The organism is Amycolatopsis sp. VS8301801F10 (assembly GCF_046195355.1).
In the GTDB taxonomy this organism is placed as follows: domain Bacteria; phylum Actinomycetota; class Actinomycetes; order Mycobacteriales; family Pseudonocardiaceae; genus Amycolatopsis.
Genome location: NZ_CP176065.1, coordinates 2944141 through 2998641, shown reverse-complemented (window position 1 = coordinate 2998641; position 54501 = coordinate 2944141). Strand labels below are relative to the sequence as shown.

Genomic DNA, 54501 nt, shown 5'->3' with positions numbered 1-54501 from the left:
GCTTCGAGGCGGTGTCGGGATCGGCGGGCAAGCAGGTGAACAGCTTCCGGCCACTGTCGTCCATTGTGGACAGTTTCACGTAATCGAAGGCGAGGACGCCCGCCCTCGGATGGTTGAACACGCGCCGGTTCCCGGTGAACGGCGCGACGTCGTGGGCGGCCCACCACTCCCCGAACTCCGGGCTGGCCTCGCGCAGCGTCCGGACCAGCTCGGCCGCACGCGCGTCCTCGGCCCGGTTCGCGGCGTCGGCCCGGTACTGCGCGAGGAGATTCCGGGCCTGTCCGGGCCAATCGACCAGCAGCGTGCGAATCCGCGGCACGGCGAACACCAGCCACAGCAGGTTCCGTTCGGCGTCGGGCAGCAGCGCCGGATCGCCGATCAGCGCGGCCTCGGCCCGGTTCCACGCCACGAAGTCCCAATGCGCGTCCAGCACGTAGGCCGGGTTGGGGTCCAGCGCGTCGACCATGCCCCGCAACATCCGCGGAGAGGACTCCGGCGGGCGGTCCGGCGGTTCCTCGGCGAGTGCGAAGAGATGCTGCCGTTCCGTCTCGGAAAGCCGCAGTTCCCGGGCCAGGCTCGCGAGCACCTGCCTGCTGACGGTGATGTCCCGCGCCTGTTCGAGCCACGTGTACCAGGTGACGCTGACCCCGGCCAGCTGCGCGAGTTCCTCCCGGCGCAGGCCCGGCGCGCGACGGCGCGGCCCCGCCGGAAGACCGACCTCGGCCGGGGTGAGCCGGTCGCGCCGCGAACGCAGGAAGTCCGCGAGAGCGCGTCGGCGCGACGCTGACGACATGCGTTCCTCTCCGGTCCGGGTAGTGGCGATACCAGCATATTCGCCCGCTACCTCCGCGTCCGGCCCGCTGCCGACGATCAAGCCATGCCCCCCGTTTCCTGGCGCTCGCTCGCGATCCTGCTCATTGGCGTTTTCATGGCGGTGCTGGACACGTTCATCGTGTTCGTCGCCGCCCCCGCCATCCGCTCCGACCTCGGCGCCTCGCCGGCCGAACTCCAACTCCTGCTCGCCGGTTACCAGCTCGCGTACGCCGTGGCACTCATCACGTTCGCCCGGCTCGGCGACCTCCGCGGCCGGAAACCGGTGTTCCTGGCCGGGCTGCTGCTGTTCACCGGGGCGTCCGCCGCGTGCGCCGCCGCCCCGGGAGCGGGATGGCTGGTCGCCGCGCGCTTCGTCCAGGGCCTCGGTGCCGCGGCGATGTTCCCGCAGGTGCTCGCGATGATTCACGTCGTCGTGCCCGGCCCGCAGCGGCCGAGGGCGTTCGCCGTGCTGGGCGCGGTCCTCGGACTGTCCGGCGTCACCGGCCAGCTGCTGGGCGGGGTTCTCGTGACCGCGAACCTCTTCGGCAGCCCGTGGCGGGCGATCTTCTGGGTCAACGTCCCGATCGGACTGCTCACCCTCGTTCTCGCCGCCCGCTTCTTGCCGCGAACCCGGCCGGACGGCACCGCGCGACTCGACCTTCGCGGCACCGCCGTGCTGACCGTCGCCCTCGCCCTGCTCGTCCTGCCGCTCGTCACCGGACGGGAAGCGGGCTGGCCGCTGTGGTCCTGGTGCAGCCTCGCCGGCGGTGCCGTCGCGCTCGGGATCTTCGCCGCCGTCGAACGCCGGGTCGCCGCCCCGCTGGTGCGCCCGGGACTGCTGCGGCAGCGCGGATTCAGTCTCGGCATGGGTCTGGTGTTGCTCACCTACGCCGGGATCAATTCGTTCTTCCTGGTGCTTTCCCTTGCCCTGCAAGACGGTCTCGGCCTCAGCCCGCTCGACGCCGCGCTGACCTACCTGCCGTTCGCCGCCGCCTTCCTCGCGATGAGCCTGTTCGGCGGCCGAGTGCCCCGCGCGCCGCTCACCGGCGCGGTGACCGCTGGACTCGGCTATGCCGTCCTGATCGCGCTGTCGGCTCACTTCTGGTCCTTCGTCCCCGCGCTAGCGCTCATCGGCGCAGGTCAAGGTCTTCTCGTCCCGCCGCTTCTGAACCACGTCCTCGCCGCCGTCCCCCGCGAGGACGCCGGGATGGCTTCCGGCGTCCTCGCGACCGGTCAGCAAATCGGCGGAGCACTGGGAGTCGCGGTGATCGGCGCGGTCTACTACTCCGCGCTGCCGGGTTCACCGCTGCACGCACTCGCGCTGGCCTGCGGCGGGATTCTGGCTCTCACCGGCGGTGCGATAGTGGTTCTTCGCCTGCTGCCGCGCCGATGAACGCGCGAACCGCCAGCACGATCGGGAGCGGAGTCCCGGTCTCGCCGAACCGGTCCAGAGTCAGCCCGGCGTCGAGGAAGGCGTTCAGCAAATCCGGCAACGGCCAGTGCCTCGCGCCGACTTTGTCGCGAATCCCCTGGTCGGTCCACGACTCCTTGGTCCAGTGCCCGTCGAGATAGCCCGGCCGGACCACCACCGCCGCCGGGTCGCCGCGGTCGGCGAACCCTCCGCAAAAGCACGGGTGGACCCCGACATGCACGAACACTCCGCCCGGCCGCAGCACCCGCGCTACTTCGCGCAGCACGGCGAAATACTCCGGCATGTCGGTGTGCACCAGCACCGAGACGACCGCGTCTACACTGCGGTCCCGAACCGGCAACCGTGCGGCGTCGGCCCGCGCGATCGGCAGCCGGGCGCTGGCGTGCCGCAGCATCCCGCCGGACAGGTCGACGCCGAGCGGGGTCCAGCCCAGCTCCCGCACCAGGTCAGCGTGCACCCCGGTGCCGCAACCGATCTCCAGGCACACGCCGCTGCCGGTGCCGAGAAGGTCTCGCAGCGCCTCCGTCCCGAGATGCACCGGCTGGGCGCGGAGGAACTCTTGCTCGTACCAGTCCGCGATTTCGTCGTAGGCCGCCATCACGCCATTGCACCGCCGGGCCACGACGCGTCGCCATTGATTACGCGTTGGGCGAAGAAACCTTGCGAGCACAGAGAATCGTGTCGTGCAATTCCCCGCCCGGCACCTTCCGCGTCCGGTTCTCGGCGACCGTGATCTCCCACTGCCCTGGGTCGAGGCCGACGTCGTGCACGGTGATCCTCGACTCCGGCGGATGCTGCTCCCCGTGGTGATGCCCGACCACCAGCAGCGTCCCGCCCGGTGCGACCCACTCCGCCAGCCGCTCGAACAACGGGCCCGCGGCGTGCACGTAATGCGTGGTGACCAGGTCGAACTGCCCAGCCGGGGTCCAGTTCAGCAGGTCCGCGCAGATCCACTCGACCTCGCTGGACCGTTCGCGCGCCCGCCGCAGCACTTCCTCCGACAGGTCGACCGCTGTCACCCGCCAGCCGTGTTCGGCGAGCCAGCTCGCCTCGGCGCCTTCCCCGCAGCCCGCGTCCAGCGCGCGTCCGGGCGGGAGTTTTCCGGCCTGCTCGACCAGCTGCGGATGCGGTCCCAGCCGCGCGTGTCCGGTGGCGGCGGCCCAGTGTTCGTCCCAATAGGACTGATCGAATGCGTGCGGCACAACGGTTCCTTTCCTCGTCCCGTTCCACCTTGCGAGCCCGCCGGCACAACTGGCAAGCAACCTTGCCAATCTGTCAAACTCGGGGAATGGACGACGACCGTGCCCTGGACGCAGTCGGCCCCCGGTTGCGCGAGCTGCGCCGGAAGCGGGAGATCACGCTCGCCGAACTGTCCGCGCGGACCGGCATCGCGGCCAGCACCCTGTCCCGGCTCGAGTCCGGCAACCGGCGGCCCACCCTGGAACAGCTGCTGCCGCTGGCCCGCGCGCACGGCGTGACCCTCGACGAGCTGGTCGACGCACCGCAGACCGGCGATCCGCGTATCCACCTTCGCCCGATCAGCTGCGCCGACGGCGTGACGATCCTGCCGTTGACACGCCGCCCGGGCGGAATCCAGGCGTACAAATTCATCCTGCCCGGAGAACGGAAACCGCGGGAACCCGATCCCAGAACGCACGAGGGCTACGAGTGGGCTTATGTCCTCAATGGACAGTTACGGCTGGTGCTCGGCGAGAACGAGCTGACGCTTTCCCCCGGCGAGGCCGCGGAATTCGACACCCGGGTACCGCACTGGTTCGGCGCGGCGTCGGCGGAACCGGTCGAATACCTGTGCCTGATCGGCCGGCAAGGACAGCGCGCGCACGTGCGCGCCGCGCCTAAGGCGTGACCGAGGCGGGCAGCCCGAAGGCCGGGAAGTACTCCGCGCCGAGGAAGGACGTGAGATCGCAGATCCGGTCCTCGCGCAGGGTCAGGACGGTGATGGACCACGCTTCGTGCGGCACCGTCGCCGAACCGCCGAGATAGAACGCCACCGCGGGCTGAGCGTTCGCGCTGAGCAACTGGAACCGCCAGCTCGGGCAGCGCTTCATCGGGACTTCGAAAGCGAATTCCACCACCGCGGACCGGCCGCGATACCAATGCGGCAGCGGTGGCATCGACCACGTGACGTCCTCGGTCAGCAGCTCGACCAGTCCGTCGACATCGCCTTCGGCGAGAGCGGTCGCGAAACCGCTCACCAGTTCCTGGAGGCGGCCGTCGCCGAGGGTGCGCAGCGTCTGCTGCTGAGTGCGGGCGGGCACGTGGGCCGAGATGGTCCGGCGGGCGCGGGCCAAGGCGGAGTTCACTGAGGTCACTGACGTTTCCATCATCGTGGCGATCTCGGCGGCGGAGAAGCCGAGGACGTCGAACAGCAGCAGCGCCGCCCGCTGGTTGCCCGGCAGGTGGCGGCAGGCGGCGACGAAAGCGAGTTCGACCGCCTCGCGTTGTTCGTAGCTGGCCGCGGGGTAATCCGGGTACGGGCTGAGCCAGGCCACGTCGGTGCGCGGGGCCGAGTCGAGCACCACCTGGTCGCTCGACGGGCCGAGGTCGACCGGCAGCGCCCGGCGGCCGCGCTGCTCGATCAGGTCCAGGCAGGTGCGCGTGGCGACCGTGTACAGCCAGGTGCGCAGCGCGCTGCGGCCCTCGAACCCCGGCAACCCGCGCCACGCTCGCAGCAGCGCCTCTTGCACGGCGTCGTCGGCGTCGTGCATCGAGCCCAGCATCCGGTAACAGTGCGCACGCAATTCCGCACGCAACGGGGCCACCGCCCGGGTGAACGCGGCTGCCGAAGAAAATTCCCGCACGACCGACGATTCTGCCGCATCCAGCCGGTCTCACCTGGCAACGACTACCGAGGAGACCTGGAATGACCTGGCCGCAGATCCACACCGAACGCGCCGCGCTGGCCGACGACCTCGCGCGGCTGTCCGCCGCCCAATGGGACACGCCGTCCCTGTGCGAGGGACTCTCCGTCCGCGAGGTGCTGGCCCACGTCACCGCGGGAGCGTCGCTGACGCCGGCGCGCTGGATGGCGGGCGTGCTGCGCTGCCGTTTCGACTTCGACCGGCAGGTCGCGATGCGGCTGGCCGAGCAGCTCGGCGACAGTCCGGCCGACACGCTGGCCCGCTTCCGCCGGGTCGTGACCAGCACGACCAAACCGCCGCTGCCGGTCGTGGCGATGCTCGGCGAAACCGTCGTGCACGGCGAGGACATCCGCCGTCCGCTCGGGATCCGCCGCGAGTACCCGATCGGCACGCTCACCGCCGTGGCCCGCTACTACCTCGGTTCCGACCTCGTGGTGCTCGCCAAAGGACGCGTCCAAGGCCTGCGCCTCGCGGCCACCGACAGTGACTTTTCCGGCGGCTCGGGACCACTCGTGTCCGGCCCGACGCTCGCGCTGATCATGGCGATGACCGGCCGTTCCCGGTTCCTCGACGACCTGGACGGCGACGGCGTCGAGGTGCTGCGGCAGCGCTGACGGGCTTGCGCCCGCTCGGCAAGAGTTCTATAACAGTGGAGACAGTTATAGAACTCTAAGGAGCTGCCCATGCGCACCCCGACCCAAGAAGGACGCTTCGGGGAGTACGGCGGGCGCTGGGTGCCGGAATCCCTGGTGCCCGCCTGCCTCGAAGTCGCCGACGCGTTCGAGAAGGCCTGGGCCGACCCCGGCTTCCGCGAGCAGCTCCAGATGATGCTCGCCCGGCACGTCGGCCGGCCCACGCCGGTGACGCCCGCCGAGCGGTTGTCCGCGGAACTCGGCGTGCGCGTCGCGCTCAAGCGGGAGGATCTCACGCACACCGGCTCGCACAAGATCAACAACGCGGTCGGCCAGGCGCTGCTCGCGAAGCGGATGGGCAAGCGGCGGCTGATCGCCGAGACCGGGGCCGGGATGCACGGCGTCGCGACGGCCACCGCGGGCGCGCTGCTCGACCTGCCGGTCACGGTGTTCATGGGCGAACAGGACGTCGAACGCCAGTCGCACAACGTGTTCCGCATGCGCTACCTCGGTGCGGAGGTCGTCCCGGTCCGCACCGGCAGCCGCACGCTCAAGGACGCGACCAGCGAAGCGATGCGGCACTGGGTCAGCTCGACCGAAGAGGCGCACTACTGCCTCGGCTCGGTCGTCGGACCGCATCCGTATCCGTGGCTGGTGCGGGAATTCCAGCGCGTGATCGGCGAGGAAGCCCGCGAGCAGCACGAAACCGTGCCGGATTTCGTCGTCGCGTGCGTCGGCGGCGGATCCAACGCGGCGGGCACCTTCGCCGGATTCGCCGACACCAGCGCGCGGCTGGTCGGGGTGGAAGCGATCGGCGGGTCGGGCGCGACGTTCGGCCAGGCCGGAGTGCTGCACGGCTCGCGGTCGCTGTTCCTGCAGGACGAGCACGGGCAAATCCGCGAAGCCCACTCGATCGCGGCTGGGCTCGATTACCCCGGCGTCGGCCCGGAACACGCACAGCTGCGTGATCTCGGCCGGGCCCGGTACGTCGCGGTGAACGATGAAGCCGCGCTCGCCGCGGCCGCGCAATTGGCTCGCACCGAAGGAATCATCCCGGCGCTGGAATCCGCGCACGCGCTCGCCTGGGTAGCCGAAGCCGCTGGCACGCCGGATCTTCCGGCGGGTTCGACGGTTCTGCTCACCCTGTCCGGCCGCGGCGACAAGGACATCGCCACGCTCATCGCCCGCTCCGAGGAGTCCCGCGCATGAAAACCGACCGCAAAATCCTGATGCCGTATCTCACCGGCGGGGTCAATCCACAGTGGACCGACCATCTCCCGGCGCTGGTCGAAGCGGGGGCGGACGCGATCGAAGTCGGCATCCCGTTCTCCGACCCGACGCTGGACGGCGTGACCATCCAAGAAGCGTCCAATGTCGCGCTCGCCAACGGAACGACACCGCGAAGTGTCCTCAAGGCACTTAACGAGACCACAGTGGACGTTCCGGTCATCGTGAGCACCTACGCCAACCTGGCTGTCCGCAAGGGGTTCTGCACCGAGTTGAAAGATGCCGGAGCCGACGGCCTGATCGTGCCGGACCTTCCGCTGGAAGAGGCACCCGCGCTCGAGGAGGAAATAGACCTGGCGCTGCTGGTCTCCCCCGCGACCCCAGCCGACCGCGCACAGGATATCGCCGCGCGGAGCCGAGGTTTCGTCTACGCCGTCTCGTCGATGAGCACCACCGGCGAACGCGACCACCTGCCCGCCTCCGCGATCGAGCTGGCCACCCGGCTGAAGAACACCACCGACCTGCCGATCCTGATCGGCTTCGGCATCTCGCAGCCCGCGCACGCCGCCGAGGCCGCGAGCGTGGCCGACGGCGTGATCGTGGGCGCGGCGATCATGCGCCGGGTGCTCGACGGCGCCGGTCCGGCGGAGGTCGGCGAGTACGTCGCGACCCTGCGCGCCGCGCTGGACTAGAATCCGCTGGTCCCCGCAGAACTGGACCAGAACGGACGCGCATGGCCCGATACCGAGCGATCGCCGCGGATCTCGCCGCGAAGATCCGCGCCGGGGAGTACGCGCCCGGCGAGGCCCTGCCTCCGCAGCGGGAACTCAGCGCGTCCTACGGCGTCACGCTCATGACGCTCCGGCAGGCGCTGCGCGAACTCAGCGACGAAGCCCTGATCGTGCAACAACCCGGCCGCGGCACCTTCGTCGCGCCGACGCCGGCCTCGTACCAGCTGGGCTCTTTGCGCAGCTTCACCGAGGACCTGCGCGATCAGGGTTACGTCGTGCGCACCGAGGTCGTCAGCCAGTCGGTCCGGCGGTTGCCGACCCGGGTCGCGGCGCGGCTGCAGGCCCGCGCGACGGAATCCGGCCTGCGACTGGAGCGCGTGCGCGAATTCGGCGGCCGCCGGGCGATCCACCAGGTGTCGTGGGTCGCGCCGCCGCACGGAGAACGCTTGCGCGACACCGATTTCACCACGGTATCGCTCTACACTGCACTGTCCGAATTGGACGTAGTGGTGGACCGGGCCGCCGAAACCATCCGCCCGGACGTCCTCGACGACAAGCTCGCCCGTCTGCTCGACGAACCGGTCGACACCCCGGTGCTGGTCAGCGAGCGCACCACGAGCACCCCGGACGGCACTATCGTCGTCATCGACCGCGCGACCATTCTCGGCAGCATGATGCACATCAGCACCGAACGCGCCGCCGACCGGCTGTCACTGCGCTGGGGAGCCGGGAGCTGACTCCCGGTGCCCGTGCGCCAAAACGGCTAGGTGCAACGAAAGCCGAGTGTCCGGATTGGACAGGTCGACACCCAGCACCCGCTCAATAGTCGCCAACCGCGAATACGCCGCCGGACGACTGAGGTTCAACGCTTTCGCGAACTCCGTCATCGAGTACCCCGACTCGACATACGCCCGCAGCGTCGCGAACGCCCGGCTGGCCCGCGGTTCCGGCAACGTCAGCAACGGCCGCAACTGCGCCTCGGTGAACTCGTGCAGCCGCGGATGTTCCCGCAACCACCACAACAACCCGCGCACCCCCAAGTCGCGAGCCCGCCGAAGTCCCGGCGCACCAGGCGATTCGACGTCCGCGACGTGCACCGCCTCCTGCAGCGCCGCCGGCAGCTCGCCGAGCCGACGCACCGGACCAGCCGCCCCGAACGCCGCCGCCAGTCCGTCCGGAACCCCGGCGACCACCCGCTCCAGCAACGCTTTCTCCGCCGTCGGCGAGGAACACGGGAACACCGCCGCCACCCGGCCTTCCGCCAGCACGCCGCCGATCCCGTCGCTGGTCAGCACCGCATCCAGCAGCGCCCGCTCCAGCCCGGCCCGAGCCGGACGGCAGACCAGCACCGCGTAGTACGCCGCCTGCGCCAGCCCCAGCGCCCGGGCCCGCGCGCGGACCGAACCCTCGTCCGCGCCGTGCAACAGGTCGCGCAGCAAATCTCCCTGCGCCTCGATTTCCACCGACAGCGGCGAGCGTTCCAGCAACTTCCCGACGGTCAACGCCTCCGCCGCGCGTTCGAGCACCAGCCACGCCGAGGGCTGCTCCGCCGACCGCGCGGGCACGACCAGCCGGCCCCAGCGTTCGCGCGGCGGCCCGACCGGCGTGCACATCCAGCTTTCCGGACCGCCGACCTCGGTCGTCGCGGAAAACGGCACCCGCCGGGAGCGGGCAGGCCAATCGCGCAGCAATGCTTCCGCCGAACCGACACCGGCGAACGCGAGCGCCCGGTGCGTCCGGTCCTCCAGCACCACGGGCAACCCGATCAAGTCCGCTGCGTGCGCGAGGACCGCGTCCGGCGCCTGCGAAGCCGAGCCGACCGTGCTGAACGCCTCGTGCGCGCGTTCGGCCAGCCGCAACCGCTCGTAGTGCGCGTTGACGATCCGGGCGTGCACGATCTCGGTCACCTCGATGAAGCGGACCGTGCTGCGCAGCTCCACCAGCGGAAACCGCGCGGCGCGAGCGGCCTGCACCAGCGCGTCCGGCAACGACTTCAGATGCTGCCCCGGCTCCACGACCAGCCCGATCGCCCCGGCGTCCCGCAGCGACCGGACGTAGGCCACCGCGTCGAAGCCCGGTTCGGTGCACGCGCGCCCGATCGAGAGCACCAGAACGTCGCTGGTCAGCGTCCCCGCGACGTCGCTCAGCTCGCTGACGTGCACCGAGCGCACCGGCACGTCGACCGCGTCCGCCGCCGAGCGCACCACCGGCGCCCCGGCGGCCATCACCGGCAGTTCGAGGACGTCGCGGAGGGTCAGGTGCACGCCGTCAGGATAACCCGACGAACTGTAAAGCCAGCCCCCGGCAAACCGACGGTTCGTCGGTTACCCGCGACCCGTCCGGGAGGGACCCTCAGAGGGCGAAGACCAGGAAGAAAGGTGGCTCGATGAGCGATTCCGTGCCGACGCTGTCCCAGTGGATCGCCGGCGGCGAGACAGCAGGCTCGCCGGACGGATACGGGGACGTCACGAACCCGGCGACCGGGAAGGTCACCGCGCGCGTGCCGCTCGGCTCGGCCGCGGACGCGCGGGCCGCGATCGCCGCCGCGAAGGCCGCGTTCCCCGCTTGGCGCAAGACCTCCCTGGCGAAGCGCAGCCGGGTGCTGTTCCGGTTCCGCGAACTGCTCGACGCGCGCTCCGACGAACTCGCGCGGATCATCACCGCCGAGCACGGCAAGGTGCTGTCCGACGCGGCCGGCGAGGTCGCGCGCGGCCTGGAGGTCGTCGAGTTCGCCTGCGGGATCCCGCAGCTGCTCAAGGGCGCGGCGACGGCCAACGCGTCGACCGACATCGACGTCACGTCGCTTCGCGAACCGCTTGGCCCGGTCGCGATCATCTCGCCGTTCAACTTCCCCGCCATGGTCCCGATGTGGTTCTTCCCGATCGCGATCGCGGCCGGGAACACCGTGGTGCTGAAGCCGTCCGAGAAGGTGCCGACCGCGGCGAACTGGCTCGCTGAGCTGTGGCGCGAAGCCGGTCTGCCCGAAGGCGTGTTCAACGTGTTGCATGGCAACAAAACCGCCGTCGACGCGTTGCTGCACAGCCCGGACATCGAAGCGGTCTCGTTCGTCGGCTCCACCCCGATCGCAAAGTACGTCTACGAGACCGGCACCGCGAACGGCAAGCGCGTCCAGGCGCTCGGCGGCGCGAAGAACCACCTGGTGGTGCTGCCCGACGCCGACCTCGACCTCGTCGCCGACCAGGCGGTCAGCGCTGGTTTCGGGTCTGCGGGCGAACGCTGCATGGCGGTGTCGGTGGTGGTCGCGGTGGGCGACGTCGCCGATGCTCTGGTGCCGCGGATCGCCGACCGGGCGAAGACCCTGGTGACCGGCGACGGCACCCGCGGCTGCGACATGGGCCCGCTGGTCACCGCGGCGGCGAAGGACCGGGTGTCCGGCTACATCGCCGCCGGGGCCGAGGCCGGCGCGACGCTGGTGCTCGACGGCCGGGAAGGCGAGTTCGACGCGGACGGCGAGGGATTCTTCGTCGGCCCCACCGTGTTCGACCACGTCCGCCCGGACATGCCGATCTACACCGACGAGATCTTCGGCCCGGTCCTCTCCGTGGTCCGGGTGGAGACGTTCGCCGACGCGATCGAGCTGATCAACGCCGGACCGTACGGCAACGGCGCGGCGATCTTCACCAACGACGGCGGCGCGGCCCGCCGGTTCTCCGCCGACGTCGAGGCGGGCATGGTCGGCGTGAACGTGCCGGTGCCGGTCCCGGTGGCCTACCACTCGTTCGGCGGCCGGAAGAACTCGCTGTTCGGCGACACCCACGCGCACGGCGGCGAAGGCGTGCACTTCTTCACCCGCGCCAAGGTCGTCACCACCCGCTGGCCGGGCGCCGGACAGGGCGGACTCGACCTCGGCTTTCCGCAGAACGTCTGAGAAGGGATCTGCGATGGACACTCAGTCGGCAGCAGCCCGGCACCTGTGGATGCACTTCTCCCGCATGGGGAATTACCCGGAGACCCCGGTCCCGGTGATCACCCGCGGCGAGGGCGTGCACGTTTGGGACGACCGCGGCCGCAAGATTCTCGACGGTCTGGCCGGGCTTTTCGTCGTGCAGGCCGGACACGGCCGCCGCGAACTCGTGGAAGTGGCCGCGCAGCAGGCGAACGAGCTGGCGTACTTCCCGATTTGGGGCTATGCCACGAAACCCGCGGCGGAACTGGCCGAACGGCTCGCGCATCTCGCGCCGGGCGACCTCAACCGCGTCTTCTTCACCACCGGCGGCGGCGAGGCCGTCGAGTCCGCGTGGAAGGTCGCGAAGCAGTACTTCAAGCTGACCGGGAAACCCGGCAAGCACAAGGTGATCAGCCGCGCGGTGGCCTACCACGGCACCCCGCACGGCGCGCTCGCGATCACCGGCCTTCCCGCGATGAAGAAGGACTTCGAGCCGCTCGCGCCGGGCGGTTTCCGCGTGCCGAACACCAATCTGTACCGGCATCCGGAGTTCGCCGACGACCTCGAAGCGTTCGGCCGCTGGGCCGCGGACCGGATCGAGGAGGCGATCCTGTTCGAGGGCGCGGACACGGTCGCCGCGGTCGTGCTCGAACCGGTGCAGAACTCCGGCGGCTGCCTCACGCCGCCGCCCGGGTACTTCGAGCGGGTGCGGGAAATCTGCGACCGGCACGACGTGCTGCTGGTCGCCGACGAGGTGATCTGCGCCTTCGGCAGGCACGGCGCGACGTTCGCCAGCGAGAAATTCGGCCTCCAGCCGGACCTGCTGACCTGCGCCAAGGGACTCAGCTCCGGATACAGCCCGATCGCCGCGCTGATCGCGTCGGACCGGGTAATGGAGCCGTTCCTCGGCGCGGGAGTCGGCTTCCCGCACGGCTACACCTTCGGCGGGCACCCGGTGTCGGCGGCGGTCGCGCTCGCGAACCTCGACCTGATGGAACGCGAGGGCCTCAACCAGCGCGTGCTGGACAACCAGGACGCGTTCCGCTCGACGCTGAACAAGCTGCTGGACCTGCCGATCGTCGGCGACGTCCGCGGCGACGGCTACTTCTGGGCCGTCGAACTGGTCAAGGACAAGGCGACCCGCGAGACGTTCAACGCCGACGAGCGGGAACGCCTCGTCCGCGGCTTCCTGCCGGGCGCGCTGTTCGACCGCGGCCTCTACTGCCGTCCGGACGACCGGGGCGACGTGGTCGTCCAGTTCGCGCCGCCGCTCATCGCGGGGCGGGCGGAGTTCGACGAGATCGAACAGATCCTGCGGGACGCGCTGCTCGAGGCGCAGAAACTCGTCTGAGCCACCTGGCGAGGGAGAAGGCCGGGGCCGGTGGGTCCCGGCCTTCTTCCGTGCCGTCGCTTATCATGGTGCCGAGGAGTCCTAACCGTGAGGCGGCGCGCATGCCCGAGCACGAACCAGGCCTCGACCGGCGGCTGGCCGACGCCATCGAACGGCTCGGGAACGGCCTGCGCTCGCTCTCCCAGCGCAGCTCCCGCACCCAGGGCCTTTCGCCGCTGCAGCAGCAGGCGGTGCTGTCCCTGGCGCGCCATCCCGCCCCGCGCCGGGAGGTGAACGCACTGGCCGCGGAGTTCGACGTCACCACGCCGACGATGTCCGACGCGATCAGCGCCCTGGAACGCAAAGGACTCCTCACCCGCTCGCCGGGTTCGGACGGACGCCGCCGCCTGCTCACCCTCACCGACCGCGGCTTCCAGGTCTCCGCCGAACTGTCGGCGTGGGACGCGCTGCTGGTGGGCTCGCTGGCCGCACTGCCGGAGCCGGACCGGGCCGCGACGCTGCACACCCTGTTGCGGGTGATCGCGGACCTGCAGCGCGCCGGAGCGATCAGCGTCGCCCGGGTGTGCACGACGTGCCGGTTCTTCGGACCCAACGAACATCCGGAGCCGGAGGCTCCGCACCACTGCCATCTGATGCGGAAACCCTTGGCGCTGAACGAATTGCGCACCGACTGCCCGGAACACGAGCAGGCGACGGCGTAACTCTTGCCGACCGTCCGTGAGGGGAACCCTGCGAGGGTGTTTCGAAACCTGGGTGGTTAGGCGGTGGGCTAGGCGGATTCCCCACACGGACGGCAAACCCCGGTTACAGCGCCCCGATCTCCTCGCACGCCTTCCGCACTCCCGCGCCGTACGCCGGGTCCGCCTTGGCGCAGTTCTCGATATGCCGTTCGACGGTCTCCTTGCGCGCGCCCTTGATCCCCCGCGCCGTGTTTTCGAAGAGGCGCTGCCGCGCGCCCTCGTCCATCAGCCGGAACAGGTTGCCCGGCTGTTCGTAGTAGTTGTCGTCGTCCTCGCGGTAGTCGAACCGGTCCGCGACCGCCCCGCCCGGTCCCGCGGGCTCGGCGTACTGCGGCTGTTCCGCCCACCGCCCGAAGGAGTTCGGCTGCACGCCCGGAACTCCGCCCTGGTTGCCGTCGACGCGCATCGCGCCGTCGCGGTGGTAGGTGTTGACCAGCGTCGCCCCGCGCGGGCAGTTGACCGGGATCTGGTGGTGGTTCACGCCGAGCCGGTAGCGGGTGGCGTCGCCGTAGGAGAACAGCCGTCCCTGCAACATCTTGTCCGGGCTGACCGAGATGCCCGGCACCAGGTTGGCCGGGGTGAACGCGGCCTGCTCGACGTCGGCGAAGTAGTTCTCCGGATTGCGGTTCAGCTCCAGCTCGCCGACCTCGACCAGCGGATAGTCCTTCTTGCTCCACACCTTCGTCAGGTCGAACGGGTGGAACCGGTAGGTCTCCGCGTCCGCCTCCGGCATGAGCTGCACATACAGCGTCCACTTAGGATAGTCGCCGCGCTCGATCGCCTCGTACAGGTCGCGCTGGTGCGATTCGCGGTCCTCGCCGATGAGCGCGTCCGCCTCCGCGTCGGTCAGGTTTTCGATGCCCTGCTGGGTGCGCAGGTGGAACTTCACCCAGTGCCGCTCGCCCACCGCGTTGAGGAAACTGAACGTGTGCGAGCCGAAACCGTGCATGTGCCGGTAGGTCTTCGGGATGCCGCGGTCGCTCATCACGATGGTGATCTGGTGCAGCGCCTCGGGAAGGCGCGTCCAGAACCCCCACTTGTTCTCCGCGTCGCGCAGGTTCGTCCGCGGATCGCGCTTCACCGCGTGGTTCAGGTCGGGGAACTTCAGCGGGTCCCGGTGGAAGAAGACCGGGGTGTTGTTGCCGACCAGGTCCCAGTTGCCCTGCGTGGTGTAGAAGCGCACGGCGAACCCGCGGATGTCGCGTTCGGCGTCCGCCGCGCCGCGTTCCCCGGCGACGGTGGAGAACCGCACGAACGTCTCGACCTCGTTGCCGACCTCGCTGAACAACGCGGCACTGGTGTAGCGGCTGATGTCGTGGGTGACGGTGAACTTGCCGAACGCGCCGGACCCCTTGGCGTGCATCCGCCGCTCCGGGATCACCTCGCGGTCGAAGTGCGCGAGCTTCTCCACCAGCCAGAGGTCCTGGAGCAGGACCGGACCGCGCGCACCCGCGGTGAGGCTGTTCTGGTTGTCGGTCACCGGCGCGCCGGCCGCGGTGGTCAACGGGTCGGTGTTGTCAGCGAAGGTCATTGCTCCTCTTTCGTCGGCGGTGCGGACAGACAGGACGGGCAGGCGCCCCAATACGTCACCTCGGCGGCGTCGATGCGGTAGCCGTTTTCCTCCGCGCGCGGGAGGTCGACGCGTTCGACGTCCGCCACCGCGCCGCACTCGCGGCACGCGACGTGGTCGTGGTCGTCGGTGCGCAGTTCGAACCGGGCGCGGGAGCCGGGCAGTTCGAGCCTGCGCACGAGCCCGGCCCCGACCAGCGCGGCCAGCACGTCGTAAACCGCTTGCGCGGAAACGGAACCGAGCTTCTCGCGCACCTCGTCGCGGATGTGCTCGAGCGCGGCGTGCGGCCGGTTCCGCAGCACCTCCAGCACCGCGATCCGCTGTTTGGTGACCCGCAGCGAAACCCCGCGGAGCGCGGCGACCGGATCTCCAGCCCGCACGACGGCTTCCTCCCCACCCCGACCCGGCTAGTTAGGACTCCTAGCGAGAGTGTGCCAGCCCGCCCGGTGCGAAACAAGGGGATTCCGGATCAATTCCAGAAAAAGCGCGCCAGCCGGAAAAAGGGACTTTGGCGTCAAGATGGTACCGGAGAGCGAAGGTGATTCACTGCGACAAACAGCGTAAATTACCGGAGGAATATTCCATCCGCCGCGGCAGTTTTCGCATTTCGTTGGCTAATCCTGCGGCGTTTCTGGATAACTGTGCCGAAGCCGTCCGCCGCTGAGGATTTATTCCTCGCTGTCGCGCACCACCAGCGCGATCTGCACCCGGTTCACCACGCCGAGCTTCGCGAACAAGCTGCTCGTATGCGCCTTCACCGTCGCCACGCTGATGTGCAGCCGCTCGCCCACCTCGGCGTTCGACAGCCCTTCCGCGATCGCCCGCGCGGTGTCGCGCTCGCGTTCGGTCAACGCGGCCAGCCGCGCCCGCGCCGCCTCCCGCGCGGCCCGGCGGGTCTCCGACGACCGCGGTCCCATCGCCGCGGTGATCAACCGGCTGGTCGCCGCCGGGGACAACGCGGGGTTCCCGGCGGCGACCGCGCGCACCGCGGCCAGGATGTCCGGCGGCGGGGTGTCCTTGAGCACGAACCCGAGAGCACCGGCCCGCAGCGCGCCGAGCACCATCTCGTCGGAGTCGAACGTGGTCAGCACCAGGATCCGCGGCGGGTCCGGCCAGCCGAGGATCGCCTCGGTGGCGCTCAGCCCGTCGCGGCCGGGCATCCGCACGTCCATCAGCACGACGTCCGGCCGCAGCCGGCGGACCTCGGCGATGGCGGCGTCGCCGTCCGCGGCCTCGCCGGCGACCTCCAGGTCGGCTTCGCCGTCGAGCATGAGCCGCAGCGACATCCGCACCAGCTGATCGTCGTCGACGAGCACGACCCGCACCCGGTCCACTCACTCGCTCCCTTCGCGGGCTGGCCACGGCAGCCACGCGGTCAGCACGAACCCGCCGTCCGGGTCCGCGTGCCGGTCCAGTTCACCACCGGCGAGCTCGACCCGCTCGGACAGCCCCAGCAACCCGAACCCGGCCGACGGCGGCGGCGCCTCGCCCCTGGCCGCGCCGGAGTCCCGCACCGTCACGCGCAGGCCCTCGCCCTCCCCACCCGCGACCGTGACCCGCACTTTCGCGCCCGGCGCGTGTTTCCCGGCGTTGGTCAGTCCTTCTTGGACGATCCGGTACACCGTGCGGGCAAGCAGATCCGGCGGCGTCCCGACGGACTCCGGGAGGTACTCGACGTCGACCCCCAGCGCCCGGGCGTCGGCGACCAGCGCGGGCAGATTCGCCAGCGACGGCTGCGGCGGCTCGAGCCCGCCCGGGCTGGCCCGCAGCACCCCGAGCACCTCCCGCAGCTCCTCCAGCGCCTGGTGCGCGCCGTCCGCGATCCCCCTGGCCAGCAGCGACACCTGCTCCGGCGGCAGATCGGTGCGATGCCCGAGCACCCCGGCCTGCATCGCGACCAGCGAAACCCGGTGCGCGAGGACGTCGTGCATCTCGCGCGCGATCCGGTGCCGCTCGACGATCCGCGCCTCGGCCGCCCGCGCGACCTGCTCGCGTTCCGCGCTCTCCGCCCGCTCTCGCAGCGACTGCAGCTCCTCGCGCCGCGCCCCGATCGCCGCCCCGATCGCCACGACGATGCCGGTGATCAGCACCACGAACGAGATGGACAGCCACCACGGGTCCGGGTCGCTGCCGCGCGGGTAAAGGCCTTCGGTGATCGCCGCGGTCGCGACGCAGGCGAGCCCGATGAACGTGGTCTCCAGCGGCCGCCGCCGGGTCGCGAGCGACCCGAGCACGAGCAGCGCGGCGCCCCCGGCGGACGCCGACACCGCCGAGGCGATCACCACCCCGGTCGCGATCGAGAGCGGATACTTCCGCCGCCACAGGGACGCGATCAGGCAGCCGAGCCCGAGGACCGGATCGCCGAAGAGCAGCCACTCGGTCCGCGCGTCCTCGAATCCCTCCGGCAGCTGGGAGGCGACCGCCAGCCAGGCGAACGCGCCGAGCAGCGCGGCCACGAGCAGCCGCCACCCCTGCTGCCACGGCTTGAGCTTGGCCGGCGAAACGAGCACCCGCCCATCTTCGCCGATCCGCCCCCGCCGTGCAGCCGCCCTCGGCACAGTCCGCGCCCTAGACCAAAGTCGTAATCCTCGACTTTGGTCGGTCCCGGTTCGCGCCGCAGGTCCGATGTGCTGGGGAGTTTGCGCCGCCACACTGAGTGCACCACGAGAACCCGAGGAGAGCAGATGAGCAAGGGCGGCTATTCAGCGGTGCAAATCGTCGGCATGGTGATCACCGTCGTATGCGCGCAGGCCGCGATCCGCAGTTTCTTCGACCACGAGGCGCGGCAATTGTGGGGTGCGTTCGCCTGGGTCCCCGGCGGATGGGGCGGACAACTGGTCGCGCTCCTGGTGCTGGTTTTCGTCGGAATGGCGATCACCAGTTGGGCCCACGACCGCGCCAAGACGAAGAGCTGAGCACACTCACCGCACGTCGGGCCCGAGCGCCGCGTACGTCTCCGGACGTTTCCGCCGGAGATATCCGGCCGTCGCCAGTCCCGCGCCGATCAGGATCGGCAGCAACCACGGCAGCAATCCGATCCAGGCCGCGTCCGAGCCCGCCATTGTCGGGAAGTTCAGCACCGCCAGCACAATCACGCCGATCAGCCCGGCCCCGCCTAGCCCGGGGGCGACGAAGGTGCTCCACCAATGCGGGTCGCGCCGCTGGCGGAAGAACACCACTACCGCGATTGATGCCATCGCTTGCAGCACCAGGATTGCCAAGGTCCCGAAGCCGGTCATCGACGACGTCAAGAACGCTACTGGGTCGAGGCCGAGCACCGCGAAGATCGCGGCGACGAGAGTTGCGAATCCGATTTGCGCGGCGCTGGCGTTGCGCGGGGTACCGGAAACTGTGTGTCCCAGCGGTTTTGGCAGTACCCCGTCTCGGGCGAGTGCGTAGATGTATCGGCTCGCTGAGTTGTGGAGCGCCAGCAACGCGGCGAACAGGCTTACGACTAGCAACAGCTGCATGGCGTCGGTGAGCGCGGTTCCCAGGACGTCCTGTGACGTGGCTAGGAGCAGGTCGCCTGCTGCGAGATGGTCTTGTGCTACGGATTTCGCGTGTTCCACTCCGATCGCGCTCACCAGGGCGAGTGAGGTGATGGCGGCGAAGACGCCGATTGCGATCACTGCGATGTAGGTCGCGCGCGGGACTGACTTGTTTGGGTCGCGTGCTTCCTCGCTGAACAACGCGGTTGCCTCGAAGCCGATGAAGCAGGTGGCGGCGAACAGTAAGCCTAGGCCGAGCGATCCGGACGTTACTACGGTCGGGGAGAATGCGCTGAGGGAGTAGCCGGATTTGCTCAGTACTGCAACGTCGAATACTACTAGGATGCTGACTTCCAGGATCAGTGATACTGCCAGGACTTTTGCTGAAACGTCTACGCCGCGGCGGCTCAGGAAGAACACTGCTGCCACGGAGAGTCCGGCCCACAGCTCCCAGGGCAGGTCTAAGTGGAAGACTCGGTTGACTACGCCGCCGGTCAGTGCGCCGGAGGTTCCTACTGCGCCTGCGACGAAACAGTTGTATCCGGCCAGCGCTACGAAGGCTCCGGACAGGCCTGCTGGGCGGCCTAGTGCGGCGGTCAGGTAGGCGTAGAAGCCGCCTGCGTTCGAGACGTATCGGCTCATTCTTGCGTAGCCGACGCCGAAGAGCAGCAGGATGATGCCGGCGATCAGGAAGGAGGCGGGCATTCCGCCGCCGTTGCCCAGGGCGATTCCCAGTCCGGCGATTACTACCATGCCGGTCAGCGGGGCGACGGCGGCTAGGACTAGGAAGGCGATTCCGCCGGTGCCGAGGGCGTTCGCGCGGAGCTGCCCTTCGGCGGCCTTTGGTGTCGACTGCTGTGCCATCTCGGCCTCCTGGTTCGCTCCCTTGCCCCGCGGGGTCAGTGTTGCGTGCGCTGGGGGGATTGGGCTTGTCGGCGGGGGCAGAGGTGTTGCCGATCCGTGCATCTTTGTCGTTGTCATGCGGGAGACGGCTCGTCGCCCTGGCGGGCGACATTGCCGGGTGAGTGGTTGCGTGGGCCCCCCGATTTTTTAGTGTGACTACGGCGCTGGGGTGCTTGTCAAGGCGGGAAAGATGCCTTGACAAGCACCCCAGCGCCGTGTTTTGGCTGTGTATCGGGGGCGGGGGGAGGTGTGGATGCCTTGTTGGTTGGGTGCATCGGTGGCGGTTGGTTTGTTGGGGGGGTCCACAATGGATTTGGCTCCTGTGGTTACCGCATCGGCTATGCTGGCGTAGTGGTGAATCCGGCTGGCAGTAAAGGGATGCCGCGGCCCGAGCGGGAGCGGCTGATTCTTGATGCTGCCGTCCAGGAGTTCGGTGTTCAGGGCTATGCCCATGCCTCGGTGGCTGCCGTCGCTCGGCGGGCCGGGATTTCCAAACCGTTGGTCTACGGGTATTTCGAGTCCAAGGACGGGCTTTATCTTGCCTGCCTGCACCGTGGTGCGGCGCCGCTGGTCGACGCTGTCACCGAAGCTCAGACCGGCACTGGGCTGAGCCGTGCTCTGGGGACCCTTGAGGCCATCTTCCGCACGCTGGAGCCTCGTCGTCTGGACTGGGCCGTTCTCTGGGATCCGACTTTGCCGCCGGGCTCCGCAGTGGACGGGGCGGCTCGCGCGTACCGGCGCAAGCTTTCCGCGCTCGGTGCGGAAGGTACTCAGGAAGCCTTGTCCTCGGCCGGTTTCGCCGATCCTGCCGACGCTTCGCTGTTCGCTCGCATCTGGTACGGCGCGGTCGCTGCCACCGTCAACTGGTGGCTGGAGCATCCCGAAGAAACCGCCGAGACCACCACCCGGCGCTGCGCTCGCATCCTCACCTCCTTGCGCGGTTGACCTCGCAATCGACCCATTCGAAGTAACCGCTTCCCGATACCGGTCGTCCCCGGAACTCGCCAGAATACGTGTATGCGCCGACATAGCCGCGCCCATGGCCATACCGCAGTGGACTGTCCACAATCGCCTCCAGCGCTACGACCTTCTCAGTGCCGTCGTGCACCGTCCACCTGAAACCCTCGGGGACGCGCATTTCCCGGCCCAGTGGATCGATCTCCGGCTCTGGCCGATGTGCTACCTCGACCCTAACCTCCCGGAACACCGTCGCGGTGCCGTCCAGTGTGCGCAGGTGGGCCAGTCGGCAAGCTGTCGCACCGGCCGCGCGGACATCGGTCAGCAGCAATTGCGTCCGGTCGTCCAGATTGATGATCTGGTAGGTGAAGAAGTCGATTGGCAGCTTGAATCGCGGCGGCAGGGGTGCACGTCGAAGTGCTTGCGGGGAAAGCGATCGTGCGTACTCCACGGTGCACAGACCGCTGATCTCGGTCTCGCCGGTGTCGTCGGCGATCATTCCGGTGAAGGTGGCCAGGAGGCTCAAATGGTCGTAAGCCGGATTGCGCACGAACCACGAGACTTGCGGCGTCGCGGTGATCGACAAATCCGCGGTGAAACCCTCGTAACGCGCGTGTACCTGATAGGACGGATGTGCTGCTTCGATAGCCAGGTCCGAATCCCATTCCAGTCGCGAACCGTCCTCGGCGAAGCGGCATTCGGCGTGGGAATCGTAGGCCCGGTAATGATGATGCCCGGGCGCGGCGGTGGACGAGAGAACCGTCGTGGTGCGGCGGGCGTCGGAGGTCGCGAGGTAGTCGTTGTCGAAACAGACTGTGCCGGTGCTGCCGATCAGGGTCATGGTGTTGAGGTAGCGGTGCGGCCGCGGCAGTTCCGGCACGAAGATGCCGTAATGCGTCCACGCCCAGGCCCGCGAGTCCGGATGCGGCCGCAGCAGGCCGGGCCGGGCGAACGGCTTCGCGGACTCCTCGATCCGCTGGTCGAAGCGAGGGAGCAGCCGGTTCACCACGAACGGCGCGGCAGCGGTCAGCACGCTCATCTTTCCTCCTCAACGCCTATTACCCTAGAGTAAGTTACCCTCGGGTCAATTCGGAAGGGAGCAGACGGATGACACGGTCCTGGTGGGGGTGGGGCGACACCGAGGAAGCGCTGACCGCCGAAGAATCCGAGGCACTGGTCGCGCGCACCGCCGCCTTCCTTCCCGGCCACGACTTCACCGACCACGCTCCGCCCGCGCCGGACGAGCTTCCGGTGCCGCCGTCCCGGCTCCGCCCGCCCGCCGCACTGGCCCGGCTGTGCTCGACCGACCAGGTCGACCGGCTGTCGCACGCCCGCGGCAAGGCGTTCCGGGACGTCGTGCGAAATATGGAAGGACGGATCGAAGCGGTGCCGGACGTCGTCGCGCGGCCGGAGTCCGAGCAGGACGTCCTCGACCTCCTGGACTGGTGCTCCGCCGACGGCACCCCGGTAATTCCGTACGGCGGCGGCAGTTCCGTGGTCGGCGGCATCGAACCGCGGTTCCCCGCGCCCGCGGTGTCGCTGGATCTCGGCCGTCTCGACCGGGTGATGGAGATCGACCGGACGAGCCGCGCCGCGCGCATCCAAGCCGGGGTCTACGGACCGGCCTTGGAGGACCAGCTCCGCCCGCACGGCCTGACGCTGCGGCACTACCCCCAGTCGTTCACCCACTCCACCCTCGGCGGCTGGCTGGCGACCCGCGCCGGCGGCCACTTCGCCACGCTGGCCACGCACATCGACGACCTCACCGAGTCCCTGCGCGTCGTGACCCCGGCCGGCATCAGCGAATCGCGCCGGCTGCCCGGTTCAGGAGCCGGACCGTCGCCGGATCGGCTGTTTCTCGGCTCGGAAGGCACACTGGGCGTAATCACCGAAGCCTGGATGCGCCTGCAGGAACGTCCACGCTGGCAAGCGAAAGCGTCGGTCAGCTTCACCCGGTACGCCGACGCGGTGCGCGCGACCCGGGCGGTCGCGCAGTCCGGCCTGTACCCGGCGAACTGCCGGCTCCTCGACGCCGCGGAAGCGTTCCTCAACACCGGCGTCCAGGCCGACGGCCTGCTGCTGCTCGCGTTCGAGTCCGCCGACCATCCGGTGGACGCCTGGCTGGACCGCGCGCTCGAACTGACCGCGGACCACGGCGGTACGGTCACCGCCCGCCGCGGCGAGTCCGGTTCGGCGTGGCGTTCGGCGTTCCTGCGGATGCCGTACCAGCGTGACGCGCTCGCCCGCCGGTCGATGATCGTGGAGACCTTCGAGACCGCCTGCACCTGGGACGCGTTCGAGCCGCTCCACGACGCGGTCACCACGGCCGCGAACGCGGCGATCGCCGAAATCTGCGGCGCGGGCGTGGTGACCTGCCGGTTCACCCACGTCTATCCCGACGGCCCCGCGCCGTACTACGGCATCTACGCGACCGGCCGCTGGGGCAGCACCGTCGCGCAGTGGGACGAGCTGAAAACCGCGGTCTCCGAAGCGATCCTGGCCAACGGCGGCACGATCACCCACCATCACGCGGTCGGCCGGGACCACCGCCCGTGGTACGACCGGCAACGCCCGGACCCGTTCGCCGCCGCCCTGTCCGCCGCGAAGGACACGCTCGATCCGGCAGGCGTGCTGAACCCCGGCGTCCTCCTCCGCTGAGGCCTCGCAGCTGGGCGAGAACACCGTCCGCAAGGCCGAAGAACTGCGCGAGCCCGGGAACGAACCCTGCTGAGCTTGGTGTCCATTGTGGATTGCTTTGCCTTCTCGCGGCGCCGTGTTAGCCTGTCGCCGTGCTGCGCCTCATGACGTCCGAGCGACTCGTAACCCGGCGCGCCGGCTGAACCAGGCTGCCGGCGCGCGATGCCGGTGTGCGGTTTTGCTTCGGGACCTGGCCCTCTTTTCCCCGCCAGACCTTCTTTCCCGGAGTACGTTATGTCCCTGAGCACCTTCTCGTCCGCCCCGTACACCTCCGCCCCGGCCATGCTGGTCCGCCGCCGGATCGCGACCTATTTCGTCGGCGGCATCGACCAGATCCCCGGCCTGGTCGCGACGCTGACCCAGCACGGGAAGCTGATCCACGAACTGTCCGTCGACGTCCGCGAGGGCGTCCGGGAAAGCAGCATGGTCAGCACGGTCCTGGTCAGCCCGGACGCGCTCGACGCCCTGCTGGAGGCGCTGCGCGCGCTGTCGTCGGTCGTCTCGGCGGAACTGGCCTGATCCGGCCCGTCTCTGGCCGACAAGATCGCCCTGCTCACCGGCGCTTCGAGCAGCGCGGAAAGCTCGACGTGCTGGTCACCAACGCCGGGATCAGCGCCACCTTCGACCCGGACCTGACCAGCACGGCCTTCCCGACCGCCTGCTGCAGGTCAACGCCCGCGGCGTGTTCCCGGGCATCAAGCACGGCGCGGGGTTCGGCCGCCCCGGTGTGGCGGGCGAAGCAGGTCGAGGGCGTGCCGATGGACCCGCTGGCGTGATCCCCGCCTCTGCCCCGAACGGCCGTCCCCGACCGGCCCGCGCGGTACGTTCGTCGAACCACTTCCCGGTGGCGAGACAGTGGCGAGACGGAGGCGAAGCCGATGGAGCTGAGGCAGGTCGAGCACTTCCTCGCCGTGGTCCGGCACCGCAACTTCACCCGCGCCGCGCAGGACGTGCACGTCGTGCAGTCCGCGCTCAGCGCGTCCATCCGGAAACTGGAAGCCGACCTCGGCGCGGAGCTGTTCGACCGCACCACCCGCCGCGTGACTCTCACTCCCGCGGGCGAGGCCCTGCTCCCCCTGGCCCGGCAGATCGCCGCGGACGTCGACTCCGCCCGCGGCGAGGTAGCCGCGGTGACCGGACTCGCGCGCGGCCGGGTGTCGATCGGGACGATCCAGACCCTGACCGTCCTCGACCTGCCCGCGAAGCTGGGCGAATTCCGCGCCCGCTACCCCGGAATCCGGCTGCGCGTGCGGGAAGGCACCATCCCCGGACTGACCGCCGCGGTGTCCGACGGCGAACTGGATCTGTCCTATGTGGGCGGTCCGCTGCCGGAGGACCTGGCCGAGTTCGCCAGCTGGGAGCAGAACCTGGTCCTGCTCGCCCATCCCGGACACCGCCTGTCGACCCGCCGCCGGGTCCGGCTGGCGGAACTGGACGGCGAACCTTTCGTGGATTTCACCGGAAGCGGCCTGCAAGCGTTGGTCGACCGGGCTTTCACCGAGGCCGGCGTCCGGCGCGACCAGGTCTGCGAAGCAACGAACGTCTCACTGCTGGTCGACCTGGTCGCGGCCGGGCTAGGCGTCACCGTGGTCCCCGAGCAGGTCGCCGCTCGCTCCGGACTCCCGTTCGCCCACCTCACCCAGCCGGCGCTGGCCCGCACGATCTACCTGACCGGCCGCTCGGCAAACCTCACCAACCCCGCGGCGCGGGCGCTGCTGGCCCACCTCCTCGCCTGACCCCGCGCACCGGCGCGAGCACCAACGCGAACCCGGCCAGCCCCAACACCAGCGCGACGGTCGTCAGCCCGGTGATCCCGGCGACGAACGCCAGCGCGAACGCCCTGCCGCCCAACCTCCGCAACAACCGGACGACGTCCCGAGTCTCCCCGTCGACCGGCTCACCATCGGCCGCGTGGCTGGCGTTGGCCGCGTCGAGGGCGACGCCATCAGCTGCCCTGGACACCTCGCCAACGAGGTGCCGGTCGTCGCTTGGGCCGGAATCCTCGGCGGAAACGCCAGGCACAGAGGTCATGCGCTGAGTATTGGCGTGCGCCGACCTTCCAGTCCAACACCTGTTTTCGCTGCGATTCAGCGATGAAATCGATCGACGGCCGCGCTCTGCCTTCCAGGCCAGGGTCGGCGAAGAAGGCGGGATCCGCCGGACTAGGAGTCTCGCCGCTCCGGCGCGGACTCCTGCTGCGCCGACGGTCGCGGATGCCGCATCGGACGTTGCCGGGCGACCGGATAACGCGCCAGAGGATGCGCCTCGTCAAGGCGGTGGCGAGCACGCCGGGGCACGTCGTCCGACGGGGAGACCCACCGGCGCGCCGATTCGTCCGGCGGGAAAGCTTCCGGCGGCGAAACGGCAGAACGACGCCGAGCGGCGCGGCGCAGGAACACCACGGCCAGCACCACGAACACCGCGGCGACGGCCACCAGGAGCCACCAAGCTTGCATTCGTCCTCCCGTCGTGGGTGGGTCGCACGCAAGGGTGCCCGTTCGGTCCGCGGTCAGCGCGAGGTCCACACCGCCGGGTGTCACCGGAACGGGGGTGTTTTGCTGGATAACCGCGCGAGAGGCGAGCCGAACAGATCCAACGCTAGCAGGCTCCGCACGGCGTCGGGGCGTCCTGAGACTCGGGGAAGACGGCTGAAACCGTGGAGACCGCCGAGTCGTATCGTGCGGAGAAGCACCCGACGAGCGGTATCCAGAATCTCGTCGCGCGGCTACGGCCAAGCCGCGCGCCTCAGCCTGTGACACGTCGAGGCAGGTAAAAGCGCCTAATCCCGCGAACGGCCTACTGCACCCCATCCCGCAACGCCGACACCCGATCCACCGCCGCCGTGAAATCCCCGCTCGGCAGGGAGCCGTTCGACAAACCCGCGGCCAGCGCGGAAGCGGCCTCATCCCCCTGGCTCACCTCCCGAGCCGAAGCCAGGATCAGATCCATCCCCGCCTTCGCCGCCAGCACGGCGCGGTTTCCCGGCCCGCCGTAGGACTTCAGGGCGCCAGCTTCCAGGGCATCCGTCACGGTCACCCCGGCGAACTGCGTCTCGGTGCGGAGTTCCCGCACCGCCGCGGGCGAGAGGCCGGCGGGGCGGGAGGCGTCCAGGGCGGGGTACACCGCCCACGAGAGCATCACGAGCTTCTCCCCGGCCTCGACCACCGGGTGATACGGAGCCTCGTCCTTGGCGCGCAGTTCCGGCAGGGGCACGTTCAGCGTCACCGGGCCGACATCCGTGTTGCCTCCGGCCGGCACGGCACCCAGGCCGGGGAAGTGCTTGGCGGTCGCGGCGACGCCCGTGGACTGCTGGGCCGTCACGAAATCCCGGCCCAGCGAACCAGCCACCTGCGGGTCCTGGCTGTAAGAGCGGCCGTATTTGTCGATGAAATTGCCCGATTGGCGGTAGACGTCCAGAACCGGCGCGAGGTTGACGTTCATGCCTACCCCGGCGAGGTTCCGGCCAGCGCCGATGCCGGCCGCTTTGGCCGCGGCGGAGGGGTCCGCGGACTGGGCGACCTGTTTCTCCGACAGAACGGGCTCGCCGGGCAGCCGGCGGATCTTGCCGCCTTCCTGGTCGGTCATCAGCAGCAACGGGCGGTGCACCGGGCTTTGCGCGTTCGCGTCCCGTAATTGCCGGACGACGGCGCTGATCTGGTGAGGGTCCGAGATGTTCTCGCCGAAGAAAATCACGCCGGCCGCCTCGCCGGCGCGGATTCGTTGCAGCAGCGAGGCGGGCGGGGTCAGCCCGGGATAGGAGTAGATCACCCGCTGTCCGGCCAGTTGCCGCGGCGTGAGCCCGGCGGGAGTGGCGGCGACCGTGCTCATCGCGAGCACCGTCCCGGCGATAGCCAGCATTGCCTTCCGACGCTTCATGCGACCTCCGTTGGCGAGCCCCTGCGACAACGGTAACGCGGGCGTGCGCGCCCGGCAGCCTCAGCACGATCGCGGCGAGGGCGAATTGAGTCCCCAATGGACAGTTAAACCCAGTACGCGACCCGAGCCCGGTAATTGCGCAGCACCAGCATCGCCAGCGACCAGCCGACCACGGTCACCGCGCCCGCGACGAGCCAATGCGTCCAGCTTTGCTGCTGACCGACCAGCGGCGCGCGCACGATCTCGACGAAGTGGTACACCGGGTTGAGCTGCAGCAGATTCACCGCGAGGGAGCCGAATCCTTCGTGCGAGCCCTGATTCATCACCCGCACCTGGTCCATCGACCACATGATCGGCGTCGCGTAGAAGAGCATCGTGATGAAACTCTGGATCACCGGCGGAATGTCGCGGAACCGGGTGGACACCACGCCGAACAGCAGCACCACCCACGCGCCGTTCAGCATGACCAGCATCAGCGCGGGCACGGCGAGCAGCATTCCCCAGCCCAGCCCGGGATGCAGCAGCGCGCCGTCCTTGTCCACCAAGCGGTACGGCTGCGAGAGCTTGCCGAAGAAGATCGCCAGCACCACCACGTACACGACGAGGTTGTGCGCCAGGTACAACGACTGCCGCCACACCGTGCGCAGCGCGTACACCGACACCGGGGCCGGCAGCTGTTTGATCATCCCCTCGTTCGCGATGAACGTTTCCGAGCCTTCAACGATGCAGCCGTTCATGAAGTTCCACAGGATGAGCCCGGTGGTGATGCTCGGCAGCAAGGTCGAGATGGAACTGCCGAACAGCGCGGAGTTCACCACGCCCAGCGCGAGTGCGGTGACCGCCATCCCGACGGTGATCCACAACGGCCCCAGCGACGAGCGCCGGTAGCGCTGCTTGATGTCCTGCCAGGCGAGCAATGCCCACAGTTCCCGGGCACGCAGCCCGGCCTGCAGGTCGGCGAGGGCTCTGCGCCAGCTTTTCGAGGCCGCGTCGATCGCGGGCGGAGCGGTCATGACAGCGAACCTAGCCGCGATCGCCGTTCTCGGCCAACACACGACTACGGTGTGCCGGGTGAGCTTTTTCCTGTCCCGCGTCCTTTCCGCGCTCCGCGACGGCGGCGACACCGTGCTGTTCCACCACGACGACACCGCCATGACGTACCGCGCGGCGGCAGAACTGCTGTCCCGGCTGTACGGCGGGCTCGCCGAGGTGCGCGGCAGGGTGGCGATCGACGCCGCCAACCGGCCGGAAGTGGTGCTCGCCCAGCTTGCCGCGCAGCTGCGCGGGCTGGAAGTCGTGCTCATCGCGGCGTCCGCGAGCCGTCCGGCGCGAGCGGCGACGCTGGCGGCCACCGGGGCGACCTTGCTCACCGACGCCGAACTCGACCAGCTCGCCGCCGCGCGTCCGTCCATTCCGGACACCGTGCCGGAGCGGGTCACGGCCATTTTCCCCAGCGGCGGCACCACCGGAACCCCGAAACTGATCCGGCACAGCGGAATTTACGACGGCGTCGCCCATATCTTCCAGCCGGACGGCACCAAAACCGCCCTCGTCACCGCGCCGCTCACGCACATGACCGGCAACGCCGCCGTGCTAGGTGCGCTCTGCTGCGGCAACACTGTGGTACTGCACCGAGAGTTCGACGCCGAGCGCGTTCTCGCCGATATCGAGCGGCATCGCATCACGACGCTTTCCCTTACCCCGCCCCGGCTCGCCGCAGTGCTCGACCATCCGAAACTGTCCACTACGGACGTATCCAGCGTGCAGCAGCTTTCCCTCGGCGCCGCACCGCTGCCGCCCCGCCGGTTGGCCGAGGCGCTGCGGGTGTTCGGCCCGGTCGTCGGACAGGGTTACGGGCTTACCGAAGCGCCGATGATCGCCAGCATCTCAGCGGACGAAGTCCTTGCCCGGCCAGAACTTCTCGGCTCGGTCGGCCGCATCGTGCCCGGCATGGAAGCCCGCGTCGACGACGGTGAAGTACTCGTCCGCGGACTGTCCATGATGGACGGATACCAGGACCAGCCGCCGATCGGCGACGGCTGGCTGCGCACCGGCGACCTCGGCCGCTTCGACGAAGACGGCTACCTCTATCTGGAAGACCGGATCGACGACGTCATCGTGACCGGCGAGCACGGCACGAAGGTCTCCTCGACCACAGTTGAGCACGCACTTCTCAGCCACCCCAAGGTAACGGCCGCCGCGGTAGTCCCCGCGCCAGGTCCGGACGGAGCCCTTCTGCACGCCGTGGTGGTCGCCGAAAACACCACCGCCGACGAACTGCGCGATCAAGTCCGCGCGGAACTCGGCGGCGAGCACTTCGTACCGTCCACTGTGGAGTTCAGGAAAGAACTGCCGTTGACCCCAGTGGGCAAAGTGGACAAACAGCGGCTCAAGCGCTGACCGACCGGCCCAGCAACCGTTCCCGGTGATGCTCCTCGTGCAGGTCCCGCCGCCGGGCGTGCAGTAACTGCGCCAGCGTCACCTTGCCGAGCACCCGCGAAGGATCGTGCCGGTCGACCACCAGCGCCTGCGTGGTGTGCCCGAGCGCCAGTTCGTTCGCGACGTCACGCAAGGTGTCGTCCGCGTACACGACGACCTCAGCCGACATCTGCACATCCGGTTGGTGCGTCATCACTTCATGCACGAAGAACGTCTCAAGTGGATCAGTCGTGTACTCGCGAGTGAGGTGCAGGCGTCGCCGCGCGATCTTCTCTGTGAGCACCGAACGCTTGAGCAGCAACACCGAAAGCCCGTACGCCGAGAACGACGCGACGACGAGCGGCAGCAAGTAACTCCACGCGTGGGTCAGCTCCAAAGTGAACACAATGCCGGTGAACGGCGAGCGCATCACGCCGCCGACCACCGCGGCCAGCCCGCACGTCGCCCAGAAACCGGGCGCGACGTGGGGCAGCAACCCGCCCTCCGCGGCGCCCAGCGCGGCACCGATCATGAACACCGGCGCCAGCACGCCTCCCGAAGTCCCGGAGCCCAGCGAAAGCGCCCAGATCAGCGTTTTCACGACCAGGATCCCGACGATCAGCGACGCGGTCGCGTGCCCGGTGAGCAGCGCGTCGATCACGTCGTAACCGACGCCCAGCGCGTGCGGTTCGAGCAGGCCGCCGACGCCGATCACGAGGCCGCCGATCGCGGGCCACCACATCCAGTGCACGGGCAGCCGTCCGAACAAATCCTCGGCGAAGTAGACGAGCGCGGTCGCGCCGATCGCCAGCAACCCGCCGGTCAAGCCGGGGACGAGGGCGAGACCGTCGGCGGCCGGACCGGGGTTGGCCCCGGTGAACGGGACTCCGAAGACCGGTCCGGTGCCGAGCAGGAACCCGCGGCACACCGTCGCGACCGACACCGCCGCGGCCACCGGCACAAGACTGCGCGGCCGCCATTCGAAGAGCAGCAACTCCACGGCCAGCAGGACAGACGCGAGCGGCGCGTTGAACGTCGCCGCCATCCCGCCCGCGGCACCGGCCACGAGCAGCGTCTTGCGTTCATCCGCGGACAGTTTCAGCAGCTGCGCGAGGATCGAACCGACCGCGCCGCCGGTCATGATGATCGGCCCTTCGGCGCCGAACGGGCCGCCGGTGCCGATGCTGACCGCCGCCGACACCGGTTTCAGCACCGCGACGCGCGGGGCCACCCGGCTGCCGCCGGTGAGGATCGCTTCGATCGTCTCCGGCATGCCGTGGCCGCGGATCTTCTCCGAGCCGTAGCGCGCCATCACGCCGATCACGAGCCCGCCGACGACCGGCGCGAGCAGCACGAGCCACCACGGATGCTGCTGCGCGCCCGGCGCGACGAGGTCCGTGGCGACGCGCTGGTAGAAGACCAGGTTGGTGATCAAGCCGATGAGTTTGAGCAGTGCGAACGCCGCCACCGCCGCCGCGCCGCCCACTGGCAGTGCGATCGCGGTGATCAGCAGCATCCGCGGATTGACCGCGAAGTCGCCGAGGTGCGCGGCCCGCGCCGGAGCCTTCACAGCCGGCCCGGCCCCGCCGTGGGCACGCCCGGCGCCGATTCCGCCGCCGCGACCAGCTCGCGGACCGCCGCGGAGACCGCCTGCTGCCGCGCGGCCGGCACTTCCGCCAGCAGCTCGGACAGCGCGCGCTGCCGCCGGCCGACGACCCCGGCGACGACCTCGCGTCCGGCAGCGGTGACCTCGATCGTCACCACAGTGCGGCGGTGCGCGTCCTCGCTGCGCACGACATACCCGTGCGCCTCGAGCTTGTCGGCCAGCCGCGTCACCGAGGACGCGTTCACGCCCATCGCCTCGGCGAGCCGCGAACACGGCACGCGGCCCAGGCTGTCGAGCACCACCAGCAACCGCACCTGCGGGAAGGTGACGCCGCGCGGGGCGGCGTGCGCGCTGTCCCAGGCCACGGCCACGAGCACGCGAGTCAGCCGCTCGAGCGCGGCCGCGTCGTCCGGCAAACCTTGCATAGTGCAAAAGTTGCTATAGCCAAGACTCTGGGTCAAGGGTGGGCTCGGTCACCGGGTCCTCCCCCGGCCGGTTTTGTCGGTGCTCGTGGCTAGGGTGGGAATCGGCGACGCGGAGGTGAGCCGGTGGAGGACCACCCACTCCGGGGCAACCCCGGGGAGCAGCACGACACGTACCCACAGCGCCCCGCGCAGCGGCGGCACGCTCCGCGTGCGAGACAGCGCGGATGAACGGAGAACGAGTCGCCTCCGCGTCGCTGCTCGAACCGATGCCGGTGTGGCGCTGGCCGGTCGCCCGGTGGACCACGTTCGACGAATGCGCCGCCGCCCTCGACCTCACGCCCGGCGAGCTGACCTGGTTCGCCGACGAAGGCGGCTGGCACCGGCGGTCCCGGCCGGTGCTGCGGCATTACTGCTACCGCTGGATTCCGACGTCCAGCGGCGGCGCACGGCTGATCGAGCGGCCGAAACCCCGGCTGGCCGAACTGCAGCGCCGGGTCCGCCGGCATGTGCTCGACGCGCTCCCGGTCCACGAGGCCGCGCACGGTTTCCGCCGCGGCCGTTCGATCCACACCTGCGCCCGCCCGCACGCCGGACAGGACGTGGTGGTGCGGCTCGATCTGGCCGGTTTCTTCCCGACGGTCTCCGCGTCCCGCGTGCGCTCGCTGCTCGACCTGGCCGGCTACCCGAGGGCCGTCGCCGCCGCCCTCGCCGGAATCCTCACCACCCGCACCCCGGTCGACGTCCTGCGCTCCGCCCCGGCGCGCTCGAGGATGCTGAACCACCTCGCCGGCACGCATCTGCCGCAAGGCGCGCCGTCGTCGCCCTCGGCGGCGAACGCCGTCACCCACCATCTGGACCGCAGGCTCTCCGGCCTCGCCGCCGTGCTGGGCGCGAACTACACCCGCTACGCCGACGACCTGGCCTTCTCCGGCGACGCGAGCCTTCCGCTGCACCGCCTGCTGCCAGGCGTCCGGCGGATCGTGACCGACGAGGGCTTCCGGCTGCGCGACGACAAGACGTCGGTCAAACCGGCCTACCGGCAGCAACGCGTCGCGGGCCTGGTGGTGAACGCCGCGCCGGCGGTCGCCCGCTCCGAGTACGACGAGTTGCGGGCCGTGCTGCACAACTGCGTCCGCACCGGCCCGGCGGCGCAGAACCGCGCCGGGCACCCGGATTTCCGCGCGCACCTGCTGGGCCGGATCGCGTGGATCAGCGCCACGAACGAGACCCGCGGCGCGAAATTGCGTGCGCTGTTCGCCCGGATCGAGTGGCCTTCCGGCGATTCAGACGGATAACAGGCTGAGATTCCGCTCCATCTCGGCCCACCATCCGGCCGCCGGAACATCGCGCGGCTGAATCAACGAGGCTTTGACCAGAATGTCCGGCCGGTTTTCTCGCCAAGCGTAGGAAAAAAGCTCGTCGTAATGCGCGCGCGGCAGCCATCCCTGTTCCCGGCCCGCTTCCAATCGCATGAGCTGCCGAGCGAGATCCACGCTGCTTCGCTCACAACTGCGAAACGCACGAGAAAATCGCTGCACGGCCGCGGCGTCCCCTTGCCGAACCGCCTGGCAGGCAAGGAAAAGCGCGGTCACGGCGAGCACGTCCGACCGGTGCACCCCGCCCTCCGCCGCCAGATGTTCCGCCAGCTGAAAACTGCGCTTCCGCCGTCCCCGACGCACCATTTCCGCCAGCGCTCGCTGCTGCCGAATGAGATATTCGTCTTCCCGCAGGTACTGCACAGCGTTTCCTCCCCTGCGCCTGGTCCCGACCCAGGCCGCTTCCCGGTACAGGATGCTCCACCAGGGTGACGGATACGTCGGCGACACTCAGCCGTTCGGAGCAAAATATCACCCAGGGGCATCGACAGTACCCGACCGCGCAAGTTCGGGAATTCTTGCAGTGCCTCAGGAATCACCCCTTGCGGCAGGTTGGCAGGAGCCTTGCGGAGCGAGACGGTTTCCGTACCGATTTCGCGGTTCGATGTGGATTGCCTGCGCGGGAACGAGAGTTTCTGCGGAATCCGCATTGCGGTGCCGCCTGACCCCAGTGGACACCCGGTGCAGAGCGAGGGCGTCAGTCGCGAATCGCTTTCATACCAAGGGGTTCTGCGACTCAAGCGGAGCGCGCCTCCGGCCGGTCGGCGCTCCGAGCGCGTGGGACAGGGCTGTTTTCCGGTTTGATTTTCGGCCGCGATTTCACCCGTTCGGACGTATCGGCAGGGTGGGGACCGGTGCGATGGGTTGCTCTCCGACGAGCGCGGACGGCTCTATGCCGCAAACGGGCAGCCGGGAAGGGCTGCGGTGCAGGACTTGGTTGCCCAGAAAGGTTCGACGTATCGCCGGGCAGGCTCAGTGCGCCAGCCAACCGGTTAGCCCACGCCAAACTGGCCAGCCGTCACCTCTGGCCACGACGCGGGTTCCCCGTCCGCCGGAGCCGAAACCTCGCACCGCTCACCAACGACCCGGCCGCCCAGCAGCTGAGCCATCCGCAGGAACCGAACCGCTACATCAAACGACCTCGCCACCCCGCAGCCGAACCGTCCGTAGAAGCCGGAACCCCGCAAACCACGCCCAACGGCCCGGCCGCCGAGCAGCCGAGCCAACCGCAGGAACCAAAACCCCCACGTCAAACGACCGGGCCGCAGCTGGACCGTCCGCAGAAACCGAAACCCCCAACCCACGCCAAACGGCCCGGCCGCCCAGCAGCCGAGCCGTCCACCGGAACCAAAACCCCAACACCAAACGACCGGGCCACCCCGCAACTGAACCGTCCGCAGAAACCGAAACCCCCAACCCACGCCAAACGGCCCGGCCGCCGAGCAGCCGAGCCGTCCACCGGAACCAAACCCCCACGCCAAACGGCCCGTGGGCGGGAGGTGGGCGCAGTCGGAGATCAGGTCGCCGATGGTCTCCGACCACCCGCAGCCAAGCCGCCAGCCAGAACCGAACCCCCACCACCCCACACCAAACGGCCCGGCCGCCCAGCAGCCGAGCCGTCCAGCCCGTTATCGCTCAAGCCGCACCCGCCCAGCCCTCCCCAGGGCCAGGCCGGTGCCCACCTGACTCATCCGCGACCGGTCCGCACCCTGGTCACGGCGTGTTCTTCCCCCGAACGCCTGGAAACACCCCTGGCGGAACCGAAGCGCCTCAGGCGACCTCGGTCCGGCTGCCACCCGGGGCGTGCAGCCCCAGCATGTCCAGCAGCAGGGCGCATTCCTGCGCGTCCTTGGCCTGGGACGCGACGGCCAGTGCCGCCTTGCGCCGGCGTTCTTCCTGCCGGGCCGCGTCCGTGTCGTCCACGAGGTCTGGCGCCGGGTGCAATCCGGTGGTCAGGTCTCGCATGGTCGCTCCTCCCCGATCGGCGTGGGCGCGGGTTTTCCGCGCTCGCTGCACACCCCTTCAACGGCCGAGCCGCACCGGATGTTCCGATGACTCCGGTCACGTCGGCCAGCCAGGCCAGAATGGCACACGACGCGGACCTCCGGTGCGAAGCCGGGAAACCGGGCGGGCGCAGGACAGGAGCCCCCATCGTCCTAAGTGGACACACCAGAAAAGGGCCCATTCGGGTGGCGTGAGTGGCCTCACCCGGCTGGGCGAGCCACTATCCACGCTGTGCCTGCCGCCCGGCGCCCCGTGCGCACTGCTCTCGTCGGGATGACCGTGCTCGTTCTCGGCGTCCTCACCGCGCTTCAGGCGCCGAATCTGCCGATTCTCGGCGACGGCACCGCGTATGCCGCGGAGTTCAGCGAAGCGGCGGGACTCCAAACCGGCAACGACGTCCGGATCGCGGGGGTGAAAGTCGGCCGGGTGTCGGAGGTTTCGCTCGACGGCGCGTCCGTCCGGGTGTCCTTCCGCGTGTCGGGCGCGTGGCTCGGGGACCGGACGTCCGCGTCGATCCGGATCAAGACGTTGCTGGGTCAGAAATATCTCGCGCTCGACCCGGTCGGCACCGGGTCGCTGGATCCGGGCACGCCGATCCCGCGCGACCGGACCACCGTTCCGTATGACGTGCTCCCCGCGTTCCGGCAGCTGGCCACGACCGTCGACGCCATCGACACCACCCGGCTGGCGCAGAGCTTCCGCGCCATTTCCGACACGTTCGCGCACACCCCGGCCGACGTCCGCGCCACGCTGACCGGACTGTCGCGGCTGTCCGATTCCCTCTCCGCGCGCGACGCGAAACTGGCTCACCTTCTGGCTCAAGCACGCACGATCTCCGCTACGCTCGCCGACCGCGACGCCCAGCTGACCCGGCTTCTCACCGACGGCAACCAGCTGCTGGACGAGGTGCGGAAACGCGAATCCGCCATTCACTCGCTGCTCGCCGGCGCCCGTCGGCTGAGCACCGAGGTGTCCGGGCTCGTCACCGACAACGACCGCGAACTCGGCCCCGTGCTCACCCAGCTCGACCGGCTCACCGCGTTGCTCGAACGCAATCGCGCGTCGCTCGCGGACGGAATCCGGCAGCTGGCCCCGCTCGTCCGCTTCGCCGCGAATCTCACCGGCAACGGCCGCTGGATCGACGGCTACCTGTGCGGCCTGCTGCTCCCCTCGATCGGGCCGCTCAACGAGGACGGCTGCTTCACTCCATGAGCCCCGGGCCGCCGGTGATCCGCACGGTGACCTGGTTGTCGTTGTAGGTGTAGGCCTCGTAGGCGAATTCGACGCCGGTCTTCTCCACGTGCTCGGTCCACGCCCGGTACTCGTGCCGTTTCCAGCCGGGGAAGTTGAAGAACTCGTCGAAGTGCACGATGCTGCCGACGCGCAGCCGCGGTCCGACGTTGTCCAGCACGGTCTTCGCGGAGCTGTAGAGATCGCCGTCGACGTGCACGAAATCGACCGGCCCCGGGTGTTTCTCCAGGAACCCGGGCAAGGTGTCGGAGAACAGGCCGACGACGAGTTCGGCTCCCGGCACGTCGGGCAGGTCGTCGCGGGCGAAGGCGCCGGCGGGCATGCCGTTGAGCCACGCCTCGGGCAGGCCGTCGAACGAATCGAAGCCGTACACCTCGGTCGCGTCGCGCGCGGCCGTGATGGTGCGCAGGGTGTTGCCGGTGGCGACGCCGAATTCCAGCGCCATCCCGCCGGTGGGGGCGAGGGAAAGCGCGTACTCCAGCGTTTCCTTCGGGCTGCCGAAATGCCGTGCCCCGATCAGGTTTTCGCGCGCGAAGACGTTGCTCTCCAGCGCCGCGTCCTGGTCGCCGGCGTACACGATGTCGCGGCGGCTGCGGATCTCGAACTCGACCACGCGGTCCAGCAGGCGGTCCCCCTGCCGGATGACCTCGGACCGCAGTTCCTCGCGCGTCCGCTCCAGTTCCGCGCGCAGTTCGGCGAGCTGGCCTGCGTGCGGATCGTGCAGGCGGGCCGCGGCCCGGCGCAGCACCAGGCCGGCCTTCCGGCGCAGCGCAGGGCCCAAAGTCCTTGTCGTCAGCCGATCTTGGCTTTCCTGGTTCATCCCGGGACGATAGCCGACAACCGGACCCGGTCCCGCACTGCCCGGTTTACCCGGGAGTAGCCGTCCGCCGGACCACCGCGGACCCCTGCGCGGCCGCGCACAACGTCGAGTTCCCCTCTCCGTCCACTGTGTACAGATCGCAGCGGCAGGTGGCCCGCGACCGGCTCGCTTGGACGACCGTCGCCTCCGCGCGCAGGAGCACCCCGTCGGCGGGCACGAGGTAGTCGATGGAGAAGCCGCTCGTCAGCAATTGCGGCCCCAGCACGGTTCCGGCGGCGAAAGTGAGCGCGTTGTCCGCGGCGTAGGCGAGGACGCCGCCGTGCAGGTAGCCGTTCTGCTGCCGGAGATCGTCGCGGACGTCCAGCGCCAGCACCGCGCGGCCGGCGCCGAACTCCTCGACCCGCGCGCCGAGCAGGACGCTGAACGGTTGCGCGGCGAGTCCGGCTCTCGCGAAGTCTATGTCCATTTTCAGTCCTCACTTCAGTAGTGAAGTACTTCAGTAGTGAAGTGAGGATGGCGGCGAGAAGAGAAGACTGTCAAGATCCCCGCATGGCCGCCGACGAACGACTTTTCTTCCTGCTGCAGAGCGCGGCACACCGCCTGCGCGTCGAGGGCGACCGCCGCTGCCTCGCCGCGGGCGGCGTGACGACCGCGCAGCTGGGCGCACTGCTGGCGGTGCACGACCAGCCGGGACTCACCCAGCGCGAACTGGCCACCGAACTGGGCCAACGCGAATCGGCGATCACCGCGATGACGGGACGATTGATCGAGGCGGGGCTGATCGTCCGCCAGCCGCATCCCGAACAGCACCGGGCGCTGGTGCTGGACCTGACGCCGGAGGGAACCGCGACGATCGCCCGGCTGCGCCCGGTGATCGAGTCGTTCAACCGCGAACTGCACGCACTGCTCGGCGACGCGTTCGGGCCGACCAGCCAGGCACTGCAGTATCTGGCCGGCTGGCCGGGGTGAGGATGCCGAGATGCCGCGCGCCGGGACGAAACGGGCAGTCTTCCGGACCGGCCAGGCTCTTCCAGCTCCTGGTCAGGACCGGGAGCCGGGCGTTCCGTGCGGCCAGACGCACGGTGAACTGGCCCCGATGGTGAGCCGCCCGGTTTCAGCCCCCGCGATGGCTCCTTGCAGGCTCATCACGTAGCCGTCGCGTCGCGCGTTCGCGAAAGCGTTAGGGGCCTACCCGGGTGTCCGCCCGGCAGCGGACGGGCTAGCTTCTGCAGAGATGTCATCCACCACACTCGCCCCCGCTGCTTTCCGGCAACGTGCGGGCCGCACCATGGCCAGGGTGGCGATCATGGCGGCTCGGCTTTGGTGGGCCTGGCAGACGGTTCGGTCCGCGGGCGTTGCCTACCTCTCGGCTCAGCGCTACCTTCCGGCTCAGCCTTCCCTCTCCGCTCAGCGTTCGGAGCCCTCCCCGCCCTGTTCGGCGAGGAATCGTTCGAACTGCGAGCCCAGTTCGTCCGCCGTCGGCATGTGTTCCTGCGATTCGGCGAGCAGGCTGTGCCCGGACGCTTCGGCGAACGTGTCGTACTGACGTTCCAGTGCGCGCACCACGTCGGCGGATTCCTCGGATTCCGCGACCTGGCGGTCGATTTCCGCCTTGGCCACCTCGGCCGCGGTGCGGAGTTCGCCGTCGGGCAGGCGCAGGCCGGTGGCCTTGCCGATCGACTCGAGGATCGTCAGCGCGGCGGCCGGGTAGGTCGACTGCGCCAGGTAGTGCGGCACGTGCGCGGCGAAGCCCATCGCGTCGTGGCCCCATTCGCCGAAGCGGTACTCCAGCATCGCGGCGGCGCTGCCCGGGACCTGCATGCGGTTCGGCAGCGGCTGATGCTCGCCGATCAGGTGCTCGCGGGTCGCGTGCGCGGTGACGCCGAGCGGGCGCGTGTGCGGGGCTCCCATCGGAATTCCGTGGTAGCCCACGGTGAGCCGGACGCCCCAGCGTTCCACCAGCTGGCGCACGGCGGCCGCGAACAGCTCCCATTCGCGGTCCGGCTCGGGGCCGGACAGCAGCAGGAACGGGATGCCGTCCTGGTCGTGCAGCAGGCGCACGACCAGTTCGGGGGCCTCGTACTCCTCCCAGTGGTCGACCGCGTAGATCATCGCCGGGCGGCGCGACCGGTAGTCGATGAGCCGGTCGACGTCGAACCGGGCGACGATCCGGTTCTCGACCTCGCCGGTGAGGTGGTCGGTGACCAGCTGGCCTGCCGAACCCGCGTCCATGAATCCCTCGAAGAAGTGGAGGAGCACAGCTCCGTCCAGGTCAGGGACGTCCGAGTCCACCTCGTACAGTTCCTCGGGATCGAGTCCCACCGGATCCTCCTGCTGCTCGCTTGCACGGACGTACGCGGTACAACGCGGCCGAGCTGCGAATCCATCCCGCGCGCGGCGAAAATAGTAACGCCCCGCACTTGCCAGCACCCCGGATCGGGGCATCGTGACACTTGTCGTGGGCACCGCCCCCTGTGCTCAGGCACTCTGAGCAGGTGAACACCGAGAAATCCACCACGCTTGAACTCCGGCTGCGCCCGCCCGAACACCGGGTGAGCCGCCGGGCGATCGGCCACTGGGCGGCATCGGCGGGGGCCGGCTGGCTGCTCGTGCTCGCGGTGCAGGCGGTGGTGGTCGCGACTGCGGACGACCCGCCGTCGTGGCTCACCGTGACGCTGCTGCTCTCCTGTGTGCTGGCCCCGCTTCACCTGCTCGTCATGCCGCAGTGGCGCTATCGCGTGCACCGCTGGGAGGTCACCGGCGAGGCCGTCTACACCCAGTCCGGCTGGCTGAAGCAGGAGTGGCGGATCGCGCCCATCTCTCGGATCCAGACGGTGGACGTCGAACGCGGACCGCTGGAGCAGCTGTTCGGGCTGGCCCGGCTCACCGTCACCACCGCGTCGGCCGCTGGCCCGCTGCGCGTCTCCGGGCTCGATCGCGAGGTCGCGGTCGCGCTGGCCGACGAGCTGACCCGCACCACGCAGGCGGTTCGAGGGGACGCGACGTGAACGCCACCGCACCCTCCCCGCCGGTCTCCGCCGAAGGCGCCGGCGAGGCGGCCTGGCATCGCCTCGACCGCCGGATGTTGCTGATCCGCCCGGTTCTCGACCTGGTGAAGTCGCTGCCGGTGCTCGTCGGCGCGCTGGTGCTCGGCCACGGAAACCACTGGCAGTGGATCGGTCTCGCGGCCACCGCGGTGACGATCGGCGTCGGCGTTTCGCACTGTCTCACCTCTCGCTACCGCGTCACCGCGACCCAGCTCGAATGGCACACCGGGTTGCTGCTGCGCAAGCAACGTGCGATTCCGCTCGATCGAATCCGTACCGTAGACGTGCTTTCGGAACCGAAACATCGGCTTTTCTCGCTTTCCGCGGTAAGAATCGGTACCGGACGGCACGACCACGGAAAAGGACCGGGCAAGGACCAGCTGGTGCTCGACGCGGTCACCCGCGCCGAAGCCCAGCGGCTGCGCACCCTGTTGCTGCACCGGACCCCGGCGGAAACGCGAGCGGCGCGACCGGCGGAGTCGCTCGTCGCCGAGGTCGACAAGCGCTGGGTGCGGTACGCGCCGTTCACCTTGTCCGGGCTCGCGGTGGTCGCCGCGATTCTCGGCACCGTCTACCACTTCGCGCACGAACTGCGCTTCGATCCGACGAGTTTCGGGCCGGTCCGCGACCTCACCGCCCGCGCGCTCGAACAGCCGGTGTGGCTCACCGTGGTGCTGGCGGCGGCCGGACTTCTCGTGCTGGTGTCGGTGCTGTCGGTCGGCGGATACGTGTTGTCGTTCTGGAACTTCCGGCTCACCCGCGAACCGGGCGGCACGTTGCACATCCGGCGCGGGCTGATCACGACGCGGTCGGTGTCGATCGAGGAAGACCGGTTGCGCGGCGTCGAGATCAAGGAACCGTTGCCGTTGCGGATGGTCGGCGGCGCGAAATGCGTCGCGGTCGCGGCCGGACTGCGCGAGGGCAAGGGCGCGGACCGCGGCGGCGGCCTGCTGCTGCCGCCCGCTCCGGCCGGGAAAGCCCGGGAGATCGCGAGCGAGGTGCTCGGCGAGGACTTCGCGAATGTCCCCCTCGTACGGCATTCCCGGCGCGCGCTGACCCGCCGGATCACCCGTGCCGTCTTCGCCGTGCTGGCGCTCTCAGCCGCGCTGTTCGGCCTGGCCCGGCTCGCCGTGCTGCCGGAATGGCCGTGGCAGGCCGCGCTCGTGCTGCTGCCGTTCGCCGTCCTGGTCGGCTTCGACCGGTACCGCTCGCTCGGCCACGCGATCACCGGCCGGTACCTCGTGACCCGTTCCGGGTCGCTGGCCAGGGCGACGGTCGCCGTCCGGCGCGACCGGCTCACCGGGATCGTCGTGCACCAGTCGCTGTTCCAGCGGCGGGCCGGGCTGGTCACCGTCACCGCGCCGGTCGCCGCCGGTCGCGGGCACTACCGCGTGCTGGACGTCGAGGAAGGCGCCGGGCTCGCGCTCGCCGACGCGGCGGTCCCCGGATTGCTGACCCCGTTTATCGCCGCGGGCGGAAAAACCCCGACCTGTGGTAATTTACCGGCGCGTTCGTGACTGAATTCGGTGAACTCGCGAAGGGGTTTCAGGATGTCTGAACCCGGGCTCCGTCGCACGGCCGGCGCCAACAGTTCCCGGAAAGTGCTCCAGTTGCTGTTGTCGTTCACCGAACAGCGCTGGGAGGCCAGCGTGGCGGAGCTCGCCGAAGCGATCGGCAGCCCGGTTGCCACCACCTACCGCTACGTGCAGTTGCTGAAGGAACTGCAGCTGCTCGAAGAATCCCGGTCCGGCCGCTACCACGTCACCAGCCGCGTCATGCCGCTCGCGCGGGCCGCCCGGCTCGCGAACGACCTGGCCAGGGTGGCGCTGCCGGTGATGGAGGAGGCGGTGCGCGAACTCGGCGAGACCGTCCTGCTGTTCCAGCACTTCGGCGACGTCGCGGTGTGCAGCGACCGGGTGGAATGCGACCGGCCGATGCGGTTCACGTTCCAGCCCGGGCATTCGATCCCGCTCGGCGTCGGCGCGACCGGGAAGATGCTGCTCGCCCTGCTGCCCGACGGCGAACGCGAACGCCAGGTCGCCCGGATCTCCCGGGAACGCGGGGCCGAGGTGCGCGACGACCTCAAGCTCGCGCTGGCCAACCGCTACGTGCAGAGCTGGGGCGAGATCGAGGACGGCGTGTGGTGCTGTTCGGTGCCGGTCGACGTCAACCGGCACCGCCCGAGCGTGCTGACCTTCGTCGGACCGGCCACCCGCATCGGCGACGCGGAGCGCGAACGAGCCATCACGGCGTTGCGCGCTTACGCGGAGCAGATCGGAAAAGCGATTTCCGAATACTCCATGTAGCCGTAAAATCGGGGCAGTGATCCGTCTCGCCGCCCCTGCCGATCTTCCTGCCCTGCCCGACCTCGAACGTGCCGCCGGAGAACCGTTCCGGGCCCTCGGCATGCCCGAGATCGCCGCCGACGCACCGCCTTCGGTCGCGGACCTCGCGGTGTTCCAGTCGGCGGGCCGGTGCTGGGTCTGGGACGACGACGGGACGATCGCGGCCTACGTGCTCGCCGAGGAGGTCGACGGTTTCGGCCACGTGGAACAGGTTTCGCTGCTGCCGAGCCACGCGCGCCGCGGATTGGGGCGCGCGCTGATCGAGACGGTCGGCGCGTGGGCCGCGGAGCGCGGGCTGTCCGGGCTGACGCTGACGACGTTCGCCGAGGTGCCGTGGAACGCGCCCTACTACGAACGGCTCGGGTTCCGCGTGCTGGCCGACGAGGAGCAGGGTCCGGCGCTGCGGGAGATCCGGCGAGCGGAGATCGCGCGCGGACTGGACCGGTGGCCGCGGGTGGCGATGGTGCGGGCGCGGTGAGAACTTCCTTGTGGCACAAGGAGTTTCGCCCGGCGCGGCCTAGGCTTCGAAGGCCCGCTTTTCCAGCGAGGCCGCGATCTGTTTCAGATCCGCGGACGTGAGATTCGCGGTGCAGCAGTCGGCGAGGTAGCGGTCGTACTGCTCGATGGCCCGCTGGTAGGCGGACGACCTCGTTGCCGACACCCGCGGCGCCGACGAGCCCGCAGGCTTCCGCGACCCCGATCTTGAACCTGAGCGGTTTCCTGGCCTGAGATCCGGGCGCCGGCTGCGTCATGAAACGCTCCGGGTCGCTCGGGAGGGGGACCTGGATTGCCGAGCGAATCGAACACGTGTTCTACTGGTTGGGCCGGCCCCGGAGGGGGAAGCTCCGCGGGCCGGCACCCAGGCAAAACCGTCCTTCGATCGATGTTCAGGAGGCAGTGTGGCGGTCAAGATCACCCACCTCGCCAGTGGTCAGCAGGTCCGCTTCGCGAACGCGGACGGCGCCCGCCGCTATGCCGAGATCATGGGCGGCGGCGTGGACAAATGGCGGTTCACGATCGTCCCCGGGGACAGCGGGGCTCCCGGGATGCCCGCGGCGGTCGTCAACGTGCCGGTGTGGCGGACCGTCGCCCGGTGAGGGATTCGCGGCGAGCGGCGGCGGTCTCTTGGCGGCCACCCGCCTGGTGACCGCCGCACGGCGACCGCCGCACCGGCAGCTGGCAACCGATGGCCGCCGCCGGACGACCGGCACCCGAGCACCGACGCCGCACGAACGCCACCCCATCGCCGACGCGAAACGGCCACCACCCCATCGCCGCCGCCGCACGAACGCCACCCCACCGCCGCCGAGAAACCGCCGCCACCCCATCGCCGCCGCCGCACGAACGCCACCCATCGCCGCCGCGAAACGGCCGCCACCTCACCGCCGACGCGAAACGGCCGCCACCCCAACGCCGCCGGACGATCGGCATGCGGTCGCGGTCGTCCGAGGTCCGTCTGTCCGTTTGCCCGTTGACAGCACGGCAATCGGCCCGCCGGGAAACCGCCGTGCCGGTCATCGGGACAACGTCACCTGCTGTTTGTTGCTTACCGGCCGCGCATTGTGCTCCACTGTCGATCACCCACTGCTGTAAGTCCCGCGACGCGGGACCGCCGCTTGTCAGCAGCGACCACCTCGGCACGGCCCGCGTCCGTGCCCGACGGACAGAAGGAGCGGCTCCTTTGCTTGCGCACCAGCGTGGAACACATCGTCGTGGAAAAATCCGGGGCATCGTCGCGTTGTCGGTGCTCGCGCTCGCGGTCGGGGCCGGTGCGGCCCACGCGGCGCCGGCGGCCACTCCGAAGGCCACGGCGTGGCCCGGCGGGTCGAAGGTGGCCATCGCCGACGACTCCGGGGTTTTCGGCAGCAACCTCAGCGGCGTCTCGTACGAATCGCCCACCGTGCTCTGGGCGGTGAAGAACGGCCCGAGCACCCTGTATCGGCTCGTCCAGGACGGCAAGAAGTGGCGGCCCGACACCGCCAACGGCTGGGCCAAGGGCAAGCCCATGCACTACTCCGACGGCAGCGGCGACCCGGACGCCGAAGGGGTCGTCTTCACCCCGGACGGCGTCTTCACCGCCACCGAGCGCGACAACGACGACGGCGACACGAGCAAGCCCGCCGTGCTCCGGTACGCGACCTCCGGGACGAGCAAATCCCTGAAAGCGACCGGGGAATGGGACCTCACCTCGGATCTGCCGTCGGTCGAGCCCAACAAGGGTCTCGAGGCCATCGCCTGGGTCCCGGACTCGGCGCTCACCGCGCACAAATTCCGGGACGAGCACACGAAAGCCGCGTACAACCCGGCGAACTACCCGAACCACGGGACCGGGCTGTACTTCGTCGGGCTCGAGGACAACGGGAAGGTCTACGCGTACGCGCTCGACCAGTCCGGCGGCAAGTACACGCGCGTCGCGTCCTTCGACAGCGGGTTCCCGGCGGTGATGGACCTCGAGTACGAACCGTCGACCGGCCACCTGTGGGCCGAATGCGACAACACCTGCAAGGGCCGCACCACCACGCTCGACGTCAACTCCTCCGGCGCGTTCGCGGTCACCGCGCAGTACGACCGCCCGTCCGGAATGTCGAACTACAACAACGAAGGTTTCGCGATCTCGCCGACCTGCGCGAACGGGACCAAGCAGGTCGTGTGGTCCGACGACGACAACGACGACGACCACGCGCTCCGCACCGGGACGCTGACCTGTAAGTAGTCCTCCGCGGACGCCCTGCGGCGGCACCGGAAACCCGGTGCCGCCGCGGTGTCGTCAGTTCTTCAGCAAGCGGTCCAGCGCCCGCGGAACGGCCGCGGCCAGCAGGTCCAGCTCGGCTTCTTCGGCGACCAGCGGCGGCGACACCGCCATCCCCTTGCCGAGCGCGCGCACGATCACGCCCTCCTCGAGCAGGAACTTGTGCAGCCGTCCGGGCGCGCCCGGGTCCGCGGCCAGCAGGTCCGGCGCGAGTTCCACCGCCGCCAGGAATCCCAGCCCGGCCCGGACTTCCGCCACCGCCGGATGCCCGACGGCCCCGGAAAGCGCGTCCGCGAGCGGCTTCTCCAGCAACTTGCCGCGCGGGATGATGTCGTCGCGTTCGTAGATGTCCAGCGTCGCGTTCGCCGCGGCGCAGGCGACCGGGTGCCCGGCGTACGTCGCGCCGTGGCGCAGGATCGGCGCGCCCGGGCGGCCGGTGAAGAACGGCTCCGCCACGTGCGGCGCGACCAGCAGCACGCCCAGCGGGATGGTCCCGCTCGTCACGCCCTTCGCCGTGGTCACCAGGTCCGGCTGCACGGACCAGCGGTCGATGCCGTACCAGGTGCCGAGCCGGCCCCACGCGCAGATCACGCAGTCCGCGACGAACAGCACCTCGTGCTTGCGGCAGATCGCCGCCACTTCCTCGAGGTACCCCTCCGGCGGCAGCAGCACGCCGCCCGCGCCGATGACCGGTTCGCAGAAGAACGCGGCCACCCGCTCCGGACCGACGCGGAGGATTTCCTCCTCCAGCGCCGCCGCGTTGTCGTAGGGCACCTGCGAGAAATCCGCGGCCGGCGGACCCCAGCCCTCCGCGTTCGCCGGGATCCCGGCCGCGGCGGTACCGAATCCGTGCGTGCCGTGGTAGCCCTGGGTCCGGCTGATCACGTGGGTCTTGTCCGGGCGTCCAGTGTGGACGAAGTATGACCGGGCGATCTTCACCGCGGTGTCCACCATGTCGCCGCCGCCCGAGCCGAGGAACACCTTCGACCCCGGCACCGGTGCCAGCTCCGACAGCCGCGACGCCAGCTTCAGCGCGGGTTCGTTCGCGACGCCGCCGAACAGGTTGTACGCGTCGAGCTTCTCCAACTGCTCGGCGACCGCGCGAGTGATCTCGGGACGGCCGTGGCCGAGATTCGAGTACCACAGCGACGCGGAGGCGTCGAAGTAACGACGGCCCGCGTCGTCCCAGACATAGGACCCCTCGCCGCGGGTCACCACGAACCGGTTCCCGTCGACCGCGCCCATGTCCGCGAACGGGTGCCACAGCGGGTTCGGCTGCTGGTCCGGCATTGCTCCTCCTCGGGGTCGGCTCAACCGGCCGGCGCCGCGGGGAGCGGCGACCGGCCGCCGCCGCCCTTTCTACCCGCCCGGCCGGGGATCGGCGAACCGCGACCCCTCGACGCGCGCCATCGCGGAACTCCGCAGTCCAGGGTTCCGATGGCGCTGTCCCCGGCCGGGCAGACCGGACGCGGGCCGCCGCGCCGGACGGCGGCACGCCAGCTCGCCCTTGTACAGCTCGGCGGTGCGGACCAGATCGGCGTAGGCCTCGACGTGCATCCGGTTGATGGCGTCGTGCGCGTCCCGGGCTGCCGCGTCGAGCCACGCGCAGTAGTCGCTTCGGGTCTGGGTCCGCATCGCGCGCCCCCGCTCAGACGTTTTCGACGGTGGTTGCCGATGCGTTCGCGGGCGCGGAACTGAGCGACGCGCCCTTCCGGTCCTTGACGAAGAAGCTGGTGACCAGGCCGATCACGGTCATCACGGCGAGGTAGCCGCCGACCGCGTAGACGGTGCCGGTGTTGGTCTGCAGAGTTTCGGCGATGGTCGGCGCGAACGCCCCGCCGAGCACCGCGCCGATCGCGTACGAGATCGCCGCGCCGCTGTAGCGGACCGTCGTCGGGTACATCTCCGCGTACAGCGCCGACTGCGGGCCGTAGGTGAACCCGAGCCCGACCGAGAACAACACCAGCGAGAGCACAAGCAGTCCGACGCTTCCCGTGTTGACCAGGGCGAAGAACGGGAACATCCAGACCAGCTGCAGCACGAACCCGACCTGGTAGGTGCGCACGCGGCCGATCCGGTCGGCGAGCCAGCCGCCGACGAGCGTGCTCAGCAGCCAGGCGACGGCGGAGATCATCACCGCGATCAGCACCGTCGAACGGTCCAGGTGCAGTGATTTGGTCGCGTACGACTGCACGTATCCGCCGGTGGTCATGTAGCCGACGGCGTTGTTGGCCGCGAACAGCAGCGCGCCCGCGATGACAAGCTTCCAGTGGTGCCGGAACAACTGCACCAGCGGCATGCTCGATCGTGCCTTCTTCTCGCGGACCTCCTCGAACACCGGGCTTTCCGCGACCCGCGACCGGATCATCAGTCCGGCCACGATCAGCACCACGCTGAGCAGGAACGGGATCCGCCAGCCCCAGGCCAGGAACTGTTCCGGCGAGGTGAGCGCGGTGACCAGCGCGAGAACGCCGTTGGCCAGCAGCAGCCCGATCGGGACGCCGATCTGCGGGAACGCGCCGTACAGCCCGCGCCGCTGGGCGGGCGCGTGCTCGACCGCGAGCAGTGCCGCGCCGCCCCATTCGCCGCCCGCGGAAAGCCCCTGCACGATGCGCAGCAGCACCAGGATGATCGGGGCCCACACGCCGATCGACGCGGTGTTCGGCACCAGGCCGATCAGCACCGTCGAAATCCCCATCAGCAGCAGGGTGAGGATCAGCATCGCGCGCCTGCCGAGGCGGTCGCCGAGATGCCCGGCGATCACCGCGCCGACCGGGCGGAAGAAGAAGCTGATGCCGATCGTCGCGAACGACACGATCAACGCGTCCTTGCCGAGCACCGCGAAATACTGCGTCGCGAAGACCAGTCCGGCGCAGATCGCGTAGATGAAGAAGTCGAACCATTCGATAGTCGTGCCGACCATCGCCGCCAGCACGACGCGGCGGTGTTCTCTGCTGATCCCGGTCGTGCGCGGCATCGCGCCTCCCCTGCTGACAGTGCTTCAGGCCGTGGCAGATCGTATATAATCAGTCGCCATCCCGACAAGCCTCAATGCGGTAACTGACCAGGCCGTTTGTCTACAGTGGTCGGAACTGACAGCGTACGTGCGATTTCCACGCAGCGGACGCGTCCGCTGGATAGTATATTATTTAGCGCAACGAACGGACCGGTTACCGTGGCCTGGACACCCCGCCCCGGCGGGTTGCGAAGGGGAGGCGACAGGGATGTCCACAACGCACGAGCAGGCCGGGCTCAGTAAGAGCCAGCACACCTATCAGGTGCTGAAATCCCGGATCACCGCGGGCGAGTACCCGGCCGGGCACCGGCTGGTCCTCGGTTCGCTGGCGAAGGAATTCGACGTGAGCACGGTCCCGGTGCGGGAAGCCGTCCGGCTGCTGCAGGCCGAGGGGCTGGTGCACTTCGAGCGCAACGTGGGCGCGACCGTCGCGGCGATCGACCCGGTCGGCTACGAGCACACGATGCAGATGCTCGCGATCGTGGAAAGCGCGGCGACCGCGCTCGCCGCGCCGCACCTGACCGCCGACGACCTCGCCGAGGCGGCCGAACTCAACAACCGCATGCGCGCCGGTCTCGACCAGCTCGAACCGGTCGAGTTCACCCGGCTCAACCACGAGTTCCACGAGGTGCTCTACACCCGCTGCCCCAACCCCACCCTGGTCGACCTGGTCAAAAAGGGCTGGGCGCAGCTGGCCGCGATCCGCGATTCGACGTTCTCGTTCGTGCCCGCCCGAGCACTCGCGTCGGTCGCCGAACACGACCAGCTGCTGGACCTGATCCGCGCCGGTTCCGGTGCCGAATGGATCGAGCACTGCGCGCGGGCGCACCGGTCAGCAACGCTGGACGCGTTCCTCAGCTGGGAAGCGGATTCGCATCGCAGCTGACCTTCACCCGGTCATCCGCGCGAGGATCGTCGCGAAATCCCGCTGAGGAATGGGAAACAAGCCGCGGCGGAACGGCAGACCCCAATGCGCGGGATCGGCGATGAACGACAACTGGCCGACGAGCGGTTTGGCGTCCACCCGTGCGCAGTCATGAAAGGAAGCCGCGAGCCGCCATGGCCGGAAATCGTCGGTAACGTAGGCCTGGTAAGGCTTTTCGCCGGTGATGGTGGCCCACGCGGTAAACTGCCGGACCGGTTTACCGCCCGACAAACTGGTGCGCGGCGAGTAGAAAATCATCTCATCGCCCGGACGCGGCTGCCGAAGACGTTTGCCCGCACCGTGCTCCGCCTGGGTGAAGCCGCCCTCGGCGGCGGCTTCCACGTGGTCCAGAGTGACGGTGTTGATCCAGAACCGCTGACTGTTCACGGTGCCGTCAACCCTTCGAGCAGGCCGGGCGTCGGCCTGCCGATGAGCCGGGAGAGAGCGGAATCCGACAGGTCCACGGACGCGGTCCGGAATCCGGCGGAAGCGAGTTCCGCGAGACGCGCTGGGTTCCGGCCCGCCGCGGTGATCGTTTCCGGGTTCCGGCCCCGCGCGACCAGCGCGGGCGAGACCTGCCGGCCGAGCGGTCCGAAAACCAGGGTGCTCGCCTCAGCCACGGTCGTGGAGGGTGACGTGGTAGCCGTCGGGGTCGGCGAAGGTGAACGTGCGGCCGAAGGGACCGTCGATGGGCGCGGAGACGATGCGGTGCCCGTCGGCGACGAGCGCGTCGTGAATTGCCTGGACGTCGGTGGCGAGCAGCCAGATCGCGGCACCGAGGCCCGGCTGGGCGACGGAGGCGAGATCGGTGCCGGGAACGACCTCGCGGAGGGCGAAGGCGATCGGCTTCGTTTCGAAGACGACGGCGTGCGGAGGTCCTGCGGGCGAGCGGACGAGGCCGAGGTAGCGCTCGTAGAACGCCTGTGACGCGTCCAGATCGCGTGCCTGGAGCGAGAGGAAATCGGGGCCGACGGCGGGCATGGTGCTGCTCCTTTGCTCGGTGTCAGGTTCCTGACATCAACCACTGTATGTCAGGAACCTGACATGAGCAAGGCCAGGGCGGCGCCAACGTGGAAAGGTGTCGCTGGGTGCGGACGGCCGCGAGGGGAATCAGCCAGCGTCCGGGAGGGTTCGGCTCAGCCGCGCGGTTTGCGGTACCACCGCGGCGAAGTGTTCAGCGGCGGCTTGAGCTTCGCGCGCACCACCAGCACGTTCGGCTCGTCCGATTCGACGAATTCGCTCAGCAGCCGGCGAAACGCGCGGCCGAAGCCGGACACCCGGTCCGCGTGCACGCCGAACGAGCGGGCCAGTCCGACGAAATCCGGGCTGTCCCAGTCGACTCCGCGGCGCGGCAGGCCTTCCTGGTCCTGGTCGTAGCGCAGCATGCCGTAGCCGCCGTCGTCCACCACCACGACCGTCACCGGCAGCTGTTCCTCGGCCAGCGTCGCCAAATCCCCTACCGCGTAAAGGAAACCGCCGTCGCCGGTGACGCACAGGACACGCCCGCCGCCTGCCGCCTCGGCTGCCGCGCCCGCGCCGAGCGACGCCGGGAAGCCGTAGCCGAGCGTGCCCCAGCCCATCGGGTACGCCAGCCGCCGCGGCGCGCGAACCCGGTGGAAGCCGCCGATCCAGTACCCGGCGACGCACATGTCGGCGACGATCGTCCCGTCCGCCGGGAGCACTTCTTCCAAAGTGGACAGAAAGTCGGCGGCCTGCGGCTCCTCGTCCCGGATGCGCCTGCGCACCCGGCGGCCGATCCCGGCCAGCCGCGCGGTCAGCTCGTCCAGGCCGGACCGCGTTTCCGGGTGCAGGGATTCGACGACGCGGCGGGCGTCGCCGACCAGGGTGACGTCCGGCCGGTAGTTCTTCGCCGCGTCGCCCGCGTCGACGTTGATCGCGATCAGCTTCGGCGGCGCGGGCATCTGCCAGTTCTGCGTCATCAGGCCGTCGAAATCGGTGCCGATCGCGAGCACCACGTCGGCCTCGTCCCACAGCTGCCCGACCTCCGGCGCGTGCACCGGATTCGGGGCCAGGCAAGGATGATCGAGCGGAAGCAGGCCGCGCGCGCCGAACGTGGTCAGCACCGGCGCGGCCAGCCGCTGCGCGAGCTGCCCGATCGCTTCCCCGGCTTCCGCCCGCAGCGCACCGCCGCCCGCCCAGATCAGCGGACGGCGCGCGGACGCCAGCAGCTCCGCCGCGCGCGGCAGGTCCGGCAGGTCGAGCACGCGTTCGGCGGGCGGGGCGGGCGGTTCGCGCGGCGGCGTGGTCTCGCGGAGGAAATCGGTCGGAATGCCCAAATACACCGGACCGCTTTGCGGCATCAGGGCGAGCCGGGCGGCCCGGTGCAGCGTCGCGGCGATCTGGTCCGCGCGGTGCACCGTGAACCCGGCCTTGGTCACCGGCGCGAACATCGCCTGCTGGTCGGAGGTTTCGTGCAATACGCCGCGCACGACACCCGGACGGCGCAGCGTCGACGGAATGTCCGTGGCGATCACGAGCACCGGAGCCGCGGATGCCATCGCTTCGCCGACCGCGCCGAGCGTGTTCGCCGCGCCGGGGCCGGTGGTCACGAGCGCGACGCCGAGTTTTCCCGTCCTGCGCGCATAACCGTCGGCCGCGTAGCCCGCGGTCTGTTCGTGCCGGACGTTGACGAGCCGGATCCCGGTGTCCGCCAACGCCTCCCACAGCGGCAGGTTGTGGACCCCCGGCAGGCCGAACACCACCTCGGTCCCGAGAGCCGTGAGCGCGTCCCCCAGCTGCTGAGCTCCAGTCCGTCCTGCCACGCCAGCGATGGTATCCGCCTCCCGTAAGCAGCTGCAGACACGTCACCGGACAGGGTTTGTCACCGCCGCGCGGCCCGGTTGTCCCCCGGCTGGCCGCGAGATCTGAAGCACCGCCTTTTTCGTGCGTACACTCCGGGTGCCGGGGACGCCGAGGTCCCCCGGCGCGGCGGGAAGGGGTGGCGCAATGCCGTTGATGCCGGTGACCGACTCGATGTTCCTGATGGTCGAGACCCGCGAGCACCCGATGCACGTCGGCGGGCTTCAGCTGTTCCGCAAACCCGAGGGCGCCGGCGAGGACTATCTGCGCGATCTGCGCCGCTCGCTGCTGGAATCGGACAACATGCGCAGCGTGTTCCGGATGCGGCCGAGCCGTCCGGTGAACACCGTCGGGCACGTGCGCTGGTCGCGGGACACCGACCTGGAACTCGACTACCACTTCCGGCATTCCGCGCTGCCGCAGCCAGGCCGCATCCGTGAACTGCTCGAACTCACCTCGCGCTGGCACAGCACACTGCTCGACCGGCACCGGCCGCTGTGGGAAACGCACCTCGTCGAAGGACTGCGCGACGGCCGGTTCGCGGTGTATTCGAAGATCCACCACGCGCTGATGGACGGCGTTTCGGCGTTGCGCCATCTGCAAGGCACGCTGTCCGACGACCCGGCTGACCTGGACTGCCCGCCTCCGTGGGGTTCGCGCGACAAGCCCGCCGCGAACCACGACGGCCGCGCGGCCAAGTCGCCGTTCGCCCTGGTGGGCAAGACGTTCGAGCAGGTGGCGGGGATCGCGCCGGCCGCGGCGAAGGTGGCGCGCGAGGCGTTCCGCGAGCACCGGCTCACGCTGCCGATGCAGGCGCCGAAGACGATGCTGAACGTGCCGATCGGCGGTGCGCGCCGGTTCGCCGCGCAGTCCTGGCCGCTCGACCGGGTGCGCGAGGTCGCGACCGCCGCCGGCGTGTCCCGCAACGACGTCGTGCTCGCGATGTGCTCCGGCGCGCTGCGCGACTACCTGATCGAACAGAGCGCGCTGCCGGACGCGCCGCTGGTCGCGATGGTCCCGGTGTCGCTGCGCCGCCGCGACTCCGGCGACGCCACCGGCAACAACATCGGCGCGCTGCTGTGCAACCTGGCCACCGACCTGACCGACCCGGCACAGCGGCTGGCCGCGATCTCCGAGTCGATGTCGAACGGAAAGAAGCTGTTCTCGCAGCTGTCGCCGCTGCAGACGCTGCTGCTGTCCGGGCTCAACGTGGCCCAGCTGGGCGCGTCGCCGATCCCCGGTTTCGTCGGCAACACCCGGCCGCCGTTCAACCTGGTGATCTCGAACGTGCCCGGCCCGCGCAAGCAGATGTACTGGAACGGCGCGGCGCTCGACGGCATCTACCCGGCGTCGGTGCTGCTCGACGGGCAGGCCCTGAACATCACGCTGACCAGCAACGGAGACAATCTCGACTTCGGCGTCACCGGATGCCGGCGCAGTGTCCCGCACCTGCAGCGGATCCTGACGCACCTCGACACGGCGCTGGCCGAGCTGGAATTCGCGACCCGGGTCTAGGTCAGTCGATGCCCTCCGGGCTGGCTCCGCCGACCGGCACGGCGTCCGCGACGATCCGGTTGATCTCGGCGAGGTCGGCCGGAGTGAGCTGGAAGTCGGTCGCGCTCTTTTCGATGCTGGCCGGGCGGCGGGCGCCGACGATGGCGACGTCGACCTTCGCCAGCGTCCACGCGATGGCCAGCTGGCTCACTGTCGCGCCTCGTTCGCTGGCGAAAGCGGAGAGCTGGTCGACGATCTTCAGGTTGTGCCGCAAGGATTCTCCGCGGAAAGCGGACGAGCGCGACCGCCAGTCCGAGGCGTCGAAGACCGTCGACGCGCTCAACGAGCCGGTGAGCAGACCGCTGCCGAGCGCGCTGTAGGCAAGCACGCCGAGGTCGTGCACACGGGCGTACGGGAGCGGGTCGGTTTCCGCGCCGCGGCGGAAGAGGTGATACGGCACCTGCACGGTTTCCACCGTCTCGTGCACTGCGCTGAGCTGCGCGGAGTCGTAGTTCGAGACCCCGACGTGACGCACCTTGCCCACGTCCACGAACTCTTGCAGCGTTCCGGCGACCTCGGCCGCCGGCGTCCGCGGATCGGGCCAATGGATCTGGTACAGGTCGAGATGGTCGACGCCGAGCGCGCGCAGGCTCTCGTCCACCCCTTGGGCGAGCCACGCTCGGCGGGAATCGCGGATGCGGGCGGAACCAGGATGAGTCCCGCCCTTTGTCGCGATGACGACGCTGTCGCGGCGATAGTCCAGCTCGCTGCGCAACGCTTTGCCCAGGAGAGATTCGGCGGTGCCGTAAGCACGTGCGGTGTCGAAAAGGGTGATGCCCAGTTCGTGCGCGCGCCGGATCGCAGCGATCGCGGTGTCCTCGTCGAAACTGCCCCACTGCCCGCCGAACCCGCCGGTGCCGAAGGCGATCCGGGACACTTCGAGGCCGCTGCGGCCAAGGGTCGTCGTCCGCATGAACCGAGCACAGCATCGCCGTCTGC

The 54501-nt window shown here is 69.7% G+C and carries 58 protein-coding genes (1 of these 58 only partly in view); 27 read left to right on the top strand and 31 right to left on the bottom strand.

From position 1 onward, the window contains the following. On the bottom strand, positions 1 to 793 hold the 5' portion of the coding sequence (locus F9C11_RS14460; RefSeq protein ID WP_409185375.1) for a helix-turn-helix transcriptional regulator. 20 nt of this gene lie to the left of the window's left edge; only the first 793 of its 813 coding nucleotides appear in the window; its start codon is at positions 791 to 793; its stop codon lies beyond the left edge, outside the window. An 84-nt stretch (positions 794 to 877) separates the two neighbouring features. On the opposite strand from F9C11_RS14460, the gene F9C11_RS14455 reads away from it, so the two are divergent. Then, positions 878 to 2206, top strand: a complete 1329-nt coding sequence (locus F9C11_RS14455; protein ID WP_409185374.1) for an MFS transporter — start codon at positions 878 to 880, stop codon at positions 2204 to 2206. Here F9C11_RS14455 and F9C11_RS14450 read toward each other — a convergent pair. Together F9C11_RS14450 and F9C11_RS14445 are read right to left on the bottom strand one after the other, a co-directional pair. Next, a complete protein-coding gene (locus tag F9C11_RS14450; protein ID WP_409185373.1) occupies positions 2160 to 2843 on the bottom strand; it encodes a class I SAM-dependent methyltransferase in 684 nt (227 codons plus the stop codon). The two genes, F9C11_RS14455 and F9C11_RS14450, sit on opposite strands and share 47 nt — an antisense overlap. A gap of 40 nt (positions 2844 to 2883) precedes the next feature. Further along, on the bottom strand, positions 2884 to 3447 hold the full coding sequence (locus F9C11_RS14445; RefSeq protein WP_409185372.1) for a class I SAM-dependent methyltransferase: 564 nt from the start codon (positions 3445 to 3447) through the stop codon (positions 2884 to 2886). An 86-nt stretch (positions 3448 to 3533) separates the two neighbouring features. Here F9C11_RS14445 and F9C11_RS14440 point away from each other — a divergent pair, with 86 nt between their 5' ends. After that, on the top strand, positions 3534 to 4112 hold the full coding sequence (locus F9C11_RS14440) for an XRE family transcriptional regulator (RefSeq protein ID WP_409185371.1): 579 nt from the start codon (positions 3534 to 3536) through the stop codon (positions 4110 to 4112). On the opposite strand, the gene F9C11_RS14435 is transcribed toward F9C11_RS14440, so the two are convergent. Next, on the bottom strand, positions 4102 to 5067 hold the full coding sequence (locus F9C11_RS14435; protein ID WP_409185370.1) for a sigma-70 family RNA polymerase sigma factor: 966 nt from the start codon (positions 5065 to 5067) through the stop codon (positions 4102 to 4104). The two genes, F9C11_RS14440 and F9C11_RS14435, sit on opposite strands and share 11 nt — an antisense overlap. A gap of 62 nt (positions 5068 to 5129) precedes the next feature. On the opposite strand from F9C11_RS14435, the gene F9C11_RS14430 reads away from it, so the two are divergent. The 4 genes from F9C11_RS14430 (at position 5130) to F9C11_RS14415 (ending at position 8454) form a co-directional block, all read left to right on the top strand. Further along, positions 5130 to 5741 (top strand): maleylpyruvate isomerase family mycothiol-dependent enzyme, encoded by a 612-nt coding sequence (locus tag F9C11_RS14430; protein ID WP_409185369.1) that lies wholly within the window; start codon positions 5130 to 5132, stop codon positions 5739 to 5741. Positions 5742 to 5810: 69 nt separating this feature from the next. Further along, positions 5811 to 6968 (top strand): tryptophan synthase subunit beta, encoded by a 1158-nt coding sequence (trpB, locus tag F9C11_RS14425; RefSeq protein ID WP_409185368.1) that lies wholly within the window; start codon positions 5811 to 5813, stop codon positions 6966 to 6968. Then, on the top strand, positions 6965 to 7678 hold the full coding sequence (gene trpA, locus F9C11_RS14420; protein ID WP_409185367.1) for a tryptophan synthase subunit alpha: 714 nt from the start codon (positions 6965 to 6967) through the stop codon (positions 7676 to 7678). Before trpB ends, trpA begins: the two co-directional genes overlap by 4 nt. Positions 7679 to 7719: 41 nt before the next feature. Continuing rightward, on the top strand, positions 7720 to 8454 hold the full coding sequence (locus F9C11_RS14415; protein ID WP_409185366.1) for a GntR family transcriptional regulator: 735 nt from the start codon (positions 7720 to 7722) through the stop codon (positions 8452 to 8454). Here the strand turns inward: F9C11_RS14415 and F9C11_RS14410 are convergent. Next, complete coding sequence (locus F9C11_RS14410; protein WP_409185365.1) at positions 8428 to 9981, bottom strand: PucR family transcriptional regulator; 1554 nt, start codon at positions 9979 to 9981, stop codon at positions 8428 to 8430. The genes F9C11_RS14415 and F9C11_RS14410 overlap by 27 nt on opposite strands. A 122-nt stretch (positions 9982 to 10103) precedes the next feature. On the opposite strand from F9C11_RS14410, the gene F9C11_RS14405 reads away from it, so the two are divergent. The 3 genes from F9C11_RS14405 (at position 10104) to F9C11_RS14395 (ending at position 13676) form a co-directional block, all read left to right on the top strand. Next, positions 10104 to 11606: a CoA-acylating methylmalonate-semialdehyde dehydrogenase gene (locus F9C11_RS14405; RefSeq protein ID WP_409185364.1), complete on the top strand. Its 1503-nt coding sequence runs from the start codon at positions 10104 to 10106 to the stop codon at positions 11604 to 11606. Between the two features lie 13 nt (positions 11607 to 11619). Beyond that, positions 11620 to 12975, top strand: a complete 1356-nt coding sequence (locus F9C11_RS14400; protein WP_409185363.1) for an aspartate aminotransferase family protein — start codon at positions 11620 to 11622, stop codon at positions 12973 to 12975. 101 nt (positions 12976 to 13076) lie between these two features. Beyond that, positions 13077 to 13676, top strand: a complete 600-nt coding sequence (locus F9C11_RS14395) for a MarR family winged helix-turn-helix transcriptional regulator (protein WP_409185362.1) — start codon at positions 13077 to 13079, stop codon at positions 13674 to 13676. A 103-nt stretch (positions 13677 to 13779) separates the two neighbouring features. Here the strand turns inward: F9C11_RS14395 and F9C11_RS14390 are convergent, their stop codons facing one another. The 4 genes from F9C11_RS14390 to F9C11_RS14375 form a co-directional block, all read right to left on the bottom strand. Further along, positions 13780 to 15246, bottom strand: coding sequence for a catalase (locus tag F9C11_RS14390; RefSeq protein ID WP_409185361.1), 1467 nt, complete (start codon positions 15244 to 15246; stop codon positions 13780 to 13782). Continuing rightward, on the bottom strand, positions 15243 to 15665 hold the full coding sequence (locus tag F9C11_RS14385) for a Fur family transcriptional regulator (RefSeq protein WP_409185360.1): 423 nt from the start codon (positions 15663 to 15665) through the stop codon (positions 15243 to 15245). Before F9C11_RS14385 ends, F9C11_RS14390 begins: the two co-directional genes overlap by 4 nt. A 288-nt stretch (positions 15666 to 15953) precedes the next feature. After that, positions 15954 to 16619 carry a response regulator gene (locus F9C11_RS14380; protein ID WP_409185359.1) on the bottom strand — a complete coding sequence of 222 codons (666 nt, stop codon included), beginning with the start codon at positions 16617 to 16619 and terminating at the stop codon, positions 15954 to 15956. Beyond that, entirely contained in the window at positions 16620 to 17795 is a 1176-nt protein-coding gene (locus F9C11_RS14375; RefSeq protein WP_409185358.1) for a sensor histidine kinase, read from the bottom strand. A 174-nt stretch (positions 17796 to 17969) separates the two neighbouring features. Between F9C11_RS14375 and F9C11_RS14370 the strand changes: the two genes are divergently transcribed. Further along, a complete protein-coding gene (locus F9C11_RS14370) occupies positions 17970 to 18200 on the top strand; it encodes a hypothetical protein (RefSeq protein ID WP_409185357.1) in 231 nt (76 codons plus the stop codon). Between the two features lie 6 nt (positions 18201 to 18206). On the opposite strand, the gene F9C11_RS14365 is transcribed toward F9C11_RS14370, so the two are convergent. Continuing rightward, a complete protein-coding gene (locus tag F9C11_RS14365; RefSeq protein WP_409185356.1) occupies positions 18207 to 19637 on the bottom strand; it encodes an APC family permease in 1431 nt (476 codons plus the stop codon). 390 nt (positions 19638 to 20027) lie between these two features. On the opposite strand from F9C11_RS14365, the gene F9C11_RS14360 reads away from it, so the two are divergent. Next, a complete protein-coding gene (locus tag F9C11_RS14360) occupies positions 20028 to 20621 on the top strand; it encodes a TetR/AcrR family transcriptional regulator (protein ID WP_409185355.1) in 594 nt (197 codons plus the stop codon). Here F9C11_RS14360 and F9C11_RS14355 read toward each other — a convergent pair. Next, positions 20602 to 21672: a DUF6670 family protein gene (locus F9C11_RS14355; RefSeq protein ID WP_409185354.1), complete on the bottom strand. Its 1071-nt coding sequence runs from the start codon at positions 21670 to 21672 to the stop codon at positions 20602 to 20604. The two genes, F9C11_RS14360 and F9C11_RS14355, sit on opposite strands and share 20 nt — an antisense overlap. A gap of 68 nt (positions 21673 to 21740) precedes the next feature. On the opposite strand from F9C11_RS14355, the gene F9C11_RS14350 reads away from it, so the two are divergent. The 4 genes from F9C11_RS14350 to F9C11_RS14335 all read left to right on the top strand — a co-directional run bounded on the left by F9C11_RS14350 (position 21741) and on the right by F9C11_RS14335 (position 25066). Then, the gene (locus F9C11_RS14350) at positions 21741 to 23291 is read left to right on the top strand and encodes an FAD-binding oxidoreductase (RefSeq protein WP_409185353.1); all 1551 of its coding nucleotides are present in this window, start codon (positions 21741 to 21743) and stop codon (positions 23289 to 23291) included. Positions 23292 to 23564: 273 nt separating this feature from the next. After that, the gene (locus tag F9C11_RS14345) at positions 23565 to 23849 is read left to right on the top strand and encodes a hypothetical protein (protein WP_409185352.1); all 285 of its coding nucleotides are present in this window, start codon (positions 23565 to 23567) and stop codon (positions 23847 to 23849) included. A 68-nt stretch (positions 23850 to 23917) separates the two neighbouring features. Next, positions 23918 to 24106 (top strand): hypothetical protein, encoded by a 189-nt coding sequence (locus F9C11_RS14340; protein ID WP_409185351.1) that lies wholly within the window; start codon positions 23918 to 23920, stop codon positions 24104 to 24106. 102 nt (positions 24107 to 24208) lie between these two features. Beyond that, positions 24209 to 25066, top strand: a complete 858-nt coding sequence (locus F9C11_RS14335) for a LysR family transcriptional regulator (protein WP_409185350.1) — start codon at positions 24209 to 24211, stop codon at positions 25064 to 25066. Here F9C11_RS14335 and F9C11_RS14330 read toward each other — a convergent pair. The 4 genes from F9C11_RS14330 to F9C11_RS14315 all read right to left on the bottom strand — a co-directional run bounded on the left by F9C11_RS14330 (position 25020) and on the right by F9C11_RS14315 (position 28219). Then, positions 25020 to 25361: a hypothetical protein gene (locus tag F9C11_RS14330; protein ID WP_409185349.1), complete on the bottom strand. Its 342-nt coding sequence runs from the start codon at positions 25359 to 25361 to the stop codon at positions 25020 to 25022. The genes F9C11_RS14335 and F9C11_RS14330 overlap by 47 nt on opposite strands. A gap of 131 nt (positions 25362 to 25492) precedes the next feature. Beyond that, positions 25493 to 25786: a hypothetical protein gene (locus F9C11_RS14325; protein ID WP_409185348.1), complete on the bottom strand. Its 294-nt coding sequence runs from the start codon at positions 25784 to 25786 to the stop codon at positions 25493 to 25495. A gap of 340 nt (positions 25787 to 26126) precedes the next feature. After that, on the bottom strand, positions 26127 to 27206 hold the full coding sequence (locus tag F9C11_RS14320; RefSeq protein WP_409185347.1) for a glycoside hydrolase family 3 N-terminal domain-containing protein: 1080 nt from the start codon (positions 27204 to 27206) through the stop codon (positions 26127 to 26129). A gap of 104 nt (positions 27207 to 27310) precedes the next feature. Beyond that, the gene (locus F9C11_RS14315) at positions 27311 to 28219 is read right to left on the bottom strand and encodes an ABC transporter permease (protein ID WP_409185346.1); all 909 of its coding nucleotides are present in this window, start codon (positions 28217 to 28219) and stop codon (positions 27311 to 27313) included. A 58-nt stretch (positions 28220 to 28277) separates the two neighbouring features. On the opposite strand from F9C11_RS14315, the gene F9C11_RS14310 reads away from it, so the two are divergent. Continuing rightward, on the top strand, positions 28278 to 29606 hold the full coding sequence (locus F9C11_RS14310; RefSeq protein WP_409186908.1) for a class I adenylate-forming enzyme family protein: 1329 nt from the start codon (positions 28278 to 28280) through the stop codon (positions 29604 to 29606). On the opposite strand, the gene F9C11_RS14305 is transcribed toward F9C11_RS14310, so the two are convergent. Together F9C11_RS14305 and F9C11_RS14300 are read right to left on the bottom strand one after the other, a co-directional pair. After that, on the bottom strand, positions 29596 to 31194 hold the full coding sequence (locus F9C11_RS14305) for a chloride channel protein (RefSeq protein WP_409185345.1): 1599 nt from the start codon (positions 31192 to 31194) through the stop codon (positions 29596 to 29598). The genes F9C11_RS14310 and F9C11_RS14305 overlap by 11 nt on opposite strands. Further along, a complete protein-coding gene (locus F9C11_RS14300) occupies positions 31191 to 31655 on the bottom strand; it encodes a MarR family winged helix-turn-helix transcriptional regulator (RefSeq protein WP_409185344.1) in 465 nt (154 codons plus the stop codon). The genes F9C11_RS14305 and F9C11_RS14300 overlap by 4 nt, the downstream gene beginning before the upstream one ends. 224 nt (positions 31656 to 31879) lie before the next feature. Here F9C11_RS14300 and F9C11_RS14295 point away from each other — a divergent pair, with 224 nt between their 5' ends. Further along, positions 31880 to 32950, top strand: coding sequence for a reverse transcriptase family protein (locus tag F9C11_RS14295; RefSeq protein ID WP_409185343.1), 1071 nt, complete (start codon positions 31880 to 31882; stop codon positions 32948 to 32950). Here F9C11_RS14295 and F9C11_RS14290 read toward each other — a convergent pair. Together F9C11_RS14290 and F9C11_RS14285 are read right to left on the bottom strand one after the other, a co-directional pair. Then, on the bottom strand, positions 32939 to 33394 hold the full coding sequence (locus F9C11_RS14290) for a hypothetical protein (protein WP_409185342.1): 456 nt from the start codon (positions 33392 to 33394) through the stop codon (positions 32939 to 32941). The genes F9C11_RS14295 and F9C11_RS14290 overlap by 12 nt on opposite strands. Positions 33395 to 34801: 1407 nt before the next feature. Then, positions 34802 to 34996, bottom strand: coding sequence for a hypothetical protein (locus F9C11_RS14285; protein WP_409185341.1), 195 nt, complete (start codon positions 34994 to 34996; stop codon positions 34802 to 34804). Between the two features lie 312 nt (positions 34997 to 35308). On the opposite strand from F9C11_RS14285, the gene F9C11_RS14280 reads away from it, so the two are divergent. After that, positions 35309 to 36247: an MCE family protein gene (locus F9C11_RS14280; RefSeq protein ID WP_409185340.1), complete on the top strand. Its 939-nt coding sequence runs from the start codon at positions 35309 to 35311 to the stop codon at positions 36245 to 36247. Here the strand turns inward: F9C11_RS14280 and F9C11_RS14275 are convergent. Together F9C11_RS14275 and F9C11_RS14270 are read right to left on the bottom strand one after the other, a co-directional pair. Then, complete coding sequence (locus tag F9C11_RS14275; RefSeq protein WP_409185339.1) at positions 36237 to 37106, bottom strand: class I SAM-dependent methyltransferase; 870 nt, start codon at positions 37104 to 37106, stop codon at positions 36237 to 36239. The two genes, F9C11_RS14280 and F9C11_RS14275, sit on opposite strands and share 11 nt — an antisense overlap. Positions 37107 to 37152: 46 nt before the next feature. After that, positions 37153 to 37572, bottom strand: a complete 420-nt coding sequence (locus F9C11_RS14270; protein WP_409185338.1) for a PaaI family thioesterase — start codon at positions 37570 to 37572, stop codon at positions 37153 to 37155. A gap of 83 nt (positions 37573 to 37655) precedes the next feature. On the opposite strand from F9C11_RS14270, the gene F9C11_RS14265 reads away from it, so the two are divergent. Further along, positions 37656 to 38075, top strand: a complete 420-nt coding sequence (locus F9C11_RS14265; protein ID WP_409185337.1) for a MarR family winged helix-turn-helix transcriptional regulator — start codon at positions 37656 to 37658, stop codon at positions 38073 to 38075. A 438-nt stretch (positions 38076 to 38513) separates the two neighbouring features. Here the strand turns inward: F9C11_RS14265 and F9C11_RS14260 are convergent, their stop codons facing one another. After that, on the bottom strand, positions 38514 to 39428 hold the full coding sequence (locus F9C11_RS14260) for a proteasome assembly chaperone family protein (RefSeq protein ID WP_409185336.1): 915 nt from the start codon (positions 39426 to 39428) through the stop codon (positions 38514 to 38516). 173 nt (positions 39429 to 39601) lie between these two features. Between F9C11_RS14260 and F9C11_RS14255 the strand changes: the two genes are divergently transcribed. The 4 genes from F9C11_RS14255 (at position 39602) to F9C11_RS14240 (ending at position 42976) form a co-directional block, all read left to right on the top strand. Beyond that, positions 39602 to 40114 carry a PH domain-containing protein gene (locus F9C11_RS14255; RefSeq protein ID WP_409185335.1) on the top strand — a complete coding sequence of 171 codons (513 nt, stop codon included), beginning with the start codon at positions 39602 to 39604 and terminating at the stop codon, positions 40112 to 40114. Between the two features lie 74 nt (positions 40115 to 40188). Further along, the gene (locus F9C11_RS14250; RefSeq protein ID WP_409186907.1) at positions 40189 to 41670 is read left to right on the top strand and encodes a PH domain-containing protein; all 1482 of its coding nucleotides are present in this window, start codon (positions 40189 to 40191) and stop codon (positions 41668 to 41670) included. A 33-nt stretch (positions 41671 to 41703) separates the two neighbouring features. Beyond that, positions 41704 to 42459 (top strand): IclR family transcriptional regulator, encoded by a 756-nt coding sequence (locus F9C11_RS14245; RefSeq protein WP_409185334.1) that lies wholly within the window; start codon positions 41704 to 41706, stop codon positions 42457 to 42459. 16 nt (positions 42460 to 42475) lie between these two features. Then, positions 42476 to 42976, top strand: a complete 501-nt coding sequence (locus F9C11_RS14240) for a GNAT family N-acetyltransferase (protein WP_409185333.1) — start codon at positions 42476 to 42478, stop codon at positions 42974 to 42976. A 39-nt stretch (positions 42977 to 43015) separates the two neighbouring features. On the opposite strand, the gene F9C11_RS14235 is transcribed toward F9C11_RS14240, so the two are convergent. After that, positions 43016 to 43159, bottom strand: coding sequence for a hypothetical protein (locus tag F9C11_RS14235; RefSeq protein WP_409185332.1), 144 nt, complete (start codon positions 43157 to 43159; stop codon positions 43016 to 43018). Between the two features lie 238 nt (positions 43160 to 43397). Here F9C11_RS14235 and F9C11_RS14230 point away from each other — a divergent pair, with 238 nt between their 5' ends. Together F9C11_RS14230 and F9C11_RS14225 are read left to right on the top strand one after the other, a co-directional pair. Continuing rightward, positions 43398 to 43595, top strand: a complete 198-nt coding sequence (locus tag F9C11_RS14230; RefSeq protein WP_037715481.1) for a hypothetical protein — start codon at positions 43398 to 43400, stop codon at positions 43593 to 43595. A gap of 641 nt (positions 43596 to 44236) precedes the next feature. Next, positions 44237 to 45211, top strand: a complete 975-nt coding sequence (locus F9C11_RS14225) for an esterase-like activity of phytase family protein (RefSeq protein WP_409185331.1) — start codon at positions 44237 to 44239, stop codon at positions 45209 to 45211. 54 nt (positions 45212 to 45265) lie between these two features. Here F9C11_RS14225 and F9C11_RS14220 read toward each other — a convergent pair whose 3' ends face one another. The 3 genes from F9C11_RS14220 to F9C11_RS14210 all read right to left on the bottom strand — a co-directional run bounded on the left by F9C11_RS14220 (position 45266) and on the right by F9C11_RS14210 (position 48224). Then, on the bottom strand, positions 45266 to 46537 hold the full coding sequence (locus F9C11_RS14220) for an aspartate aminotransferase family protein (RefSeq protein WP_409185330.1): 1272 nt from the start codon (positions 46535 to 46537) through the stop codon (positions 45266 to 45268). Between the two features lie 69 nt (positions 46538 to 46606). Further along, entirely contained in the window at positions 46607 to 46882 is a 276-nt protein-coding gene (locus F9C11_RS14215; RefSeq protein WP_409185329.1) for a hypothetical protein, read from the bottom strand. A 13-nt stretch (positions 46883 to 46895) separates the two neighbouring features. After that, positions 46896 to 48224, bottom strand: a complete 1329-nt coding sequence (locus F9C11_RS14210) for an MFS transporter (RefSeq protein WP_409185328.1) — start codon at positions 48222 to 48224, stop codon at positions 46896 to 46898. A gap of 247 nt (positions 48225 to 48471) precedes the next feature. Here F9C11_RS14210 and F9C11_RS14205 point away from each other — a divergent pair, with 247 nt between their 5' ends. After that, positions 48472 to 49149: a GntR family transcriptional regulator gene (locus tag F9C11_RS14205; RefSeq protein WP_409185327.1), complete on the top strand. Its 678-nt coding sequence runs from the start codon at positions 48472 to 48474 to the stop codon at positions 49147 to 49149. Between the two features lie 3 nt (positions 49150 to 49152). Here the strand turns inward: F9C11_RS14205 and F9C11_RS14200 are convergent, their stop codons facing one another. The 4 genes from F9C11_RS14200 to F9C11_RS14185 form a co-directional block, all read right to left on the bottom strand. Then, positions 49153 to 49575 (bottom strand): EVE domain-containing protein, encoded by a 423-nt coding sequence (locus F9C11_RS14200; protein WP_409185326.1) that lies wholly within the window; start codon positions 49573 to 49575, stop codon positions 49153 to 49155. Next, on the bottom strand, positions 49572 to 49808 hold the full coding sequence (locus F9C11_RS14195; protein ID WP_409185325.1) for a hypothetical protein: 237 nt from the start codon (positions 49806 to 49808) through the stop codon (positions 49572 to 49574). Before F9C11_RS14195 ends, F9C11_RS14200 begins: the two co-directional genes overlap by 4 nt. Next, the gene (locus F9C11_RS14190; RefSeq protein WP_409185324.1) at positions 49801 to 50169 is read right to left on the bottom strand and encodes a VOC family protein; all 369 of its coding nucleotides are present in this window, start codon (positions 50167 to 50169) and stop codon (positions 49801 to 49803) included. Before F9C11_RS14190 ends, F9C11_RS14195 begins: the two co-directional genes overlap by 8 nt. A gap of 155 nt (positions 50170 to 50324) precedes the next feature. After that, complete coding sequence (locus tag F9C11_RS14185) at positions 50325 to 51971, bottom strand: thiamine pyrophosphate-binding protein (RefSeq protein ID WP_409185323.1); 1647 nt, start codon at positions 51969 to 51971, stop codon at positions 50325 to 50327. 184 nt (positions 51972 to 52155) lie between these two features. Here F9C11_RS14185 and F9C11_RS14180 point away from each other — a divergent pair, with 184 nt between their 5' ends. Then, positions 52156 to 53523 (top strand): WS/DGAT/MGAT family O-acyltransferase, encoded by a 1368-nt coding sequence (locus F9C11_RS14180; protein ID WP_409185322.1) that lies wholly within the window; start codon positions 52156 to 52158, stop codon positions 53521 to 53523. A 1-nt stretch (position 53524) separates the two neighbouring features. Here F9C11_RS14180 and F9C11_RS14175 read toward each other — a convergent pair whose 3' ends face one another. Beyond that, positions 53525 to 54475 carry an aldo/keto reductase gene (locus F9C11_RS14175; protein ID WP_409185321.1) on the bottom strand — a complete coding sequence of 317 codons (951 nt, stop codon included), beginning with the start codon at positions 54473 to 54475 and terminating at the stop codon, positions 53525 to 53527. Positions 54476 to 54501 lie beyond the last annotated feature (26 nt).

Excerpts from the sequence above, each read along its gene's own strand:
- F9C11_RS14175 (WP_409185321.1), bottom strand. The coding sequence starts at position 54,475 with ATGCGGACGACGACCCTTGGCCGCAGCGGCCTCGAAGTGTCCCGGATC.
- F9C11_RS14220 (WP_409185330.1), bottom strand. The coding sequence starts at position 46,537 with ATGCCGGACCAGCAGCCGAACCCGCTGTGGCACCCGTTCGCGGACATG.
- F9C11_RS14210 (WP_409185328.1), bottom strand. The coding sequence starts at position 48,224 with ATGCCGCGCACGACCGGGATCAGCAGAGAACACCGCCGCGTCGTGCTG.
- F9C11_RS14215 (WP_409185329.1), bottom strand. The coding sequence starts at position 46,882 with ATGCGGACCCAGACCCGAAGCGACTACTGCGCGTGGCTCGACGCGGCA.
- F9C11_RS14190 (WP_409185324.1), bottom strand. The coding sequence starts at position 50,169 with ATGCCCGCCGTCGGCCCCGATTTCCTCTCGCTCCAGGCACGCGATCTG.
- F9C11_RS14325 (WP_409185348.1), bottom strand. The coding sequence starts at position 25,786 with ATGCAAGCTTGGTGGCTCCTGGTGGCCGTCGCCGCGGTGTTCGTGGTG.
- F9C11_RS14315 (WP_409185346.1), bottom strand. The coding sequence starts at position 28,219 with ATGACCGCTCCGCCCGCGATCGACGCGGCCTCGAAAAGCTGGCGCAGA.
- F9C11_RS14335 (WP_409185350.1), top strand. The coding sequence starts at position 24,209 with ATGGAGCTGAGGCAGGTCGAGCACTTCCTCGCCGTGGTCCGGCACCGC.
- F9C11_RS14355 (WP_409185354.1), bottom strand. The coding sequence starts at position 21,672 with ATGAGCGTGCTGACCGCTGCCGCGCCGTTCGTGGTGAACCGGCTGCTC.
- trpB (WP_409185368.1), top strand. The coding sequence starts at position 5,811 with ATGCGCACCCCGACCCAAGAAGGACGCTTCGGGGAGTACGGCGGGCGC.
- F9C11_RS14295 (WP_409185343.1), top strand. The coding sequence starts at position 31,880 with ATGAACGGAGAACGAGTCGCCTCCGCGTCGCTGCTCGAACCGATGCCG.
- F9C11_RS14300 (WP_409185344.1), bottom strand. The coding sequence starts at position 31,655 with ATGCAAGGTTTGCCGGACGACGCGGCCGCGCTCGAGCGGCTGACTCGC.
- F9C11_RS14275 (WP_409185339.1), bottom strand. The coding sequence starts at position 37,106 with ATGAACCAGGAAAGCCAAGATCGGCTGACGACAAGGACTTTGGGCCCT.
- F9C11_RS14405 (WP_409185364.1), top strand. The coding sequence starts at position 10,104 with ATGAGCGATTCCGTGCCGACGCTGTCCCAGTGGATCGCCGGCGGCGAG.
- F9C11_RS14350 (WP_409185353.1), top strand. The coding sequence starts at position 21,741 with ATGACACGGTCCTGGTGGGGGTGGGGCGACACCGAGGAAGCGCTGACC.
- F9C11_RS14265 (WP_409185337.1), top strand. The coding sequence starts at position 37,656 with ATGGCCGCCGACGAACGACTTTTCTTCCTGCTGCAGAGCGCGGCACAC.
- F9C11_RS14450 (WP_409185373.1), bottom strand. The coding sequence starts at position 2,843 with ATGGCGGCCTACGACGAAATCGCGGACTGGTACGAGCAAGAGTTCCTC.
- F9C11_RS14455 (WP_409185374.1), top strand. The coding sequence starts at position 878 with ATGCCCCCCGTTTCCTGGCGCTCGCTCGCGATCCTGCTCATTGGCGTT.
- F9C11_RS14390 (WP_409185361.1), bottom strand. The coding sequence starts at position 15,246 with ATGACCTTCGCTGACAACACCGACCCGTTGACCACCGCGGCCGGCGCG.
- F9C11_RS14400 (WP_409185363.1), top strand. The coding sequence starts at position 11,620 with ATGGACACTCAGTCGGCAGCAGCCCGGCACCTGTGGATGCACTTCTCC.
- F9C11_RS14330 (WP_409185349.1), bottom strand. The coding sequence starts at position 25,361 with ATGACCTCTGTGCCTGGCGTTTCCGCCGAGGATTCCGGCCCAAGCGAC.
- F9C11_RS14245 (WP_409185334.1), top strand. The coding sequence starts at position 41,704 with ATGTCTGAACCCGGGCTCCGTCGCACGGCCGGCGCCAACAGTTCCCGG.
- F9C11_RS14370 (WP_409185357.1), top strand. The coding sequence starts at position 17,970 with ATGAGCAAGGGCGGCTATTCAGCGGTGCAAATCGTCGGCATGGTGATC.
- F9C11_RS14345 (WP_409185352.1), top strand. The coding sequence starts at position 23,565 with ATGTCCCTGAGCACCTTCTCGTCCGCCCCGTACACCTCCGCCCCGGCC.
- F9C11_RS14440 (WP_409185371.1), top strand. The coding sequence starts at position 3,534 with ATGGACGACGACCGTGCCCTGGACGCAGTCGGCCCCCGGTTGCGCGAG.
- F9C11_RS14415 (WP_409185366.1), top strand. The coding sequence starts at position 7,720 with ATGGCCCGATACCGAGCGATCGCCGCGGATCTCGCCGCGAAGATCCGC.
- F9C11_RS14320 (WP_409185347.1), bottom strand. The coding sequence starts at position 27,206 with ATGAAGCGTCGGAAGGCAATGCTGGCTATCGCCGGGACGGTGCTCGCG.
- F9C11_RS14250 (WP_409186907.1), top strand. The coding sequence starts at position 40,189 with ATGTTGCTGATCCGCCCGGTTCTCGACCTGGTGAAGTCGCTGCCGGTG.
- F9C11_RS14285 (WP_409185341.1), bottom strand. The coding sequence starts at position 34,996 with ATGCGAGACCTGACCACCGGATTGCACCCGGCGCCAGACCTCGTGGAC.
- F9C11_RS14395 (WP_409185362.1), top strand. The coding sequence starts at position 13,077 with ATGCCCGAGCACGAACCAGGCCTCGACCGGCGGCTGGCCGACGCCATC.
- F9C11_RS14270 (WP_409185338.1), bottom strand. The coding sequence starts at position 37,572 with ATGGACATAGACTTCGCGAGAGCCGGACTCGCCGCGCAACCGTTCAGC.
- F9C11_RS14365 (WP_409185356.1), bottom strand. The coding sequence starts at position 19,637 with ATGGCACAGCAGTCGACACCAAAGGCCGCCGAAGGGCAGCTCCGCGCG.
- trpA (WP_409185367.1), top strand. The coding sequence starts at position 6,965 with ATGAAAACCGACCGCAAAATCCTGATGCCGTATCTCACCGGCGGGGTC.
- F9C11_RS14280 (WP_409185340.1), top strand. The coding sequence starts at position 35,309 with ATGACCGTGCTCGTTCTCGGCGTCCTCACCGCGCTTCAGGCGCCGAAT.
- F9C11_RS14180 (WP_409185322.1), top strand. The coding sequence starts at position 52,156 with ATGCCGTTGATGCCGGTGACCGACTCGATGTTCCTGATGGTCGAGACC.
- F9C11_RS14205 (WP_409185327.1), top strand. The coding sequence starts at position 48,472 with ATGTCCACAACGCACGAGCAGGCCGGGCTCAGTAAGAGCCAGCACACC.
- F9C11_RS14430 (WP_409185369.1), top strand. The coding sequence starts at position 5,130 with ATGACCTGGCCGCAGATCCACACCGAACGCGCCGCGCTGGCCGACGAC.